Annotated in this window: 55 protein-coding genes and 6 pseudogenes (2 of these 61 running past the window's edge); 33 read left to right on the top strand and 28 right to left on the bottom strand. The window is 71.1% G+C overall.

Translation table 11 applies throughout. The annotated features are described in order from the left end of the window. Positions 1 to 534 (bottom strand): annotated as a pseudogene (locus OG524_RS31495) (GntR family transcriptional regulator); it reaches 171 nt to the left of the window's first position. Positions 535 to 594: 60 nt separating this feature from the next. Beyond that, positions 595 to 1,545, bottom strand: a complete 951-nt coding sequence (locus OG524_RS31490) for a beta-ketoacyl-ACP synthase III (RefSeq protein ID WP_405812114.1) — start codon at positions 1,543 to 1,545, stop codon at positions 595 to 597. Positions 1,546 to 1,632: 87 nt separating this feature from the next. On the opposite strand from OG524_RS31490, the gene OG524_RS31485 reads away from it, so the two are divergent. Further along, positions 1,633 to 2,139 carry a hypothetical protein gene (locus OG524_RS31485; protein WP_405812113.1) on the top strand — a complete coding sequence of 169 codons (507 nt, stop codon included), beginning with the start codon at positions 1,633 to 1,635 and terminating at the stop codon, positions 2,137 to 2,139. A 5-nt stretch (positions 2,140 to 2,144) separates the two neighbouring features. Further along, positions 2,145 to 2,993, top strand: coding sequence for a formate dehydrogenase accessory sulfurtransferase FdhD (gene fdhD / locus OG524_RS31480; protein ID WP_405387206.1), 849 nt, complete (start codon positions 2,145 to 2,147; stop codon positions 2,991 to 2,993). Between the two features lie 157 nt (positions 2,994 to 3,150). Here the strand turns inward: fdhD and OG524_RS31475 are convergent, their stop codons facing one another. Further along, positions 3,151 to 3,360 (bottom strand): DUF397 domain-containing protein, encoded by a 210-nt coding sequence (locus OG524_RS31475; RefSeq protein ID WP_405812112.1) that lies wholly within the window; start codon positions 3,358 to 3,360, stop codon positions 3,151 to 3,153. Continuing rightward, entirely contained in the window at positions 3,342 to 4,184 is an 843-nt protein-coding gene (locus OG524_RS31470) for a helix-turn-helix domain-containing protein (RefSeq protein WP_405812111.1), read from the bottom strand. Before OG524_RS31470 ends, OG524_RS31475 begins: the two co-directional genes overlap by 19 nt. 175 nt (positions 4,185 to 4,359) lie before the next feature. Here OG524_RS31470 and OG524_RS31465 point away from each other — a divergent pair, with 175 nt between their 5' ends. Continuing rightward, positions 4,360 to 4,668: a hypothetical protein gene (locus tag OG524_RS31465; protein WP_405387212.1), complete on the top strand. Its 309-nt coding sequence runs from the start codon at positions 4,360 to 4,362 to the stop codon at positions 4,666 to 4,668. A 68-nt stretch (positions 4,669 to 4,736) separates the two neighbouring features. After that, entirely contained in the window at positions 4,737 to 4,946 is a 210-nt protein-coding gene (locus tag OG524_RS31460) for a hypothetical protein (protein WP_405812524.1), read from the top strand. A gap of 39 nt (positions 4,947 to 4,985) precedes the next feature. Here the strand turns inward: OG524_RS31460 and OG524_RS31455 are convergent, their stop codons facing one another. The 3 genes and pseudogenes from OG524_RS31455 to OG524_RS31445 all read right to left on the bottom strand — a co-directional run bounded on the left by OG524_RS31455 (position 4,986) and on the right by OG524_RS31445 (position 6,773). Further along, entirely contained in the window at positions 4,986 to 5,621 is a 636-nt protein-coding gene (locus OG524_RS31455) for a DUF6000 family protein (protein WP_405387215.1), read from the bottom strand. A 362-nt stretch (positions 5,622 to 5,983) separates the two neighbouring features. Continuing rightward, positions 5,984 to 6,363, bottom strand: a pseudogene (locus tag OG524_RS31450) (NAD(P)/FAD-dependent oxidoreductase); the annotation flags it as partial. Further along, positions 6,360 to 6,773, bottom strand: coding sequence for an arsenate reductase ArsC (locus OG524_RS31445; RefSeq protein WP_405387216.1), 414 nt, complete (start codon positions 6,771 to 6,773; stop codon positions 6,360 to 6,362). The pseudogene OG524_RS31450 and the gene OG524_RS31445, both read right to left, overlap by 4 nt. Positions 6,774 to 6,868: 95 nt before the next feature. On the opposite strand from OG524_RS31445, the gene OG524_RS31440 reads away from it, so the two are divergent. From OG524_RS31440 to OG524_RS31425, 4 genes are read left to right on the top strand one after another with little or no spacing between them, the layout of a single operon-like run. Beyond that, a complete protein-coding gene (locus OG524_RS31440) occupies positions 6,869 to 7,177 on the top strand; it encodes an ArsR/SmtB family transcription factor (protein WP_405387218.1) in 309 nt (102 codons plus the stop codon). Then, positions 7,174 to 8,295 carry an ACR3 family arsenite efflux transporter gene (arsB, locus tag OG524_RS31435; RefSeq protein WP_405387221.1) on the top strand — a complete coding sequence of 374 codons (1,122 nt, stop codon included), beginning with the start codon at positions 7,174 to 7,176 and terminating at the stop codon, positions 8,293 to 8,295. The genes OG524_RS31440 and arsB overlap by 4 nt, the downstream gene beginning before the upstream one ends. After that, the gene (locus OG524_RS31430) at positions 8,295 to 8,516 is read left to right on the top strand and encodes a DUF2180 family protein (protein ID WP_405387223.1); all 222 of its coding nucleotides are present in this window, start codon (positions 8,295 to 8,297) and stop codon (positions 8,514 to 8,516) included. Before arsB ends, OG524_RS31430 begins: the two co-directional genes overlap by 1 nt. After that, positions 8,513 to 9,571, top strand: a complete 1,059-nt coding sequence (locus OG524_RS31425; protein WP_405387226.1) for an ArsO family NAD(P)H-dependent flavin-containing monooxygenase — start codon at positions 8,513 to 8,515, stop codon at positions 9,569 to 9,571. The genes OG524_RS31430 and OG524_RS31425 overlap by 4 nt, the downstream gene beginning before the upstream one ends. Before the next feature lie 506 nt (positions 9,572 to 10,077). Here OG524_RS31425 and OG524_RS31420 read toward each other — a convergent pair. Continuing rightward, positions 10,078 to 10,443, bottom strand: coding sequence for an ArsR/SmtB family transcription factor (locus OG524_RS31420; RefSeq protein WP_405387229.1), 366 nt, complete (start codon positions 10,441 to 10,443; stop codon positions 10,078 to 10,080). A gap of 104 nt (positions 10,444 to 10,547) precedes the next feature. Here OG524_RS31420 and OG524_RS31415 point away from each other — a divergent pair, with 104 nt between their 5' ends. From OG524_RS31415 to OG524_RS31375, 9 genes are all read left to right on the top strand, one after another. Further along, positions 10,548 to 11,942 (top strand): NAD(P)-binding domain-containing protein, encoded by a 1,395-nt coding sequence (locus tag OG524_RS31415; protein WP_405387231.1) that lies wholly within the window; start codon positions 10,548 to 10,550, stop codon positions 11,940 to 11,942. A 60-nt stretch (positions 11,943 to 12,002) separates the two neighbouring features. After that, complete coding sequence (locus tag OG524_RS31410) at positions 12,003 to 12,470, top strand: ArsI/CadI family heavy metal resistance metalloenzyme (protein WP_405387233.1); 468 nt, start codon at positions 12,003 to 12,005, stop codon at positions 12,468 to 12,470. Next, the gene (locus OG524_RS31405; protein ID WP_405812110.1) at positions 12,467 to 13,714 is read left to right on the top strand and encodes an MFS transporter; all 1,248 of its coding nucleotides are present in this window, start codon (positions 12,467 to 12,469) and stop codon (positions 13,712 to 13,714) included. The genes OG524_RS31410 and OG524_RS31405 overlap by 4 nt, the downstream gene beginning before the upstream one ends. A 460-nt stretch (positions 13,715 to 14,174) precedes the next feature. Further along, a complete protein-coding gene (locus OG524_RS31400; RefSeq protein WP_405812109.1) occupies positions 14,175 to 15,197 on the top strand; it encodes a UbiA family prenyltransferase in 1,023 nt (340 codons plus the stop codon). Continuing rightward, a complete protein-coding gene (locus tag OG524_RS31395; RefSeq protein ID WP_405387238.1) occupies positions 15,187 to 15,894 on the top strand; it encodes a ubiquinone/menaquinone biosynthesis methyltransferase in 708 nt (235 codons plus the stop codon). The genes OG524_RS31400 and OG524_RS31395 overlap by 11 nt, the downstream gene beginning before the upstream one ends. Before the next feature lie 170 nt (positions 15,895 to 16,064). Then, positions 16,065 to 17,843, top strand: a complete 1,779-nt coding sequence (locus tag OG524_RS31390) for an AMP-binding protein (RefSeq protein ID WP_405387240.1) — start codon at positions 16,065 to 16,067, stop codon at positions 17,841 to 17,843. Then, complete coding sequence (locus OG524_RS31385; protein WP_405812108.1) at positions 17,840 to 18,574, top strand: thioesterase II family protein; 735 nt, start codon at positions 17,840 to 17,842, stop codon at positions 18,572 to 18,574. The genes OG524_RS31390 and OG524_RS31385 overlap by 4 nt, the downstream gene beginning before the upstream one ends. Beyond that, on the top strand, positions 18,571 to 19,755 hold the full coding sequence (locus OG524_RS31380; protein ID WP_405812107.1) for a cytochrome P450: 1,185 nt from the start codon (positions 18,571 to 18,573) through the stop codon (positions 19,753 to 19,755). Before OG524_RS31385 ends, OG524_RS31380 begins: the two co-directional genes overlap by 4 nt. Continuing rightward, a complete protein-coding gene (locus tag OG524_RS31375; RefSeq protein WP_405812106.1) occupies positions 19,752 to 20,927 on the top strand; it encodes a DUF711 family protein in 1,176 nt (391 codons plus the stop codon). Before OG524_RS31380 ends, OG524_RS31375 begins: the two co-directional genes overlap by 4 nt. A 199-nt stretch (positions 20,928 to 21,126) precedes the next feature. Here OG524_RS31375 and OG524_RS31370 read toward each other — a convergent pair whose 3' ends face one another. Beyond that, a complete protein-coding gene (locus tag OG524_RS31370) occupies positions 21,127 to 22,161 on the bottom strand; it encodes a bile acid:sodium symporter family protein (RefSeq protein ID WP_405812105.1) in 1,035 nt (344 codons plus the stop codon). A 115-nt stretch (positions 22,162 to 22,276) separates the two neighbouring features. Here OG524_RS31370 and OG524_RS31365 point away from each other — a divergent pair, with 115 nt between their 5' ends. The 4 genes from OG524_RS31365 to OG524_RS31350 all read left to right on the top strand — a co-directional run bounded on the left by OG524_RS31365 (position 22,277) and on the right by OG524_RS31350 (position 26,704). After that, a complete protein-coding gene (locus OG524_RS31365) occupies positions 22,277 to 23,170 on the top strand; it encodes a LysR substrate-binding domain-containing protein (protein ID WP_405387250.1) in 894 nt (297 codons plus the stop codon). Between the two features lie 228 nt (positions 23,171 to 23,398). After that, positions 23,399 to 25,198 carry an AMP-dependent synthetase/ligase gene (locus OG524_RS31360; RefSeq protein ID WP_405812523.1) on the top strand — a complete coding sequence of 600 codons (1,800 nt, stop codon included), beginning with the start codon at positions 23,399 to 23,401 and terminating at the stop codon, positions 25,196 to 25,198. A gap of 166 nt (positions 25,199 to 25,364) precedes the next feature. After that, positions 25,365 to 26,198 carry an aldo/keto reductase gene (locus tag OG524_RS31355; RefSeq protein WP_405812104.1) on the top strand — a complete coding sequence of 278 codons (834 nt, stop codon included), beginning with the start codon at positions 25,365 to 25,367 and terminating at the stop codon, positions 26,196 to 26,198. Between the two features lie 32 nt (positions 26,199 to 26,230). Continuing rightward, complete coding sequence (locus OG524_RS31350) at positions 26,231 to 26,704, top strand: RICIN domain-containing protein (RefSeq protein ID WP_405387253.1); 474 nt, start codon at positions 26,231 to 26,233, stop codon at positions 26,702 to 26,704. Between the two features lie 106 nt (positions 26,705 to 26,810). Here the strand turns inward: OG524_RS31350 and OG524_RS31345 are convergent, their stop codons facing one another. From OG524_RS31345 to OG524_RS31330, 4 genes and pseudogenes are all read right to left on the bottom strand, one after another. Further along, on the bottom strand, positions 26,811 to 27,797 hold the full coding sequence (locus OG524_RS31345; protein ID WP_405812103.1) for a class I SAM-dependent methyltransferase: 987 nt from the start codon (positions 27,795 to 27,797) through the stop codon (positions 26,811 to 26,813). 50 nt (positions 27,798 to 27,847) lie between these two features. Continuing rightward, positions 27,848 to 28,030 (bottom strand): helix-turn-helix domain-containing protein, encoded by a 183-nt coding sequence (locus OG524_RS31340; RefSeq protein ID WP_405387256.1) that lies wholly within the window; start codon positions 28,028 to 28,030, stop codon positions 27,848 to 27,850. Between the two features lie 23 nt (positions 28,031 to 28,053). Continuing rightward, positions 28,054 to 28,695 (bottom strand): annotated as a pseudogene (locus tag OG524_RS31335) (cupin domain-containing protein); the annotation flags it as partial. 149 nt (positions 28,696 to 28,844) lie between these two features. Further along, positions 28,845 to 29,279: pseudogene (locus OG524_RS31330) on the bottom strand (class I SAM-dependent methyltransferase); the annotation flags it as partial. Here OG524_RS31330 and OG524_RS31325 point away from each other — a divergent pair. Continuing rightward, positions 29,278 to 30,240 (top strand): LysR substrate-binding domain-containing protein, encoded by a 963-nt coding sequence (locus OG524_RS31325; RefSeq protein ID WP_405387259.1) that lies wholly within the window; start codon positions 29,278 to 29,280, stop codon positions 30,238 to 30,240. The pseudogene OG524_RS31330 and the gene OG524_RS31325 overlap by 2 nt on opposite strands. A 7-nt stretch (positions 30,241 to 30,247) precedes the next feature. Here OG524_RS31325 and OG524_RS31320 read toward each other — a convergent pair whose 3' ends face one another. Then, positions 30,248 to 30,553 (bottom strand): 4a-hydroxytetrahydrobiopterin dehydratase, encoded by a 306-nt coding sequence (locus tag OG524_RS31320; RefSeq protein ID WP_405387261.1) that lies wholly within the window; start codon positions 30,551 to 30,553, stop codon positions 30,248 to 30,250. A gap of 58 nt (positions 30,554 to 30,611) precedes the next feature. Here OG524_RS31320 and OG524_RS31315 point away from each other — a divergent pair, with 58 nt between their 5' ends. Further along, complete coding sequence (locus tag OG524_RS31315; RefSeq protein ID WP_405387263.1) at positions 30,612 to 31,418, top strand: helix-turn-helix domain-containing protein; 807 nt, start codon at positions 30,612 to 30,614, stop codon at positions 31,416 to 31,418. Between the two features lie 108 nt (positions 31,419 to 31,526). Here OG524_RS31315 and OG524_RS31310 read toward each other — a convergent pair whose 3' ends face one another. From OG524_RS31310 to ligA, 6 genes are all read right to left on the bottom strand, one after another. Beyond that, positions 31,527 to 31,757, bottom strand: a complete 231-nt coding sequence (locus tag OG524_RS31310) for a DUF1275 family protein (RefSeq protein WP_405387265.1) — start codon at positions 31,755 to 31,757, stop codon at positions 31,527 to 31,529. A gap of 166 nt (positions 31,758 to 31,923) precedes the next feature. Then, positions 31,924 to 32,151, bottom strand: coding sequence for a DUF1275 family protein (locus tag OG524_RS31305; RefSeq protein ID WP_405812102.1), 228 nt, complete (start codon positions 32,149 to 32,151; stop codon positions 31,924 to 31,926). Positions 32,152 to 32,379: 228 nt separating this feature from the next. Next, complete coding sequence (gene secD, locus OG524_RS31300; protein WP_405387269.1) at positions 32,380 to 34,731, bottom strand: protein translocase subunit SecD; 2,352 nt, start codon at positions 34,729 to 34,731, stop codon at positions 32,380 to 32,382. Positions 34,732 to 34,767: 36 nt separating this feature from the next. After that, a complete protein-coding gene (locus tag OG524_RS31295; protein ID WP_405387271.1) occupies positions 34,768 to 35,412 on the bottom strand; it encodes a hypothetical protein in 645 nt (214 codons plus the stop codon). Beyond that, a complete protein-coding gene (locus OG524_RS31290) occupies positions 35,409 to 36,248 on the bottom strand; it encodes a rod shape-determining protein MreC (RefSeq protein ID WP_405387273.1) in 840 nt (279 codons plus the stop codon). The genes OG524_RS31295 and OG524_RS31290 overlap by 4 nt, the downstream gene beginning before the upstream one ends. A 150-nt stretch (positions 36,249 to 36,398) precedes the next feature. Beyond that, positions 36,399 to 38,510 (bottom strand): NAD-dependent DNA ligase LigA, encoded by a 2,112-nt coding sequence (gene ligA / locus OG524_RS31285; RefSeq protein WP_405812101.1) that lies wholly within the window; start codon positions 38,508 to 38,510, stop codon positions 36,399 to 36,401. A gap of 237 nt (positions 38,511 to 38,747) precedes the next feature. Between ligA and OG524_RS31280 the strand changes: the two genes are divergently transcribed. From OG524_RS31280 to OG524_RS31270, 3 genes are all read left to right on the top strand, one after another. After that, a complete protein-coding gene (locus OG524_RS31280; RefSeq protein ID WP_405387277.1) occupies positions 38,748 to 39,692 on the top strand; it encodes a DUF1996 domain-containing protein in 945 nt (314 codons plus the stop codon). Positions 39,693 to 39,760: 68 nt separating this feature from the next. Further along, positions 39,761 to 40,345 carry a DUF305 domain-containing protein gene (locus OG524_RS31275; RefSeq protein WP_405812100.1) on the top strand — a complete coding sequence of 195 codons (585 nt, stop codon included), beginning with the start codon at positions 39,761 to 39,763 and terminating at the stop codon, positions 40,343 to 40,345. A 51-nt stretch (positions 40,346 to 40,396) separates the two neighbouring features. Then, a complete protein-coding gene (locus OG524_RS31270) occupies positions 40,397 to 41,449 on the top strand; it encodes a LacI family DNA-binding transcriptional regulator (protein ID WP_405387281.1) in 1,053 nt (350 codons plus the stop codon). Between the two features lie 30 nt (positions 41,450 to 41,479). Here the strand turns inward: OG524_RS31270 and OG524_RS31265 are convergent, their stop codons facing one another. Then, positions 41,480 to 43,618 carry a phage holin family protein gene (locus tag OG524_RS31265; RefSeq protein WP_405393040.1) on the bottom strand — a complete coding sequence of 713 codons (2,139 nt, stop codon included), beginning with the start codon at positions 43,616 to 43,618 and terminating at the stop codon, positions 41,480 to 41,482. A gap of 123 nt (positions 43,619 to 43,741) precedes the next feature. Continuing rightward, the gene (locus OG524_RS31260; protein WP_405387283.1) at positions 43,742 to 44,158 is read right to left on the bottom strand and encodes a hypothetical protein; all 417 of its coding nucleotides are present in this window, start codon (positions 44,156 to 44,158) and stop codon (positions 43,742 to 43,744) included. A 188-nt stretch (positions 44,159 to 44,346) separates the two neighbouring features. On the opposite strand from OG524_RS31260, the gene OG524_RS31255 reads away from it, so the two are divergent. Next, the gene (locus OG524_RS31255) at positions 44,347 to 45,123 is read left to right on the top strand and encodes an MBL fold metallo-hydrolase (protein ID WP_405387285.1); all 777 of its coding nucleotides are present in this window, start codon (positions 44,347 to 44,349) and stop codon (positions 45,121 to 45,123) included. Continuing rightward, positions 45,120 to 45,740, top strand: coding sequence for a DedA family protein (locus OG524_RS31250; RefSeq protein ID WP_405387287.1), 621 nt, complete (start codon positions 45,120 to 45,122; stop codon positions 45,738 to 45,740). The genes OG524_RS31255 and OG524_RS31250 overlap by 4 nt, the downstream gene beginning before the upstream one ends. 1 nt (position 45,741) lies before the next feature. Here OG524_RS31250 and OG524_RS31245 read toward each other — a convergent pair whose 3' ends face one another. The 4 genes from OG524_RS31245 to OG524_RS31230 form a co-directional block, all read right to left on the bottom strand. Beyond that, the gene (locus OG524_RS31245) at positions 45,742 to 46,752 is read right to left on the bottom strand and encodes an MBL fold metallo-hydrolase (protein ID WP_405812099.1); all 1,011 of its coding nucleotides are present in this window, start codon (positions 46,750 to 46,752) and stop codon (positions 45,742 to 45,744) included. Positions 46,753 to 46,765: 13 nt separating this feature from the next. Continuing rightward, positions 46,766 to 48,004 (bottom strand): aminotransferase class I/II-fold pyridoxal phosphate-dependent enzyme, encoded by a 1,239-nt coding sequence (locus OG524_RS31240; RefSeq protein ID WP_405387291.1) that lies wholly within the window; start codon positions 48,002 to 48,004, stop codon positions 46,766 to 46,768. A 391-nt stretch (positions 48,005 to 48,395) separates the two neighbouring features. Then, the gene (locus tag OG524_RS31235) at positions 48,396 to 49,244 is read right to left on the bottom strand and encodes an SMP-30/gluconolactonase/LRE family protein (protein WP_405812098.1); all 849 of its coding nucleotides are present in this window, start codon (positions 49,242 to 49,244) and stop codon (positions 48,396 to 48,398) included. Continuing rightward, positions 49,241 to 50,014, bottom strand: a complete 774-nt coding sequence (locus OG524_RS31230; RefSeq protein ID WP_405393041.1) for an IclR family transcriptional regulator — start codon at positions 50,012 to 50,014, stop codon at positions 49,241 to 49,243. The genes OG524_RS31235 and OG524_RS31230 overlap by 4 nt, the downstream gene beginning before the upstream one ends. A 212-nt stretch (positions 50,015 to 50,226) precedes the next feature. On the opposite strand from OG524_RS31230, the gene OG524_RS31225 reads away from it, so the two are divergent. From OG524_RS31225 to OG524_RS31210, 4 genes are all read left to right on the top strand, one after another. Further along, positions 50,227 to 51,720 (top strand): bifunctional phosphatase PAP2/diacylglycerol kinase family protein, encoded by a 1,494-nt coding sequence (locus OG524_RS31225; RefSeq protein ID WP_405812097.1) that lies wholly within the window; start codon positions 50,227 to 50,229, stop codon positions 51,718 to 51,720. A 112-nt stretch (positions 51,721 to 51,832) separates the two neighbouring features. Next, positions 51,833 to 52,642: a class I SAM-dependent methyltransferase gene (locus OG524_RS31220; protein ID WP_405387297.1), complete on the top strand. Its 810-nt coding sequence runs from the start codon at positions 51,833 to 51,835 to the stop codon at positions 52,640 to 52,642. A gap of 61 nt (positions 52,643 to 52,703) precedes the next feature. Further along, positions 52,704 to 53,057, top strand: a complete 354-nt coding sequence (locus tag OG524_RS31215) for a VOC family protein (RefSeq protein ID WP_405387299.1) — start codon at positions 52,704 to 52,706, stop codon at positions 53,055 to 53,057. 96 nt (positions 53,058 to 53,153) lie between these two features. Beyond that, a complete protein-coding gene (locus OG524_RS31210) occupies positions 53,154 to 53,501 on the top strand; it encodes a DUF6204 family protein (protein WP_405387301.1) in 348 nt (115 codons plus the stop codon). Positions 53,502 to 53,512: 11 nt separating this feature from the next. Here OG524_RS31210 and OG524_RS31205 read toward each other — a convergent pair. Beyond that, positions 53,513 to 53,663: pseudogene (locus OG524_RS31205) on the bottom strand (LysE family translocator); the annotation flags it as partial. A 15-nt stretch (positions 53,664 to 53,678) separates the two neighbouring features. Between OG524_RS31205 and OG524_RS31200 the strand changes: the two are divergent. Next, positions 53,679 to 54,077: pseudogene (locus OG524_RS31200) on the top strand (Lrp/AsnC family transcriptional regulator); the annotation flags it as partial. A 112-nt stretch (positions 54,078 to 54,189) separates the two neighbouring features. Here OG524_RS31200 and OG524_RS31195 read toward each other — a convergent pair. Further along, positions 54,190 to 54,321: the end of an aldo/keto reductase gene (locus OG524_RS31195; protein ID WP_405812096.1), read on the bottom strand. 720 nt of this gene lie beyond the right edge of the window; only the last 132 of its 852 coding nucleotides appear in the window; its start codon lies off the right edge, out of view; it ends in the stop codon at positions 54,190 to 54,192.

Below are 54,321 nucleotides of genomic sequence, written 5' to 3'. Positions count from 1 at the left end.
CCGCGGTCGACCTGCGCGGCCAGCTCGGCGAGGGCGACGTTGCCGGCCAGCTCCATGACCTTGGCGTGGAAGGCCGCGTTCGTGGCGACGGCGAGGTCCACGTCGTCCGCGGCGACGGCCCGCCCCCTGGGTGCAGAGCGCCTGGAGTGCCTCGATGCCCGCCCTGCCGGAGTTGGCCGCGGGGAGCCGGGCCGCCTCGGCCTCCAGGAGCGTACGGACCGAGAGCAGCTGGTCCGCCTCCTCCTCGGTGGGCTCGTGGACGAAGGCGCCCTGCGCGGGACGCAGATCGACCCAGCCCTCGGTGTTGAGCCGCTGGAGCGCCTCGCGCACCGGCTGGCGCGCCACCCCGAGATGCCCGGCCGGCTCACTCTCGACCAGATGCCGGCCGGGGCCGAGCGCCCGCGTGGTGATCAGCTCCGTCAGTGCCTCGTAGACGCGCTCGCGCAAAGGTCCCGGCCGTTCGAGCTTCGGCACCCTTCCTTGCGGCAGAGTCCTGCGGACAGCATCGCGGCCCCCCTCCGGGCGCCCGGCCATTGCCTATCGTCCACGGACTGCCGAGCACAATGCCTCCCCGGGGGATGATCCCGCGCACACTCAGGGGCAGCGGATCACTTGGCCCGCGTACGAGAGGTTTCCGCCGAAGCCGAAGAGCAGGGCCGGCGCACCGCTCTCGATCTCGCCCCGTTCCACCAGCTTGGACAGGGCCATCGGGATCGACGCGGCGGAAGTGTTGCCGGAGTCCACCACGTCGCGGGCGATGACCGCGTTGACCGCGCCGATCTTCCGGGCGACGGGCTCGATGATCCGCAGGTTGGCCTGGTGCAGCACGACGGCGGCGAGGTCCTCGGGGGTGACGCCCGCCCGCTCGCAGACCTTGCGGGCGATCGGCGGCAGCTGTGTGGTCGCCCAGCGGTAGACGGACTGGCCCTCCTGCGCGAACCGCGGGGGCGTGCCCTCGATGCGTACGGCGTTGCCCATCTCCGGCACCGAACCCCACAGGACGGGGCCGATCCCGGGCCGGTCACCGGCGCCCTGGTCCGCTACGACGACGGCGGCCCCGGCGCCGTCCCCCATCAGGACGCAGGTGGAGCGGTCGGTCCAGTCGACGATGTCGCCCATCTTGTCGGCTCCGATGACCAGGGCGCGGGTGGCGGCACCGGCCCGGATCGCGTGGTCCGCGGTGGCCAGCGCGTGGGTGAACCCGGAGCAGACCACGTTGATGTCCATCACGGCGGGCGAGCCCATGCCCAGGCGGGCGGCGACCCGGGCGGACATGCTCGGCGAGCGGTCGATCGCGGTGGAGGTGGCGACGAGGACCATGTCGACGTCCGCCGCCTGGAGACCGGCCGAGGCCAGCGCCTTGGCAGCCGCGTGCGCGGCCAGCTCGTCCACCGGCTCGTCGGGTCCGCCCACGTGCCGGGTCTTGATGCCGACGCGGCTGGTGATCCACTCGTCGCTGGTGTCGACCATGGCCGCCAGGTCGTGGTTGGTCAGCACCTTGGCAGGCTGGTAGTGGCCGAGCGCCACGACACGTGAGCCGGTCATGTACGGGTTCCCCTCGCTACGGATGGCAGGAACCACCCAGTCTTGGTTGCTACCGATCGGTACAAGGGCACGTAACCCCACAGGAATATGGGCCGGAGGTTGGAGCGTCTGGAAGCCCTTCCGGGGAACTCTGACACTCACCTGCCACACAACCCGCCGGTACGGCCACGGTGGGGCCTGCAGAAGGCACACCCTGTCACGGGGACCTTCGAGGACCGGGTGCTCATGGAGGGCGCCCCGTACGCCCTGGTCGAGGCGATGACGATCGCCGGGTACGCGATCGGCGCGGCGCACGGCTGTGTCTACCTCCGCGGCGAGTACCCCCGCGCGTACGACCGGCTGAGCCACGCCCTGACGAGCGCCCGTGCCCGCGGGCTGCTCGGCCCGGACGTCCTCGGTCAGGGCTACGCCTTCGACATCGAGATCCGGCGCGGCGCGGGCGCGTACATCTGCGGTGTGGGCTGCAGCGTGACCCTCCACGTGCAGGACAACGAGATCGTCAAGGTCACCTCGCCGCACGACAACCCGGTGACCCATGGCAACCTCTGTATCAAGGGCCGGTTCGGCTTCCAACACGTACAGAATCGGGATTGACGGCTATGGGACGGGTCACTGAGCGTCGCCGCACCATCCGCATCCGGGACGGGGCCGTCACCACCCGCCCCGACACCCTCGTCGCCGAGGAGCCCCTGGAGATCCGGCTGAACGGCAAACCGCTCGCCATCACGATGCGCACCCCGGGGGACGACTTCGCGCTCGCCGCCGGTTTCCTGGTGAGCGAGGGCGTGATCGGCGAGGGTTCCGAGGTGCAGTCGATCGTGTACTGCGCCGGGGCGACGGCCGACGGGGAGAACACGTACAACGTGGTGGACGTGCGGCTCGCGCCCGGCGTCGTGGTCCCCGACATCACGCTGGAACGCAATGTGTACACCACGTCGTCCTGCGGACTCTGCGGCAAGGCCAGCCTCGACGCCGTACGCACCACGACCCGTCACCCGGTCGCCGACACTCCCCCGGTCCGGGTGGAGCCCGCACTGCTCTCCGCCCTCCCCGACCGGCTGCGCGAGGCGCAGCGGGTCTTCGACCGGACCGGGGGTCTGCACGCCGCCGCACTGTTCTCGCCGGAGGGCGAGCTGATGGACATCCGGGAGGACGTCGGCCGGCACAACGCGGTCGACAAGCTCGTCGGGCGGGCGCTGACGGACGAGCGGCTGCCGCTCTCGCAGTCGATCCTGCTGGTGTCGGGCCGCGCCTCCTTCGAGCTGGTGCAGAAGGCGGTGATGGCCGGGATCCCGATGCTCGCGGCGGTCTCGGCACCGTCGTCGCTGGCCGTGGACCTCGCGGCCGAGAGCGGACTGACCCTCGTCGGTTTCCTGCGGGGGTCGTCCATGAACGTGTACGCGGGTGACCACCGCATCGCCCTGGAGGCAGCGGTGGGCAGGGGCTGAGGCGGCCCGCCCGCTGCACGGGCCAAAGGTTCCGGCCGGCGGGAGCGCCCCCTGCGCCGGCCGGGCCTCTCCCGCAAAGATGCACCGCACACCGAAACGCCGACGGCCCCGTTGACCGGTGACTGGTCAAACGGGGCCGCCTCGGGCAACCAGCACCTCAGGCGCTCAGCGCACCGTCCTTCACAGCCGAGACGAACGACGACCAGTCGTCCGCCGCGAATGTGAGCGCGGGACCGTGTGGGCACTTGCTGTCACGGACCGGGACGGCATCAGTGAAGGCGTCGGAGACCTCCACACAAGCACCACCGTCCGAGTTGCTGTAGGAACTCTTGCGCCAGCTGACGGCGCTCAGGTCGAGGGATCGCAAGGTACTTCCTCCAACACGCGCAGGATGAACTTCCGCGACTCAGCGGGGGACAAGGCCAAGTCACGTACCGCATCGTAGGCCCGCTGCAGCCGTTCAACCGGCTCTTCCGCCTCGATGAGTTCACCCCTGTAGGCATTCTCCGTGTAGGCCACGGTACGCCCGCCCGGCAGACGCAGGAACCACACATCGGTGCTGTCGAGACCGTATGGCCCCGCACTGAACGGCAGTACCTGGACCGTTACTTGGGCTCGCTCCCCCATCTCCCCCAGATATTCCAACTGCCCTCGCCACTCTCCAGGCTCACGCAGCTGCGTCCGGAGAACCGCCTCCGACACAATCGTGCGGAACGGCGGCGAGTCGTCACCCTCCAGCAGTTCTCTCCGCCCCATTCGCGCCTCGACCTGCTGGTCCAGCTCCTGGCCCTTGATCCCGCCGGCCGCCAGCACCTCCCTCGCGTACCCAGGGGTCTGCAACAACCCCGGCAGCACACTCACCGCGAAGTGCCACAGGCTCGTCGCCTCCGCCTCCAGCGCCATGTACCGCCGATACCGCTCCTTGAACTGCGTCTGGTCGCTGATCGCCAGTTCCCACAACGCCAGCAGCAGCCCCGGTGTCCCGTAGTACTGGTCCAGCGCCTGCACGACCTCCGGCCCACCGACTGTCTCGCCCTTTTCCATCTTTCCGAACAACGACCAGTCCCAGCCCAGCCGTTCGCCGAGCTGCCGCAGACTGTCGCCGCGCTCGCTACGCAGGTGCCGCAGCTCCTCCGCGAACCGTGCACGTGGTTCCCTGCTGCGGCCCGAAACCGCCCGCCTCGTCGGCATCGTGTCCTCCGTGGAACGTGTGGAACGTGACTCGTCTGCCGGGGAAGCACACCCCGCCCTCGGTGTGTCGCACCTCTGACCAGGTCACTCTCGTAACGAGCCCCTCACGCACCGTAGTACCGGGCGTGTGGTCAGGCAGAGGAATCCGCGAAAGCACAACCGAAGGAAGACACCGATGACGCCCACGTCGCAGAAGCCGCCCCTCCCCCGCAGGACGCCCCAGGCCAACGCTCCCGCCTCCCGAGCAGGACGTACGGCAACGGCCAAGGTCCAGGAGGCCGTGGCCGCACGCGACGACCTCGCCGCCGCGCTCAGCGGCGCAGGTATCCAGCTGCCCGCGATGGACGTGCGTACCCCGTGGCCGGACACGGACAGCGACGACAGCGCACGGCCGACCCGTTACGCCCTCGTCCACCTCGGCGTCTGCTCCGCTCCCGTGGCGCACGCCCTCGCCGCGGTGATCAGGAAGGGAGCGGCCGGGTGACGGATGACGGCGCCCTCTCCGTCGGGGCGGCCGTGCACGACTGCGACAGCGGCCGGGTCGGCCTGGTGATGGGTCACGAGGGCCCTTACCTCCAGCTCCGCCCGCTCGGCGGTGGCCGCGAGTGGGACGCGGACCCGTCCCGCCTACGGCCACTCGGCCCGGCCGAGCTGCTGAGCGCCCGCGTCGCCGAGGCAAACGCCCGCAGCCGTGCCGACCTCGGACTCAGCGGCATACGGGGCGCCCCGCACACCGGCCGGGCGGAGGACGGGCCCCGCTGACGGCACAGCGAAGCCCCGCGGCCAGGACGTCATCTGACGTCAGGGGTGCTCGGGAGGGGCATCGTGCTGCGCGTACTCGTCGGCAAGGACGCACATTTCACCGATGTACTGCCTCAACCTTTCAGGGGGCGTGTTCCGGTCGTTGGCCCATTGGCTCCAGAGTCCGTCCGGTTCCAGGAACCCGGCGGCGTGCGTGGCGCCGAGGGCTCCGTCGAGGTGCAGGAGCGCGCCCAGCGCCCATTCCTGGTCGTATCGGCACTCGGGCCGCCGGAGGTAGCGGTCCAGGTAGGTGGTGAGCAGGGCCGCATCCTCGGTGGTGCCGAGCAGGGCGAGTGCGATGCAGCAGCCCTGGCCTGCGTAGGTGAGTTCGCTGGCGAGCAGGAGGTCACCAATGCGCTCACGGAACTGCTCGCGGCGGTCCAGCCCGATCATCCATGCCGCGGTGATCCGGGAGCGCCAGTTGGGCTGGAGCATGAATGTGAGTTCGGCGTCAGTGACACTCCGCGAGTCGAGGCCGAGGTTCTGGAGGAACTGTGTGCGTTCTTCGGCGGGCAGCCTGACGAAGTTGCCGTGGAGCAGGTCCAGGTAACGGCCGGTCTTGGGGCTCGGAGCAGCCATCACGTAGCGGCGGAGAGTGTCGGCTCCGGGGGCGGGCATCGGCTCAGGGAAGGGCATGGACGCATCCTGGCTGTGGCGGTCGGGCCGGTCCAGTGGGTTCTCGGGTCACGGACTCCCCTATGGCATCACCCGAGGGTTCGCCGAGGCCGTCGAGAAGTCTGGGGGTGGGGTCGGCGATCCGCGCGGGTCGTTCGATCTCACGTGCCCAGCCGCGGGCCTCGGCGATCACATCCCGTTCGGTGCAGAGGCGTGCGCGCAGTCTCGGGGCGTACTGAGGTGTGGTGATGAATTTCGCGCAGGTCGGCCAGAGTTCGCACTCGCAGGGGCCCTCTTGGGACAGGCGCGGGCAGCGGCCGAGTTCCCGCCCGGTCTCGTAGAAGCTGGTCTTGAGCCGGTCCAGGGCGTCCTGGTCGAGGAGGCCTGGCGATGCCGAGTTTGCGGTAGCCGGAACCGGTCGCAACCATCACCGTACGGGCCTGGTGGACAGCGCCGGTCGAGTCGGTGAGGAGTTTGACGGGCCGGTGAGGTCAACGTCGGTGATGTCGTCGTCGATCATCTCCGCGCCGAACTTCTCGGCCTGGGCCCCGCATCCTGTTCATCAGGTCGGGACCGTCGACTCCATCGGGGGAACCGGGGAAGTTCTCCACCTCGGTCGTCGTCGTCAGGGAGCCGCCGACGAAGATACTGCTGCTGCTGCCGCCGAACAGCACGGGTCTGAGCTGGGCGCGGCCGTGCAGAGGGCGGCGGTGTATCCGGCGGGGCCGGATCCGATGATGACGACGTCGCGTATCCCGCTCACGTCGTGGCCTCCGGAGCGATCTCGGCGATCAGGCCCTCGACCAGGGTCCTGATCTCGTCGCGGATGGGGCGGACGGCGGCCACGCCTTGGCCTGCGGGGTCCTCGAGCTTCCAGTCGAGGTAGCGCTTGCCGGGGAAGACGGGGCAGGTGTCGCCGCAGCCCATGGTGATGCAGACGTCGGACTCGCGGACCGCGTCGATGGTGAGGACCTTGGGGGTCTCGGCGGAGATGTCGATACCGACCTCGGCCATCGCTTCGACGGCGGCAGGGTTGACGGCATCACCCGGGGCCGAGCCGGCGGAGCGGACCTCGACACGGTCCCCGGCCAGGTGGGTCAGCCAGGCGGCGGCCATCTGGGAGCGGCCCGCGTTGTGGACGCAGACGAACAGGACGGACGGCTTGTCGGCCATGGTGATCGTTCTCTCTGGTGACATGACGGCGCTCGGCCGCCAATGACTTCAGCACCCGCTGGTATCAGCGGACGATGATGTGAGAATATCAGTGCATGCTGACTTCAGTCGATACTGATCTGATCCGGGTGCTGGGCGATCCGCTCCGCCTCCAGATCGTGACCCTGCTGGCGCGCGAGACGCTCTGTACGACACACCTGGTCGAGGAGACCGGCGCGAAGCAGACCAACCTCTCCAACCACATGAAGGTCCTGCGCGAGGCCGGCGTGGTGGAGACCGAGCCCTGCGGCCGCTTCACCTACTACAAGCTCAAGCCCGAGGTCCTGGCCGGCCTCTCCGAGCAGTTCGCCGCACTGGCCGACTCCGCCCGTACCGCTTCCGAGAACAAGAGGGCCTGCCCGTGACCTCCACCGAGCCCACGACCTCCCCCGCTCCGGTCGGCGGTGAGGACGACTCGATCGTCAAGAAGCTCTCCACCCTCGACCGCTACCTCGCGGTGTGGATCCTGCTCGCCATGGGCGTCGGTCTCGGCCTGGGCCGTCTGGTCCCGGGGATGAACGACGCGCTCGCCTCGATCGAGATCGGCGGGATCTCCCTGCCGATCGCGCTCGGCCTGCTGGTCATGATGTATCCGGTCCTCGCGAAGGTCCGCTACGACCGGCTCGACCGCGTGACCAGCGACCGCAAGCTGCTCATCTCCTCGCTGGTCATCAACTGGATCGTCGGACCCGCGGTGATGTTCGCGCTGGCCTGGATCTTCCTGCCCGACCTGCCCGAGTACCGCACCGGCCTGATCGTCGTCGGCCTCGCCCGGTGCATCGCCATGGTCATCATCTGGAACGACCTCGCCTGCGGGGACCGCGAAGCCGCAGCCGTCCTCGTCGCCCTCAACTCGGTCTTCCAGGTCATCGCGTTCGGCCTGCTCGGCTGGTTCTACCTCGACCTGCTGCCCCGCTGGATGAACCTCGGCGACGGTCAGGGCCTGGACGTGTCCGTCTGGCACATCGCGCTGAACGTCATCATCTTCCTCGGCATCCCGCTGCTCGCCGGCTTCCTCACCCGCCGCATCGGCGAGCAGAAGATGGGCCGCAGCAACTACGAGGCGACGTTCCTGCCGAAGATCGGCCCCTGGGCGCTGTACGGCCTGCTGTTCACGATCGTCATCCTCTTCGCCCTGCAGGGCAAGACCATCACCTCGCAGCCGATGGACGTCGTACGCATCGCGCTGCCGCTCCTGGTCTACTTCGCGATCATGTTCTTCGGGACCTTCCTCCTCGGCAAGGGCCTCGGCCTCGCGTACGACCGCACCACCACGCTCGCGTTCACCGCGGCGGGCAACAACTTCGAGCTGGCCATCGCCGTCGCCATCGCCACCTTCGGCGTCACGTCCGGGCAGGCCCTCTCCGGTGTCGTCGGACCGCTCATCGAAGTGCCCGTCCTGATCGGCCTCGTCTACGTCGCCCTCGCCTGGCGCAAGAAGTTCGCCCCCGACGCCGTCACCACCGCCGGGAGGGAAAGCTGATGCACTGTCTGGAATGCCACGCCGAAGGAGAGGACAGCAACGCCGTCGGCGTGTGCCACAGGTGCGGGGCCGCGGTGTGTGCGGGGCACGCCCCCACGGCGACCCGCAGCGTGCGCCACAAAAGCCTCATCGGCACTCCTGGCGAACACCAGGAGCGCACCCTGCTGTGCCCGGTCTGCGCCGAAGCCCACGCCCCGGCCGGAGCGGTACGCACACCGTGACCACCACCGATGTCGTCGTGATCGGTGGTGGTCAGGCAGGGCTCGCCGCCGGTTACCACCTGCGCCGCCAGAACCTGGACTTCGTGATCCTCGACGCCCAGAGCACTGCGGGCGGCGCTTGGCAGCACACCTGGAACTCCCTGCACCTGTTCTCACCGGCGGCCTTCTCCTCGCTGCCGGGGCGGCTCATGCCCCTACAGCCGGGCCAGGAGTACCCCGACGCCGCACACGTGGTGGACTACCTGAGCGACTACGAGCTGCGCTACAGCCTGCCCGTTCACCGCCCGGTCAAGGTCGAAGCGGTTCACCGCGACGGGAAAGGGCTGCTGGTGGAGACGGACGCCGGGCACTGGTCGGCGCGGGCGGTGATCTCGGCGACCGGCACCTGGTGGCGGCCCTTCCTGCCCGCCGTCCCGGGCCGTGAGGTGTTCGCCGGGCGCCAGCTGCACACCACCGGCTACCGGCGGCCCTCCGACTTCGCCGGGCAGCACGTCGTCGTGGTCGGCGGGGGAAACTCCGGCGCGCAGATCGCCGCGGACCTCGCCGCGGACGACAACGTGGGCCTGACGTGGGTCACCCAGCGCCCGCCCCGGTTCCTCGCCGACGACATCGACGGCCGTGCCCTGTTCGACGCCGCGACCGCCCGGCGCCGAGCCCTGGACGAGGGGCTCACCGACACCGGCGGCGTCGCCTCACTGGGCGACATCGTCGCTGTTGCTCCGGTTCGCGCCGCACGGGATGCCGGCCTGCTCACGGCCCAGCCGATGTTCACCGCCCTCACCGAGGACGGTGTGCGGTGGGCGGACGGGACGCGGGCTCACGCCACAGCGGTGATCTGGTGCACCGGCTTCCGCCCCGCCCTCTCCCACCTCGCCCCACTCGGCCTGCGTGGTCTGCGCGGCCACATCGACACCCACGAAACCCGGGCCGTCGGCGAACCGCGCCTGCATCTCCTGGGCTACGGCGACTGGACCGGGCCCGCCTCCGCCACGCTGATCGGCGTCGGCCGGCCCGCACGCAACGCCGCCCGCGAGATCGCCGCCCTGCTGGAGTGACGTCTCCCCAGCAGTGATCAGGGGAAATCGACGGCCGCACTGTCCACCCGGCCACGTCGCCGCAGCCTCTGCATCACGACCATCGGCATCCTTTTCGGCCTGGCCGCGTTCCGCATCGGCCCGCTGTCCACCCATCGAGCCAGGACGCTGAAGGCCGCGAGCTGTGCCAGGGCCTCGTGCTCCGGCAGCTCCGGCAGCTCCGGCAGCCCGTCCTCAGGTGCCGGCCGGGGGCGGGGAGACCAACGCTCACCTGGTCATCCGGGCCGTACTCGAAGACGTGGCGACCAGCATGCTGCGCGACGGTGTCGCGGAGAGTGACCGGTTCATGGTGCTCGCCGGCCTCGACCGGCCGCGGCGGCCCGGTGATCTCCCGCAAGGACGGCAAGCAGGTCCATTACCGGGCCGACGGCGCCACGATGGCCCAGCGCCTCTCCGCTCTCCAGGCGTACCTGGCGAACTGCTGCCCGCCCGACTGCGCCGGTTGCCCCGCGGGCGCGGGCCGGAGGTCAGCTGCGCAGGTCGAGCATGGCGGACATGGCCGCCACGACGGACGGGGCGACCTGGTAGTAGACCCAGGTCCCGCGCCGTTCCGAAGTCAGCAGGCCGGCCTCGCGAAGCTTCTTCAGATGGTGGGACACGGTCGGCTGGGAGACGCCGACGTCCTGGATGTCGCACACGCACGCCTCGCCACCGGGATGTGAGGCGACCCTGGAGAACAGCCGCAGCCGCACCGGGTCGGACAGCGCCTTGAACATCACGGCCATCCTCTCCGCGTCGCCCTGCGACAGCTCCCCGGCAGTGATCGGCGGGCAGCACGGCACTGCCGCTTCGGGGCCCAGCACCGGCAGCTCCACAACCTTTGAATTCGACATACGTCTATGTTGACACTCATCAATACGAGTGGCAAGCTTTGAATATAGACATCGATCGAAACAGCGACACGGTACGGTCGCTCATCCCGGAGGACATCACCGCCATGACCACCACTGCAGACCTTCCGGTTGTCGTCGTCGGCGCCGGCCCCGCCGGGCTGGCAGCCGCTGCCCATCTCGTCGAGCGCGGCATCGAACCGCTGGTCCTGGAAGCCGGGCCGAGCGCGGCCACCGCGGTGCGCGACTGGTCACACGTACGGCTCTTCTCCACCTGGAGCGAACTGACCGACCCCGCCGCCGAGAAGCTCCTGGCGCCGACCGGCTGGACCAAGCCCGCCGCGGACACCTACCCCACAGGCGGAGACTGGGCCGAGCAGTACCTCCAGCCGCTCGCCGACGTCCTCGATGACAAGGTCCGCTACGGCGCCACCGTCACCGGAGTATCCCGCCTCGGCCGCGACCGGATCGTCGACGCCGACCGCGACCAGCAGCCCTTCACCATCCGCCTCACACGCGCCGACGGCGCCGAGGAACGAATCCTGGGCCGGGCCGTGATCGACGCCTCCGGCACCTGGCACACCCCCGGCCCGATCGGCGCCGACGGACTCCCCGCCCTGGGCGAACACGCCGCCTCCACCCGCGTCTCCTACCGCATCCCCGACCTGAAGGACCCCACCGTCCGCGCCCGGTACGCGGGAAAGCGCACCGCCGTCATCGGCTCCGGCGCCTCCGCGTTCACCGCCCTGGCCACCCTCGCCGACCTCGCGAAGGACGAACCCGGCACCCACTCCGTGTGGATCCTGCGCCGTGGCATCAGCGGCTCCACCTTCGGCGGCGGCAGCGCCGACCAGCTCCCCGCCCGCGGCGCCCTGGGCCTGGCCGCCAAGGCCGCCGTCGACGACGGGTACGCCGACGCCGTCACCGGCTTCCGCACCGGAGTCATCGAGCCCGCCGACGACGGCCGCCTGGTCCTGGTCGGTGAGGACGGCCGCCGCCTCGACCCGGTGGACGAGGTCATCGTCCTGACGGGCCTGCGCCCCGACCTCTCCTTCCTGTCCGAGCTTCGTCTCGCCCTGGACGAGCGCCTGCAGGCACCGGTGGAGCTCGCCCCGCTCATCGACCCGAACCAGCACTCCTGCGGCACCGTCTACCCGCACGGCCACCGCGAACTGTCCCACCCCGAACAGGGCGTCTACCTGGTCGGTATGAAGTCCTACGGCCGCGCCCCCACCTTCCTCGCAATGACCGGCTACGAGCAGGTCCGCTCCGTCACCGCCGCCATCGCCGGCGACACCGAGTCCGCCGACCGCGTCGAACTCACCCTCCCGGAGACCGGAGTGTGCGGCGGCGCCGGACTCTTCGACGACCCGGCAGCCGGACGGGGCGACGAAGGCGGCTGCTGCGCCCCGGCACCCGCCCTCGTACAGATCGGCACCGGCAGCTCCGTACCGGTCGCAGCCGCTGAGGACACAGCCTCCGGCGGGTGCTGCGGGTCCTGAACCCGCGTGCCCCGGCCACCCCTGGCCGGGGCGCTTCCGCTCCGCGTCAGGAGGAACGTCATGTCACGCATACAACTCGCTCTGCGCGTCCCCGACCTCCGAGCCTCGATCGCCTTCTACAGCAAGCTCTTCGCGACCGAGCCGGCCAAACTGCGCGAGGGGTACGCCAACTTCGCCATCGCCGACCCACCGCTCAAGCTGGTCCTCGTCCAAGGAACAGCGGACACGGAGACGCGCATGGACCACCTCGGCGTCGAAGTCGGCACCACCGAAGAAGTCCACTCCGCCGCCTCCCGACTCCAGGACGAAGGGCTGGCGACCGACATCGAGGACGACACCACCTGCTGTTACGCCCTCCAGGACAAGGTCTGGGTCCACGGCCCCGGCCAGGAACCATGGGAGGTCTACGTCGTCAGGGCGGACGCCGGCTCGATGGCCGAGCAGAAGAGCAGCACCTGTTGCGCGGGCCCGGCCGTCACCGAAGCAGGACCGCCCGCGCCGGCCGAGGCCGGTGGCTGCTGCCCGTGACCTACCTCGATGCCCACGGGGCCACGACCGGAACGGGGGACCGGTCGCGGCCCCGTGCCGTGCTCCCCGCCCTGTGCGCCACACAGATCACCAGCTGGGGCATCGTCTACTACGCCTTCCCGGTCCTGAACCCGGCCATCACCGCCGACACCGGCTGGCCCACCGGCGCCACGACAGCCGCGTTCTCCGCAGCCCTGCTCATCTCCGCCTTCGCCGGGATCCGGGTGGGGTCGATCATCGACCACCGCGGTCCGCGCACCGTCATGACCGCCGGCTCCGTCCTCGGCACGGCGAGCATTCTCATCATTGCCGGCGCCCCCAACCTGCCGGTGTTCTTCGCCGGCTGGCTGCTGGCAGGACTGGCCATGGCGGCCACCTTCTACCAGCCCGCCTTCGCCGCGCTGACCCGCTGGTGGGCACCCGACCACGTTCGCGCCCTCACCGTCGTCACCCTCGCCGGTGGACTGGCCTCGACCCTCTTCGCACCCCTGACGGCCATGCTCGCCGACCACCTGACCTGGCGCGCCACGTATACCGTCCTTGCCCTCGTCCTCGCCACGGTGACCGTGCCCGCCCACGCCCTGGCACTGAAAGCTCCCTGGCCGAAGGCACCGCCCGCACCAGCTCACGCCGGCGACTCCGCAGCCGCAGTGGTTCGCAGCCGACCCTTCTGGATGCTGGCCACCGCACTGACCCTCTCCGCGTTCACCGTCTACGCCGTCGTCGTCGCCCTGGTCCCGCTTCTCCTGGAGCGCGGGTACTCCACCAGCCAGGCCGCCTGGGCGCTCGGCCTGGGCGGCGCCGGACAGACCCTCGGCCGCACCCTGTACGCGACACTCGCCCGCCACACCAGGGTCATCGCACGCACCACCACACTGATCGCGCTCGGCGGCGTCACCACAGCTGCCCTCGCCTTCACGCCCGGCCCCTACGCCCTGTTGGTCGCCTTGTCGGTCGCGGCCGGGATGGTCCGCGGCAACCTCACCCTGCTGCAAGCGACCGCCATCACCGACCGCTGGGGCACCACCCACTACGGCCGCCTCTCCGGGCTCCTCGCAGCACCCACCACCACAGCGTCCGCCATCGCCCCCCTCGCAGGCGCCGTCATCGCCGCACCTCTCGGCGGCTACCCCCAGCTCTTCATCGCGCTCGCGGCCATCTCGGCCGCCGCCTGCCTCACCGCACTCAGATCAGCGAGCACCAGCGGGCGCCGACCAGGGCGGCAGGGGCCGCCAGGCGAGTGAGCCACCCGCCGGCGCGGCCGGGAAGGGGAAGGAATGAGGCATGTGGGACCTGACGGGTCCGAATCCTGTCGACCGGGGCAAGTACGGTCGAAGATCCAGGACCGCAGGGCGTACTGGCCGTCAAGTCTCCTCGGACTCCCACCACTTCCAACAACTTGATGCCCGACGGGAGCGCCGGAACAGCGCGCCACGGGCCGAGTGGCCACTTCCTGTCAAGTTACTGCGTCACATGACCTTGCGGGAGTAACGCCTTGTAGCTTCGGGGGGTCTTGCTATGCGTGCTTCAGGCGGCAACGACACGTTCGAGATATCACCGCGAGACTCTGCGGGGCCCGAACCCAGGGCTCTCATCATCCTGAGGCCCCGCGACGGTTTCGAACTGACCCTCATAAGAATTTGACACCCATTGCGGGCATACGTTTTCCGGCAACACGCCACATCATGAGAGAGTTTGGCACCTATGCGCCGCATGGCACGTTTGAACGCGACAGTTGAGCTCGTGCGTCCTCGTACTCTTCTCGTCAGCCCGCTCTCGTACTGCGTGGGTGTAGCCGTGGCTGATCACCGCTTCAGCTTCACGGTACTGCTCGGCATAGCCTTTCACGTCCTCGCCCCCCTGGCCGCCAATGCCCATAATGCCGTGACCGACCTCGTGGAGGACGGCAGGAACGTACCGGGGCGCTTGAAGCTGGTCGAGACAGCTGGTGAAGCACTTCTCCAGAGGATTGTGTACGCGGGCCTGGGCGTCATGCTCCTGCTGTCGTTGGCGATATCGCTGGCCCAGACAATCATCTGGATATTCAGCGTTTTCCTGGTACTCGGATACTCCTCACGGAGATACCGGCTGAAGGGCCGTCCGATCATCGGTATGGCAGTGTTCGCGATGGCCGTCACGGAACCGTACATCGCGGGCGCACTTCTCGCGGATTCGTGGTGGGAGATTCCGCATTATGACTCCTGTCAGCCGCTCACTCTCGGAGCGTTCCTGTTCTGCTGGTACTTCGCGAAGGGAATCATGAAAAATGTTCCCGACTACGCGGGAGACAAGGAAGCCGGGCTCAGGACGATTCCGGCACTCATGTCATCGCAGCACTCGGCCGCTTGGGCCGCTGCGGCAGCGACCACACTGGTCTATTTCGCGTACCCGGTACTTGTTCTCGTCACGGGCATGCCCGATCGGCTGATGTGGGCAGCCCTCATGGTGCTGCCGGCTGTGGGTAACATGGCCGCCATGGTCCGGGCCCGAACGAAGTTGGAATACAACCGAGTCGGCCAACGGGACATGTATGTTTCCGTCGTGTTCCTTGGCCTTCTGCTCCTCGGGGTGCAACCGTCGGTGGGCTCAGCGCTGATCGGGCTCCTTGCTGTCACGGTCATGGTCGGGTCGGACGTGTTCGGAATGGACTCCCGAGCGAGTCGCCATCTCGCCCGGACCGAATCGGCAGTAAGTGTTCCTGAAGGAGGTCCGACAGGTGACGCATGACCGCATGCCTCACGGCGAAGGCTCTGAAGTACATGGGATCTTCCAGAAGATCGCCGGGTACTACGACCGGATGAACTTCGTCATGACGCTGGGCCGCCATGCACAATGGTGCCGCGACGTGGCCGCGCGTGTCGCACCGACCCCGGACGGGCAGCTCCTGGACTTGGCGACAGGAACAGGTGCGATCGCCCTGGAGGCGGCACGGAGGTACCCCGCCGCCACCGTGACCGGCGTCGACTTCTCGGAGGAGATGCTGCGCCGCGCACTGACCAAGCCCGGCGCGGACGCGGTTAGTTGGCTGCACGCGGATGCAGCGCGCCTGCCGTTCGGGAACGAGTCCTTCGACGGAATCACCGAGGGCTACCTGCTCAGGAACGTCGAGGACCTGGACGGAGTCCTTCGCGAACAGAACCGGGTCCTCAAGCCCGGCGGGCGCATTGTGATTCTCGAAACCTGCCCCCCGAGCGGCCTGGTGAAGCCGGTCATGGAGTGGGGAATGCGCGTATGCGTTCCGCTGCTGGGGCAGATCGTGGCGCGGGACCGGGCGTCCTATACCTATCTCGAATCCAGCACACTCGCCTTCAAATCTCCCCAGCATATCGCCGACATTCTGGGCGGACTCGGCTTTCAGGACATCGGATGGCACAAGAAGTTCTTCGGCACGAATGTCATACTGTGGGCCACCAAGCCGAAATGATGGATTCGCCATGCCGAACCACATTTCTGCTTTCATCTCACTTTCCGGCATGCCGGTGAACCCATGAGGTGGAGCTCAGTCCATCCTGCGCCAAATAAATCCTGCACCGAGGGACAGCAGGGGTGTCCCGAAGAGCCAGGATCTTCTTGATGAACCTAGGGGGAGATATTGTGAGCACATCTGTTCCGACCAGCACTCCAACCATTCCTCACATATCAATTACGAAGCAGGCACTGGGGCGCTGGGCACACGAACATCCCGACCGGGTCGGGTCGATCGGAATTGACGGCCGTGGGCTGACCTGGAAGGAAATCGCCACCTCGACGCGCACCTTGGCCGGCCGACTCGATCGGGCCGGCATCGGAATGGGTGATCGAGTCGCCGTCATGGCGGGTCGCTCGCAATATGCGCTCAGCAGTCTGCTGGCGATCTGGGAAAACGGATCGTCGGCGGTGCTGCTCGACGAACGGCACCCGGCCGATCGGCTGCGCTGGATAACGCAGGATTCCGCTTGCTCGGCACTCGTTTCGTCGGAACCGGATGCCGCAGATCTGGGTCTCGTCGTGATCGGGACGTCCGACTCCGAGATCGAAACTGCCGGCCATCCACTCGCAGAGTCTGACTACACCGAGTGGACCCGGCGTGAACCCGGCCCGGAGGCCTACGTCGTCTACACCTCGGGCACCACCGGTCGCCCGAAGGGTGTTCGCGTCGGCTTTGCCGGCCTGGAGAATTTTCTGGCCAACGCCGAATCGCTGGGATATCGGCCGGGCAGCCGAGCCGCCTCGGTTGTCTCTCCGGGTTTCGACGGCTGGCTGTGGTCGATACTCACTCCATTCGTCAATGGCGTCACGTGCGTGGCGATCGACACCACGCTCGGAGACGTGGAACAGAGCCTGGTCGCGCAGAAGATCGACAACCTGTGCATGACTCCCTCGCTCTATGCCTCGATCGAGAAGCTGCCGGCGGTCGAGGTGGCCGTGGTGGCCGGAGAGCGCTGCCCGGACGCCCTCGTCGTCCGCCTCCAGGAGATCGCCGACCGGGTCATCAACGTGTACGGGCCGACCGAAACCACCATCGCCGCCACCATGTCCGATACCGCTCGCCGGGAGGACCCCCGCACGATCGGCCGTCCGATGTCCGGCTACACGGTCACCGTCGTCGATGCCGACCTGAACGAGGTCTCTTCCGGCATCGCCGGCGAGGTCCTGATCGGTGGCACCGGAGTCGCGCTCGGATACATCGGCACGAGCGGGCCGAGCGGGGACCGGTTCGTCGATCTGGGCGGAGCCCGGTATTTCCGAACGGGCGATCTCGGAGTACTGCGTGAGGACGGCCAGTTGAGCTGCCTCGGCAGAACCGATAACCAGGTCAAGATCGGCGGCTTCCGCATAGAGCTCGAAGAGATCGAGAACATCGCCTGCGAGGTGCCGGGCATCAAGGGGGCAGTGGCCTATGTGCGAGGTGATCCGTACACACTCGCGATCGGCCTCCAGATGACATCCAGCACCGATCTGGACGATGGCCTCAGAAAGCAGCTCACCTCTGCGTTCGCCTCACGACTGCCGCGACAGCTGTGTCCGACGTTCACGCACCGAATCGTCGACATACCGCTCGAGCCGACCGGTAAGGTCTCGCGCCGCGAGGTGGCTGCGCTCGGCGAAGCCGAACTGTCCGGCGTCCTGGACGACATCGTCGCGGCCACCGTCCAGGCCGAGCGCGACGAGCAAGTCCTGGACAGTGTTCTCGCGGCGTGGAACGGCGCGTTCGGGCACAGCGTCGCCGAGGACTCCGACTTCTTCGCCATCGGCGGACATTCACTGCTTGCGGCTCAACTGGCCTCTCGGATAGAGGCGCAGCTGGAGGCCCCCGTTTCGATCACCGACGTCCTCACGGCCAGGACTCCCCGGGCGTTGGCCGACCGGATCGAGGAGGCGAGGCCGGCATGACCTATCTGCGATCCTTCACCACGGCCGGCGACAACGCCTCCGCGACAGTGGTGGTTTTCCCGCAGGCGGGCGCAGGCTGCCTGCGCCTGCGCTCGACCGCGTCCGCGCTCCCTTCCGGGCCGCACCTGCTGGGGGTGCAGATGCCGGGGCGCGAGGACCGGTTGTACGACTCTCCGGCGAACAGCCTCTCCGAGGTGGTCGACTGCATCAGCGCAGAACTGCGTGATCACGTGCTCCGTCGACCGCTGGTCTTCCTTGGTGTCAGCCTTGGGGCGCTCATCGCCTACGAGGTTGCGAGGAAACTCGAACCCGAGGGCGCGGGGCCGCGTTCACTCGTGGTGGCCGCAGCCCGGTCGCCGGAGTACTGGGGATCCTTTCCCGCGGCGAACCCGCCGTCGGCAGAGTTGACGGCTCTGCTCCATCCCTCTGTCCGCGATTCCGAAATCGCCCATTACGCCCTCGCGACGCTGCGCTCGGACGTGCGTCTCATGGCCGGATATCGAGTCCCGTCCAGACCGCTGACGAGCACATCGCTCCGGTCGGTATCGGGACGCCGCGACAGCGTCGCCACCACCGCGCAGATGTCCGGATGGCGGGACAGAGCAACCCATTACCAAGGACATCAAGTGATCGACGCAGATCATCACGAATTCATGGACCAGGACGTCCTCATCGGGATTCTCTCCGCCGTTGTGTTCGAGGCCGATCCCTGCCGGATGGTGCGCGGATGAAGCAGCAGGCGCCTCCTGACCTGTTCGAGCCAGGTCTGTTCGACGGAACCAGGTTCTACGATGCCTTCGCTTGGTACCGCGCGAATGACCCCGTGTCCTGGCAGCACCCCGCCGGCGAGCCGGAGGGGTTCTGGAGCGTGACGAAGTACCACGACGTGGTGTCCGTACACAGGGACAGCACAAGGATGAGTTCGACGAAGGGTATGCGGCTCGACTCGACAGACCGCGCCGTCGATGCCGTCGCGAACAAGATGCTGATCGTTTCGGACCCGCCCGATCACACGCGGATGAAGCGCGTGCTCATCCAGCCGTTCTCGAACGAGGTTCTCGCCAGAGCCGAAGAATACGTGGAGAAGGTTGTCGCCGACGTCGTCGCCGCGGCCGTTCGGAATCCGGCACCGGACCTGATCAAGCACCTCGCGCGTATCCCGACCGATGTCATCTGCGCGATCATGGGGCTGCCCCGTTCGGACTGGGCGTGGATCGGGGAAAAGACCACCGAGGCGTTCGAATCGCCCTCGGAAGTCCGTCGCATCACGGCGAACAGCGAAATTTTCAAGTACTTCTACGACTTGGTGAGCGAAAACCGCAGAACCGCTGCGAACGACTTCATCAACACGCTCACCACTCGGACCGACAGCAGCCCACAGCTGACCGACGAGGAACTTGTCTTCAATTTCAGCGGAATTCTGGCCGGTGGGAACGAAACCACCCGCTACACACTGGCTTCGCTCACGCATCAGCTGGCTGAACACCCGGACCAGTGGAGTCGAATCATCGAAGGGGAGGTCGATCCGTCCGTCGCCACCGAGGAAGGGCTGCGCTGGTCGGTGCCCGGGATGCACGTGATGCGGACCGCCACCGAGGCGGTCCGGGTCGGCGAGGCCGAGATCGAACCCGGCCAACGCGTCGTGACCTGGATCGGCTCGGCCAACCGGGATGCAGAGATATTCGACAACCCGGACACCTTCGATGTCGGACGGACCGGCAACCGGCATGTGAGCTTCGGTGCGGGGCGCCATATGTGTCTGGGGAGCCGGCTCGCGCGGCTGGAAATCACCGCGTATCTCCGGACACTGCGCAGCACGGTGGGATCCATGCAGCTCGAGGGCGAGCCCCGGTACAACGGGTCGAATTTCACGTGGGGCTTGAACGAACTTCCGGTGGTGCTCAGCGCATGACAGATACGACGCCCGCCTCTCACGTACGTGCCGTGACCCTCTGCCTTCCTGACGAAGTGTTCCGTGATGGACGAGTCGATGTCGCCGGCATCAGCGAGTACGGCGGGAAAGCGCTGGAGATCGGTGAAGAGATCACGCGTGCCGGGTTCGATGTGCAGACGGTTCGCCTTTCCGGCCCGGCGCTCGACGGGCCGGTGAACCGCGACCAACTCCGCACGCGAGCTGCTGACCTCGTCGAAGGCTGTCGTCGGGCGGGCGTGGGCAGCGCCTCTTTGAGCGCACTGCGGCCTGCCGCACTCGTTGAGCTCCAGCCGTTCGAGATCGCGGAAGTACTGACTGAACACCCGTCGCTGTTCATGTCTGTCGTGGTCGCTGACGGCGGCGACGTGCATGACGCCGCCGTCGGTTTCAGCGCGGCCGTGATCCGTGAGCTGGCGAGCCGTGACGGTGATTCCAACTTCCGGTTCGCGGCGGTCGCCAATCTGGGCGCCAACGCTCCACTGTTTCCGGGCTCCTTCAGTGACGGCGGCCCTGCGGGGGTGAGCGTCGGGCTGCAATCGGCCGGCACGCTGCTCGCACACGCCCGAGCGAATCGGCCCCGTGACCTCGCGGAGACGACACGACTGACCAGGTCGTGTCTACAGGATCAGCTGGACGTGTTCGCGGACTTGCTGAGACCGTCGTACGAGCGGCGGGACCTGCTGTTCCACGGTTTCGATCCGTCGCCGGCCTGCGCGCCGGATGCCAGTATCGGAGAGTTCCTGGAACAGGCCGGTCAGATCCGCTTCGGTGCTCCCGGAACGCTCGCAACCTGCGCCGCAGTTACCGCCGGCATCCGGTCGGTCAGCCATCCCACTGTCGGATATGCGGGTCTCATGCTCCCGGTACTCGAGGACAGGGTGCTCGCACTCGCCTGGCAGGAGGGGCGTATCAACGCCGACTCCGTGCTCGCGTACTCGTCGGTCTGCGGCGCCGGACTGGACACGATCCCCTTGCCGGGTTCGACCCCGGAGCATGAGGTCGTGGCCGTGATCAGGGACATGGCAGCGCTGTCGGCCCGGTGGGTGAAACCGCTGTCCGCCCGTCTGATGCTCGCGCCAGTCGGATCCGATCCGCAGCGTACGGAGTTCCGAGCAGAACAGATCGTCAACATCGACTATCCGACCGTTTGAGTAACGGCTCGCAGGACGCGGGGCGCGGGTCGGCAAAGGCCGGCGAGATACCGTAAGTAGTTCCCTGACTGCGGGCACGCACACCATCGGGCGGCCGGACCGGCCGCTCCGCTTCCCCCACCGGACTCACGGTCCAGCGGTGGGGGGCGTCGACGAGGGCGAGCCGGCGGTTCTCGCATCATCGATGCGAGGCGGAACATCAGTTCAGCGCCTCCGCCGGAACAGGCCTGACGCGGGCGCTGTCCGGCAGCGGGTCGCGGGAGCGGCGCTTGGCGATCACCGCGCAGACCATCAGCTGCATCTGGTGGAACAGCATCAGCGGCAGCACCGCGAGGCTCGCGTGTGCGCCGAACAGGACGCTCGCCATCGGCAGCCCGGCGGCCAGGCTCTTCTTGGATCCGGCGAACTGGATGGCGATCCGGTCCTCCCGGCCGAAGCCGAGCCGCTTCGCCCCGTACCAGCTGATCGTGAGCATCAGTGCCAGCAGCACGGCCTCGGCCCCGAGCAGCGCGCCGAGGCGGAGCGGGGTGACCTGCTGCCAGATCCCGGCGACCATGCCCTCGCTGAACGCGGTGTAGACGACGAGCAGGATCGAGCCGCGGTCGACGAGGCCCAGCACCTTGCGGTGGCGGGAGACGAATCCGCCGACCCAGCGCCGCAGCAGCTGCCCTGCGAGGAACGGCACCAGCAGTTGGAGGACGATCTTCACCAGGGAGTCTGCCGAGAAGCCCGCCGCACCGCCGCCGAGCAGCAGGGCGGCGAGCAGCGGGGTGAGCAGGATGCCGGCGAGGCTGGAGAAGGAGCCCGCGCAGATCGCGGCCGGCACGTTGCCGCGGGCCATCGAGGTGAAGGCGATCGAGGACTGGATCGTCGAGGGGACCAGGCAGAGGAAGAGGAAGCCCTCCTGGAGCTGTGGGGTCAGCACGTACGGCACGAGCCCTCCGCTCGCGAGTCCCAGAATCGGGAACGCGACGAAGGTGCAGGCCAGGACGGTGAGGTGGAGCCGCCAGTGCTTCAGCCCGTCGAGCGCGTCGGCGGTCGAGAGCCGTGCCCCGTAGAGGAAGAAGAGCAGGGCGACCGCTCCGGTCGACGCGCCTCCGGCGACATCGGCGGCCGGACCCGAGGCGGGCAGCAGCGCCGCGAGCACGACCGTGCCGATCAGCGCCAGGATGTACGGGTCGACCGGAAGCCAGGACGGCGGCTTCGGGGTGCGGCGGCTGGTGCGGCGGTTCATGTGCTCCGTGCTCTCTCGGTACGGTCGTGGCCTCCCCATCCTGCGCCTGGTCGCCGCGATCGGGAATCAGGTATACCGCTCTGACTGTCATCACGTTCCGCGATAACCTCGCCCCATGTACGACCCCGTCCAGCTCCGTACCTTCCTCGCCGTCGCCCAGACCCTGAGCTTCACGCAGGCGGCCCGCCGGCTCGGTGTCCGTCAGTCGACCGTCAGCCAGCACGTGCGCCGGCTGGAGGCCGCGGCGGGCCGGCAGTTGTTCAGCCGGGACACGCACCGGGTCGATCTCACCGAGGACGGCGAGGCGATGCTGGGCTTCGCCCGCACGATCCTGCAGGCCAACGAGCGGGCGGCGGCGTTCTTCACCGGCACCCGGCTGCGCGGCCGGCTGCGCTTCGGGGCCTCCGAGGACTTCGTCCTGACCCGGCTGCCGGAGATCCTGGAGTCCTTCCGCCGCGAGCACCCCGAGGTCGAGCTGGAGCTGACCGTGGAGCTGTCCGGGACGCTGCACCAGCGGCTCGCGGCGGGCCGGCTCGACCTGGTGCTCGCCAAGCGGCGCCCCGGGGACACCCACGGCGAGCTGGTGTGGCGGGACACGCTGACCTGGATCGGCGCCCCGCAGCTCCGGATCGACCCCGAGCGCCCGCTGCCGCTGATCGTCTTCCCACCGCCGGGGCTCACGAGGGCGCGCGCCCTGGAGGTACTGGAGGAGCACGGCAGGCCCTGGCGGATCGCGTGCACGAGTGGGAGCCTGAGCGGACTCGTCGCGGCGGCCCGTGCGGGTCTGGGCGTGATGGCGCACACCCGGGGACTGATCCCTCCGGAACTGGTTCCGGTGCCTGCCAGGGCGGGTCTGCCGGAGCTCGGCGAGGTGGACTTCGTCCTGCTCCACGGGCGGCGCAGGGACGCCGCCCAGGAGGCGGCCGACGCCCTGGCCGCGGCGATCCTGGCAGGCGGCGACCGGCTGTACCGCGGTCCCGGCACGCCCTCGCACACGGCACCCGCGTAAGCACCGCGTACAGATTCGGTGGAGATTCCCGCGCGAGCCACTTACCCGGCGGTCAGAAGTGCGCCCGAGCCCGGCCCATCTGGCCCGATTTCTGTGGGCGGCCTGTCCGGATGCCTCGATTTCAGGAGACTTCGGACCCTCCCGCTGCCGTGCCGGGTGGGGTAGCGTCGCGGCGCCGTGCGGAGCGCCACAAGGAGCAGGTCATTGCGCGAGTTCACTGTCCCACCCATGGCCGCCGCCCCTCAAGTCGGCGGCCTCGCCGACACCGTCTTCGACTATGCGGAGGACGATCCGCACCGGATCACCCTCGGTCGCAAGGACGCGGACGGACAGTGGCACGACGTCACCGCCGCCGCCTTCCGCGACGAGGTGCTCGCGCTGGCCAAGGGGCTGATCGCGCACGGCGTCCGGTTCGGCGACCGGGTCGCGCTGATGTCGCGTACCCGCTACGAGTGGACGCTCTTCGACTACGCGCTCTGGACGGTGGGCGCGCAGTCCGTGCCCGTCTATCCGACATCGTCGGCCGAGCAGGTCCTGTGGATGCTGCACGACGCCGAGGTCGCGGCCGTGATGGTGGAGCACGAGGACCATGCGATGACGATCGGTTCGGTCATCGACCGGCTGCCGAATCTGAAGCGGCTCTGGCAGCTGGACGCCGACGCGGTGACCGAGCTCGTCGACGCCGGGGTCCAGATCGACGACGAGGTCGTGCACCGGCACCGGCGCGCCGTGACCCCCGACTCGGTGGCGACGCTGATCTACACCTCCGGCACGACGGGGCGCCCCAAGGGCTGCGTGATCACCCACGCCAACTTCATGTTCGAGTCCGACACCATGGTCTCCCGCTGGGCTCCGGTGTTCCGTTCCAAGCCGGGCGACGAGGCCGCGACGCTGCTCTTCCTGCCGCTCGCCCATGTCTTCGGCCGGATGGTGGAGATCGCGGCGCTGCGGGGCCGGGTGAAGCTGGGCCACCAGCCGGAGCTCTCGGCGAAGGCCCTGATGCCGGACCTCGTGTCGTTCCGCCCGAGCTTCATCCTCGCGGTGCCGTACATCTTCGAGAAGGTCTTCAGCGGGGTGCGGCGCAAGGCGGAGTCGGAGGGCCGTCTCGGACCGTTCGACAAGTCCGTCGAGGTCGCGGTGAAGTACGCGGAGGCGATGGAGGAGCGGGCCTTCGGCACGGGACCCGGGCCTTCCGCCGGGCTGCGGATGCAGCACCAGTTCTTCGACAAGGTCGTCTACCGGAAGGTCCGCGACGCCATGGGCGGCCGGGTGCGGCACGCGATGTCGGGCGGTTCCGGCATGGACCGGCAGCTGGGCCTGTTCTTCGAGGGCGCGGGCGTCACGATCTACGAGGGGTACGGCCTCACCGAGACGACCGCCGCCGCCACGGCCAATCCGCCCGAGCGCACCCGCTACGGCACGGTCGGTCAGGCGATCCCCGGCTCCAGCGTGCACATCGCGAGGGACGGCGAGGTGTGGGTGCACGGCGCGAACGTGTTCTCCGGGTACCTGGGCGACCCGAAGGCCACCGACGCCGTGCTGCACGACGGCTGGCTGGCCACCGGCGACCTGGGGGCACTCGACGAGGACGGCTATCTGACCATCACCGGACGGAAGAAGGAGATCCTGGTGACGTCCGGCGGCAAGAGCGTGTCGCCGGCCGGACTGGAGGAGCGGGTGCGCGCGCATCCGCTGGTGGCGCAGTGCATCGTCGTCGGCAACGACCGGCCCTACATCGCCGCGCTGGTGACCGTGGACCAGGAGTCGGTGGACCACTGGCTCGTCATGCAGGGCCGCACACCCATGCCCGCCGCGGACCTGGTGCGCGACCCCGACCTGGAGATGGAGGTCCGCCGGGCGGTGGTGGCCGCGAACACGGCGGTGTCCCAGGCGGAGTCCATCCGTACGTTCCGGATCCTGGCGCATCCGTTCACCGAGGAGCACGGTCTGCTGACGCCGTCGCTCAAGCTGAAGCGGAAGTCGATCGAGACGGCGTACGCGGCCGAGGTCGACGCCCTCTATCACTGATCCGGTCCATGACCGGCCCGGGATAAGCTTTCTGATGAGGCGTCACGCACGGGCGCGCCATTCCGCCACGTTCTTCCGGTCGCCGGTTCGCCGCAGGTGGGAATGCGTAGGCTGCGTTGATCGTTCCTCCGGGAGAACCGACCGACAACGTAAGGATCGACTGCTCGTGAGCCAGGTCCCTTCCCTCACCCTGAACAACGGCCTCTCAATGCCGCAGCTCGGCTTCGGTGTCTGGCAGGTGCCGGACGACGAGGCCACGAAGGCCGTGGCCACGGCCATCGAGGCCGGGTACCGGAGCATCGACACCGCCGCGGTCTACCGCAACGAGACGGGCACCGGTAAGGGCATCGCGGCCTCCGGTGTGCCGCGCGACGAGCTGTTCGTCACCACCAAGGTGTGGAACGGCGACCAGGGCTACGACTCGACGCTGCGCGCCTTCGACGCCTCGCTGGACCGGCTGGGCCTGGACCATGTCGACCTCTACCTCATCCACTGGCCGGTGCCGGCCAAGGACGCCTACGTCGACACGTACAAGGCCCTGGAGAAGATCCACGCCGACGGCCGTGCGAAGTCCATCGGTGTGTCGAACTTCTTCCCGGCGGCCCTGGAGCGCCTGATGGGCGAAACCTCCGTCGTTCCCGCGGTCAACCAGATCGAACTGCACCCGCAGTTCCAGCAGACGGAGGCCCGCGCCTTCCACGCCCGGCACGGCATCGTCACGGAAGCCTGGTCGCCGCTGGGGCAGGGCAAGGGCCTGGCGGTCCCGACCGTCGTCGCGGTCGCCCAGAAGCACGGCCGGACGCCTGCCCAGGTGGTGCTCCGCTGGCACCTCCAGACGGGCCACATCGCGATCCCGAAGTCCGTGACCCCGTCGCGGATCGTGGAGAACCTCGGAGTGTTCGGCTTCGAGCTGGACGCCGACGACCTGGCCGCGTTCGCCGCGCTCGACGAGGGCAAGCGTATCGGAGGCGACCCGGCCGAGTTCAACCTCGGCGCCTGACGGCTCCCGAGCCCGCCGAAGAGGACCGGACCATGAGCGGGGACACCTTGCCCGTCGTCGAAGAGGGCCTGTACCGCCTGCGCAATGTGGCCAGCGGGCTGCTGCTGGAGGTGTACGGCGGGGCCAGGGGCAGCGGGGCGAACGTCCAGCAGGGCGAGGACGACGGCACCACGGCCCAGCACTGGCGGCTCGCGCCCGTGCACGAGGGTGCCGCCCTGTACCACCTGGTCAACGCCAACAGCGAGAAGCGGCTGGACGTCGCGGGCGCCTCCACGGAGAACGGCGCGAACGTCCAGCAGTGGAAGGCCAACAACTTCGGCGCCCAGGAATGGCTGATCGAACAGCATCTGGAGTCACCGGGCACGGTGACCCTGGTCAGCTTCGTCAGCGGACTCGTCCTGGAGGTCGCCGAGGCCTCGGCCGAGGACGGCGCCAACGTCCGTCAGTGGGAGGACACCGACTCCCCCGGCCAGTGGTGGCGGCTGGAGCGGGTGGCCGAATCCTGACGCCGTCAGGCCGTGGCCCGGGTCACGCGGCGCCCAGACGACCGCCCGGGTCACGCGGCGCCCAGACAACCGCCCCGGTCACGCAGTGCCCAGACAACCGCCCAGGTCACGCAGTGCCCAGACAACCGCCCGGGTCCTGACCGCCGTCAGGATGGTGCGGTTCCCGACCGCCGTCAGCCGGTGGTCCGGGGGCCTGCCGGGCCAGATGCGCGGTGCGCGCGGACAGGGTGAAGACGTCCGGGCGCAGCCGGAGCCCGGCGGGGTCGGCCGGGTCGAGCAGTCGGTCGAGCGCGGCGGTGTCCTCGGCCGTCAAGCGGTCGGCGAACGCCTCGCGCCTGCGGGCGAAGTCCGTCACGGCACGGTCGAGCGCGGCGGCGGGCAGCGGCGCGGGGAGATCGAGCAGGAAGCTGCGGGTGCCCTGGGGTTCCAGGCCCACGGCCGTGAACAGGGCGCTCCAGTCCTCGGTCTCCCTGATGGTCCCCGGCAGCCCGGCGCGCATGTCGTCGAACCGGTCGGCGGCGAGGACATCGAGCCTTGTCTCCAGTCCGGGCCTGCCGAAGCCGATGTCGCGCGGGAGGTAGCGGGTGGCCAGGCCGCCTTCGAGCAGGGCCAGTGTGCCGCCGGGGCGGAGCAGCCCGGCGAAGCCCGCCAGTCCGCCCCGCTGGTCCCCGATGTGGTGCAGGGTGTTGCCCACCCAGATCAGGTCGGCCTCGCCCAGCTTCCCCAGGTCCTGCGGGAGTTCGGCATGGAGGGTGCGTATGCGCTCTCCCACCCCGTACCGCTCCGCGCGGGCCCCGGTGCGTTCCAGGAGGGCCGGGGTGCCGTCCACGGCGAGGATCTCGGCCTCGGGGAACACCTCGGCGAGCAGGCAGCTGATCACACCGGGGCCGCAGCCGAGGTCGAGGACCTTGCGCACCCTCGGCGCGGTGGGCAGGCCCGCGATCCATCGGGCGGCCGCCTCGTACTGCGGGCGGCTCAGTTCGGCCTCCTGCTCCAGCACCGGGCCCACGACGTCCCAGTCGAACGCGTCGGGGTGGTGGTCATGGGCATGGGCGTGGCCGTCGGCATGCGCGTGCGCGGTGTGCTTGCTCATGGGGATCAGCTTCCACGGGAACGCGGTTCCGGGCGAATTTCCTTGCCGGTTCAGCAAACAGGTTTCCCGTTGCGGTATTCCTGCGGGCTCACGCCCCGTACCCGTTTGAAGGCCGCGCTGAAGGCGAACGAGCCGCTGTAGCCCACTTTGCGCGCGACGGTCTCCACGGTCGCGTCCGTCTCCCGCAGCAGGTCGGCGGCCAGGGCGAGGCGCCAGCCGGTGAGGTACGCCATCGGCGGCTCCCCGACCAGTTCGGTCAACTGCCGGCGAGCCCGGCCCGGGAGACGCCGGTCCTGGCGGCCGGCGAGGCAACCGTCCAGGGGCGGGAGGGCTCGTCCTGCAGGTGTCTCTCAGCGCCTGGCCGACGACCGGGTCGCCCAGGGCCACGTACCAGGCGGGGGGCGGCGGCCCCGGGACGGGCGAAGCAGGTGCGGAGCACCGCGATCAGCAGCAGGTCCAGCAGGCGGTCCAGGACGGGTCCAGGACGACGCCCTGACCCGGTTCGTCCTGGGCGGTCTCGGCCTCGAACAGCTTCAGCAGCGGGCCGCAGCGGTCGCCCGGGGGGGATGATCAGCGGTGGCAGCGCGTCGAGCAGACGTCGGCCGATCTCCCCGTCGAGCAGGTACGTGCCGACCAGCAGGGTGGTCGCACCGTCGGGTGCGTTGCCCCAGGTGCGTACCCCCAGCCGCATCGACTCGGCGAGCGGCTCGCCGTGGAGCGTGCCGCAGACGCCGCCGGGTGCGACCCGGGCATGCGGGACGGTACCGGGCCCGTCGGCCACGGTGTACGGCTCCGGGCCGTGCGCAGCGGTGTTCGGCCCTGGCCGTGTCCGGCGAATCCGGCCTCGCCCGCCGGTTCCAGGCCGTGGCCGGCCGCGTATCCGGCGACCAGCGCGGCGGCGTCGACGGGCCGCGCACCAAGGTGGGGTGCGAGCACCGCGTCGATGTTGCCGCCCACGTCCTGTCCGGCGGCCTTGTCGACGGTCGTGACGAACACCCCGCCGGGCCGCAGCACCCGGGCGGCTTCGGCCACCACCGCACGGACCGGGTGGTCGTCCCCGCGCAGTAGGTGCAGCAGCCGGACGGCGCTGACGGCGTCGACTGTGCCGTCGGGCAGCGGCAGCCGCCGTGCGTCGGCGAGGACGACCGCCCCGATCCTCTGCCGGGCCATCAGTGCCGTCCCGTACGAGGCGTCGGCGCCGAACACCCGCAGCCCGGGGCGGTGGTGGGCGAGCCGTTCGGTGACGAGTCCGGTGCCGCAGGCGATGTCCAGGAGGGTGCGGGCGGTCGGGGGCACCAGCCCGAGGACGGCACGGGCCGCGGCCTCGGCGCGGGGCACCCCGCCGCGGGTGGCGTCGTAGCCGGTGGCCTCGGTGTCGTAGTCCAGCACGGCGACGACCGTGGTGCGCGCGGCCGGATCACGGGGCCGAACGGGCGCCGTACGTATTGCCGGTGGGTGCCGTCGGCCATAACGTGCGCTCATGGAGCTGGAGTTACGTCATCTGCGCACCGTGCGGGCGATAGCCGACACGGGGAGCCTCACCAAGGCCGCCGCCGCCCTGGGCCTCGCGCAGCCCGCGCTCAGCGCCCAGTTGCGGCGGATCGAGAAGGCACTCGGCGGACCGCTCTTCGACCGGGACCACACGGGTGCGCGCCCCACCCTGCTCGGTGAGCTGGTGCTGGAGCGGGCCCGGGTGGTGCTGCCGGCGGTGACCGAGCTGCAGGAGGAGGCGGTGCGCTTCGCCAACGCGGGGGCCACCGTGGAGCGGTTCAGGCTCGGCGGTACGCACGGTCCGTTGCTCGGTGGCCTCGTCGACCGGCTGGCCGCCGCGCACCCGACGGCGCCGGTGACCACGTACACGTCGTGGTCGGTGTCGGAGGTCGCGTCGCTGCTGGTCGAAGGACGGCTCGACTTCGCGCTGATCGGGGCCTGCGGGGAGAGCCCGCCGCCGCTGGCGGACCGGCTCCTGTGGCAGGTCATCGGCATCGACCCGGTGTTCGTGATGCTGCCCGAGGACCATCCGCTGGCCGGCGGGTCCGAGCTGGAGCTGTCCGCGCTGGCGGGCGAATGCTGGGCCGACGTACCAGGTGACGGCTGTTTCGCGGACTGTTTCACCGCCGCCTGCGCGCGATCCGGCTTCACCCCGGCGTCGGTGTACGAGACGGACACCACGTCCGTCGTCCATCTGGTGCAGGTGGGGCGGGCGGTCGGGCTGTGCCGGGCCACGTTCCCCCCGACGCCGGGGCTGGTGACCCGGCCCCTCGTGGGTTCGCCGCTGAGCTGGCGCCATCTGCTGGGCAGGAACCCGCGCTCCCCCGCGGCGGACGCGGCGGCCGCGGCGGTGAGCGGGCACACCCGTTCGGCGTACGCGGAGGCGGTGCGGCGGAGCGACACCTACCAGGCCTGGCTGGCCGCCCACCCGCGCTTCGGCCCGGCGCCGTGAGGCGTGGTCACTTCGCGCCGTGCCCCGCCGCGACCGCCTCCACCCGTCCGGCGAGCGTCAGGTCCTTCCGCGTGACCGCGCCGCCCGCGTCATGGGAGTTCACGGAGAGGCGCACGGTGTTGTAGCCGAGCGTCAGGTCCGAGTGGTGGTTGAGCTCGTCCTGGATCTGCGCCACGTGGACGGTCAGCCCCGCGGCGGCGAAGTGGGAGGGCAGCCGGTAGGTGCGGGCGATCCGGTCGCCCTCCAGCTCCCAGCCGGGCAGGTCGCGCAGCCCGGTCTCGATGTCGTGCGCGGACAGCGGTTCAGCGGGCATGCGGCGCTCCTGCCGGGATCGATGCGATCAGCGTTTCCCGTGACGTTACGGTCTGGGTATGACAACTGTCGCGCTTGACACGGGGGTAGGGCCACTGCTGCGCGGCTGGCGGGAGCGGCGGCGGATCAGTCAGCTGGAGCTGGCCCTGCGCGCGGGCTCGTCGGCCCGGCACATCTCGTTCGTCGAGACGGGCCGTGCGCGTCCCAGCGAGCAGATGATCCTTCGGCTGGCCGATCACCTGGACATCCCGGTCCGGGAACGCAACGCACTGCTGGTGGTGGCCGGTTACGCCCCCCGCTTCGCGGAGACACCCCTCGACGACCCGGCGATGGAAGCGGTGCGCGAGGCGATGGAACGGCTGCTGCGCGGCTACGAACCGTATCCGGCGCTCGTCGTCGACTCCACGTACACGGTGGTGGCAGCCAACCGGGGCATTCAGCTCCTGCTGGAGGGGGTCCCCGAGCATCTGCTGACCCCGGCGCCGAACGCCATGCGGCTCACGCTGCACCCGGAGGGTCTGGCCCCGCGCATCCTGAACCTGCCGGAGTGGCGGGCCGATCTGCTGGCCCAGATGGAACGCCAGATCGCCCTGGTCCGCTCCGCCGAGCTGCGGTCCCTGTACGAAGAGGTCACGGCCTACCCCGTACCCGCGCCGCCCGGCGACACCCCGGCCGTGGTGGGCGGCGGCGTTCCCTCGCTCGCCCTGCCGATGCGGATCCTGCACGAGGGACAGGTGCTCTCCTTCGTCTCGTCCATCGCGACGTTCAACACCCCGATGGACATCACCGTCGCGGAGCTCGCCATCGAGACGTTCCTGCCCGCCGACCGGGCCACCGCCGACCGTCTGCACGCGCTCATCGGCTGACGGGCGGGCGGGTCCAGGGGGCGTCGTGGCGGGCCGGCAGGATCGCGGTCGCACTCGCGACGGCCAGGACCGCCACGGCGAGCACCAGCGGCAGCCTCGGCTACCCGTTCAGCAAGGCCGGCGCACCGAGGAACGCGCCGGCCAGCATGGCCACGGCGGACAGTCCCCGGCGACCCGCCCGGCTCCCCGGCACCCTGGGGCGAGCCGGCTGTCGGCGACGATCCCGGTGACGGTGAGGGTCAGCACGGTGGTCTTGAGGTCGGACACGGAGAGCGCGCGGGTGGCGGCGTTCTGCACGCCGAGACCGAGGGCGAGCAGCGCGATGAACGTGAAGCGCACGGCGCCGGTGTACGGGTGACCCGACGCGAGGCGACGACCATGGCGGCCGTGACGAAGGCCGTCTCGGCGAACAGCGCGTGCTGGAGCTGCCGGCCCCGGTGGACGCGGACCCGGTGCACGGCGTACCCGCCGATCAGCGCCCCGGCCGCGAAGGCGACGAGGGCGATCACCGAGGCGAGCAGGGAGAAGCCCGCCGCCCCGGCGAAGGCGAACCCATGAAGCTGACGTTGCCGGTGATGTCGGCGACGAAGACGTGTCCCAGGAGCAGGTAGCTGAACGCGTCGACCAGTCCGGTGACCACGGTCAGGGCCGGCATCACCGGGGGCAGCGGCCCGTGCGGGCCGATCATGTCGGGTAGGAGGGTGGCCCTGGCCTCTCTCAGGACGGCAGGCATGGGCGGCACACTCCGATCGCCGGACATGGTCAGGACGTGATCAGGATTGTTCCGCAGCCAGGCGCCCGAAAGTTCCGCACTCACCGGACAAGGCGGGACTGTCCGCCCTGTCCGGCGGTACGGACCTTTCCGGCGCGCCGGACGCGCCCGCGTACGGACCGGGGTGCACCAGGCACACGTACGCCCCGGTCCGTAGCCGGACGCGTCCGGCTACGGACCGGGGCGGCTCTAGACCCGCGCCCCGTTGTCGGCCGGATCCCGCCGTGCACGCGGGGTCCCCGCCTTGCGGCCGGGCGCGCGCTTGCGAGCCGGCGGCGGGGCCTTGCTGCTCCTCTCCAGGAGGAGCGCCCCCGGTACGGCGGTCATCACCGAGGAGTACGTGCCCACGCAGATGCCGATGAGGAGGGCGAGCGCGAAGTCCGCGAGTGAGTCACCGCCCAGCACGGCGAGGGCGACCAGGATGAACAGGGCTCCCATCCCGGTGTTGACGGTGCGCGGGACGGTCTGCAGGACAGCGCGGTTGGCCACGTCCGCGACCGGTGTGCGCGGTCGTTCGGCCCACAGCTCCCGCACCCGGTCGAAGACCACCACCGAGTCGTTGACGGAGTAGCCGATGACGGTGAGCAGCGCGGCCAGGAAGATCCCGTCGACGGTGCGGCCGAGCCAGGCGAAGGCGCCGACCAGGATGATGACGTCGTGCACGAGCGCCGCGACCGAGGCCACGGCGAACGTCCAGCGGAACCGGACGGCGAGATAGGCGAGCTGCACGAACACGGCGACGCCCAGCGCGATCAGCGCGTTGCGCCGCAGTTCGTCCCCGAGGCTGGGACCGATCAGCTCGTCGCGCACCTTGGTGGTCTCGCCCCCTTCCTCGGTCAGCGCGGTCCGCAGGGCGTGTTCCCCGTCGTTGTCGAGCTCCCCGGTGCGTACGGACAGGTCGCTGTCGCCCGCGGTGGTGACCTCGGCGTCGTCGAACCCGGCGGCGGCGATGACACCACGCGCGGTCTCCACGTCGACGGGGCGGCTGGTGGAGTACTCGACGAGCCGCCCGCCGGTGAATTCGACACCGAGGTTCACCCCGCGCACGAAGATGCCCAGGACGGCGACGGCGACGAGCGCGGTGGAGACGAACAGCCAGCGGCGCGGCGACCGGAACAGCTGCGGGTCGCGCTCGTTCAGCCAGGTACGGATCCGGCCCGGCCGTGCGATGCCGTTGACGCCCCGGTAGTCGCTGACGAACCGGGAGCCCGCCGCCATCTCGGTGAGCGCACGTGCGATGACGAGCGCGGAGAACATCGACGCCATGACACCGATGGCGAGCGTGACACCGAAGCCCTTGACCGGTCCCGAGCCGAGGAAGAACAGCAGCCCCGCGGCGATGAGCGTCGTCACGTTGGAGTCGGCGACGGCACTCCAGGCGTTGCGGAATCCGGCGGTCAGCGCGGATCTCAGCGACCGGTCGGGCCGCTCGGCAGACTCCTCGCGGGCCCGCTCGAAGACAAGGACGTTCGCATCGACCGCCATCCCGATGGCGAGGACGAATCCGGCGAGCCCCGGCAGGGTCAGGGTGACACCGAGGACGACGAGGGCGGCGTACGAGATCACTCCGTAGGCGACGAGGGCGATTGCGGCGAGGGCGCCGAACAGTCGGTACATGAAGGTGATGAAGAGTGCCGTGGCCGCGGCACCGATGAGGGCTGCCCGGGCGCTGGCGTCGACGGCGGCTGCCCCGAGCGTCGGGCCGACGGTCCGCTGCTCGACGATCTCCACGGGGACGGGAAGTGCGCCGCCCTTGATGAGCAGAGCCAGGTCGCGTGCCTCGTCGGCGCTGAACGAACCGGTGATCTGGGTGGACCCGGAGGGCAGGCCGACCTTGCAGCCGACCGACGGGTCGACCTGGGGCGAGGAGATGACATTGCCGTCGAGGACGATCGCCACGCGGCGCCGTTCGTCCTGGGCCGGGTTGCACGCGGCCTCCCCGGTCAGGTCGGTCCACTTCCTGCCCGCGTCCTTGTGGAAGTCGAGCGCGACGCTCCAGCCCGTGCCCTGCTGGGCGTCGAAGCCGGCAGTGGCGTCCTTGACCCCGGCGCCGGAGAGCTGCGCCGGGCCGAGGTCGAGGAGGCCGCCCTGTTCGTCGGGGAGTGTCGGACCGTCCTTCGCCGCGTCGGTCTTCCCCTCCTCCGTCTTCCCGGTCCCGTCCGTCCTGGTCCCGTCCGTCTCCTCGGTCCCGGGGCCCTGGACGGCGTGGAAGCTCAGCTGGGCGGTCCTGCCGATGACTTCCGCGGCCTGGCGCGGGTCCTGCACGTCGGGCAGCTCGACGATGATCCGGTCCTCGCCGGAACGGGTCAGGGTCGGTTCGGAGACTCCGAGGGAGTCGATGCGCTGGCGGAGCACCTCCAGGGTGCGGTCGGTGCTCTCCCGGTCCGCCTTCGTGGTGTCCGAGTCCTTGGCCTGCAGCACCATGCGGGTGCCGCCCTGAAGGTCGAGGCCGAGTCTGGGTGACATGGTCAGCGTGATGAACACGGAGACGAGCAGGACGGCGGCAGCCAGAACTGCTCGCACCGTGGTGGCGCGAGTCATGGGAATCCTCCGAGGGGGCGCCGTCCGCCCCTTCTCTCAGAGGGGACGGGACGACGGGTCTGTGGAGCAGGACCGGTGTGTGGCCGGCTGTCCGGCCGTCACCCGTGGAGGACCTCGGACACCGGGCAGCGCCGCACGGATCCGGCCGGGTACGAAGAGGGCCGCCCGGGCCGCCTCCTGGGCGACGGCGCGGGGGACGGGCAGGCCGGGAAGGCCGGGCGGCAGGGCGCCGTGCCCGGGTGGGGGGAAGTGCTGCGGGGCGAGCGTGCGGTCGGCGGCGGCCCGGGGAGCGGGGGCGGGAGCGGCCTCCGCCTGCCGTCCGGAGGCGGTGGCCACGGCGGAGCGGGCCCCGGCGGCCGACGGGCCGGACGTCTCGGCCGCACGGACGGGGCGGTGGTCACGGGCGTGCCCGGCACGCAGGGGGCGGTCGGTACGGGGGGTGGGCGCCTGCGGGGCGGGAGTCTGCGCGCCCGGCGCGTTCCCGGTGACCGGTGCCGCGGGTGCCGTACCGGTGAGGGTGTGCAGGGGTACCGCCGCCCCCGAGGCGGCGGACGCGCCGCCGACGAGGGTGAGGACGGTGAGGAGGAGCGCGGCCAGGGCGTGCCGCAGCTGGTGCGCCGGCGTGTCCGGCCGCCCGCAGGGGGGCGCGTTCCCCCGGGGTGCCCCCGGGAGGGGGCTCACCTCAGCCGGCCCGGTCGGGCGGACACCGCACTTGTTCCGCCGTGGCGCAGGACGGAGTCCAGGATCAGTCCGGCGCCCCGGACGACAGCGGTCGAGGGGTCGGCGGCCGGCCGGACGGGCGTCCCGAGACGCAGCGCGATCCGGTGCGTGACCTCGGGGTGCAGTGCGCCGCCCCCGGTGAGCACCGGGCCCTTGCGCAGTGCGCCGCGCACCGCTCCGTGCTTGTCCTGCCGCCACATGGACGTGATCATATCCATTACGTTGCGGGCGAGTTCGGCAGGCAGCGCTTCGGTGGTCAGGTCACTGAGCCCCGTCTCGGCCTGGCGGGCGTCCGCGACCGTACCGTCGACGAGGAGGGTGACCTCCGTCAGCTCGGCGCCCATGTCGACGACGAGCAGCGGACCGCCGCCGCCCTGCGGGCCGGTGTACTCGGCGGCGGCCCTGGCGCTGCTGAGGACCACGGCCCGGGACGGTCCGAGCGCCGCGAGGAGCTCCCCCGCCAGGGCCCGCTGCTCCGCTCCGGCCAGCACCGGATGACTGAGGACGATCACGCTGCCGTGGCGGTCCGCGCCGAGCACCGTGTCGGCGAGGCGCCCCAGCAGCCGGCCGCAGGATTCCGCGTCGACGATGCGCCCGCGTCGCACGGGGCGGCCGGAGGCGTCGTCCCACGGCGACGCGACGAGCCCGCGCCCCGGGACCCAGGCGCGGGTTCCGGAGCTGCCGAGGTCGACGGCCATTCCCCGGGTGGCCCCGTGGTGGGGTGCCTGGTCGGCGCGCGGGCCGCTCGTCCGGTGGACCGGCCGACCGTGCCGGCGTCCGTCGCGCAAAGAAGGCATCGCCCCTCCACCCCCGGCCTGCCACTGCAGCCGTTCACCACTTACTGACCCGCAGATAGCGAGGCATGACCGAACCCTCACTATGCAATAACGGGATGAGGAACGCCACTACCCCGACAATTCCAAGGCATGGGCCCGTGCGAACGCGGCTCACACCTCCGGGGTCAGAAAGGCCGAGATCAGCTCCGCGAATTCGTCCGGGGCGGCGATCCTGACACCGAGATCCTCGGCCTTGGTCCGCTTCGACCCGGCCTTCTCCCCGGCGACGAGCAGACTCGTGCGCTTGGAGACACTGGAGGAGGACTTCCCGCCGGCCCGCTCGATCAGCTCGTTCATCTGGTTGCGCGAGAGCTTCTCCAGGACCCCGGTCATGGCACCCGTGACCACGACGGTCATGCCTCCGAGGGGCAGGTCTTCGGACGTCCCGCCGGCCTCCGCCCCGGCCCCGCCGTCAGCCTCCTGCTCCGTCCCGGGCTCCGGCGGCGGGGTCGCGTCCGGCTCCGTCATGTTGACCCCGGCCGCCACCAGCTTCGCGATCAGCGGGGCGAGCTCCACCAGCTCCGTGACCACACCGGCGGCCTTCTCCTTACCGATGCCGTCGACCTGCTGCAGCGTGTCCACGTCGGCGGCGACGATGCGGTCCATCGTCGCGAAGTAGCGGGCGATCCGCCGGGACATGGAGCGCCCCGTGCCGCGTACGCCGAGGGCGCAGAAGACGCGGGACAGCGGGCGGGCGCGCGCCGTGTCGATGGCGGCGAGCAGATTGTCGGTGGAGGTCTCCCCCATCCGCTCCAGGGCGAGCAACTGTGCCCGGTCCAGCGTGAAGAGATCGGCGAAGTCGGCGACGAGCTCCGCGTCGACGAGCTGGACGACCCGGGTGGCGCCGAGGCCCTCGATGTCCAGCTGGTCCCGGCCCGCCGCGTAGGAGATGGACGCGACCAGCCGGCAGTTGCGTCCGCGGGTGCAACGCCAGCGCTGCTCGCTCATGTCGATCTCCGAGCCGCACTGCGGGCAGGCCTCGGGGAATGCGATCGGCTTCTCGTCGCCGGTCCGCAGATGGGCGACGGGGGCCTCGATGCGGGGGATGATGTCGCCCGCCTTGTAGACCATCACCTGGTCGCCCAGGCGCAGGTCACGGCGGGTGATGTCGGCCGGGTTGTGCAGGGTGGCGTAGCCGACGGTAGAGCCGTCGATCTCGACGGGCTCCAGCACGGCGCGCGGGGCGATGATGCCGGTCCTGCCGACGTTCCACTCGACCCCCAGGAGCCGGGTGATCTTCTCCACGGCCGGCAGCTTGTACGCGATGGCCCAGCGCGGCGCCCGGGTCCCGTTGCCCGCGTCGCGCTGGTCGGCCGCCAGGTCCGCCTTGATCACGATGCCGTCGATCCCGAACGGCAGGGAGGCGCGCAGCGAGGCGATGTCCTCCACCCCGGCCTGCACGTCCTCGACCGTGCCGACGGTGCGCGGCGCGACCGCGGTGTCCGCCGCGGTGTGCACGCCGAGCCCGGCGACGTACGCCAGGACCTCGCTGTGCGGCAGCTCGGCCAGGGTGCCGGTCAGCTCGCCGGAATCGGGCAGCGCGAGGGCGCCGTAGGCGAAGAACGTCATCTCGACGCGGTAGGGCCGGTCCTTGGCGCGGAGGGTGCCCGCCGCCCCGTTGCGTGGATTGGCGAAGGGGGCACCGCCGTGCTCCGTGCGCACCGTGTTGGCCTTCTCGAACTGCTCGTCGGTCATGAGGATCTCGCCGCGCACCTCGATGGTGACGGGGGAGCCCAGCCGCTCGGGCAGACCGAGCACCGTACCGATCGCGTGCGAGACGTCCTCGCCCGCCGTCCCGTCGCCCCGGGTGATCAGCCGGTCGAGGCGGCCGTCCTGATAGCGCGCGGCGACGGCGAGCCCGTCGAGCTTGGGCTCCACGCTCCACGCGGTCACGGGTCTGCCGATGCGCCGTTCCACGGACGCGGTCCAGGTGACGAACTGCTCGGCGGAGAAGACGTTGTCCAGCGAGAGCATCGGCACCGTGTGCGGCACGTCCCCCACGGCCGCGCCGCCGGCGACCTTCCCCGTCGGGGAGGCGTCCAGCACCTCCTGGGGGTGCTCCTCCTCGAAGGCGGCGATCCCGCGCGCCAGCCGGTCGTACGCGTCGTCGTCGAGCGTGCTCTCGCCCGTGGCGTAATACGCGGCGGCGGCCTGCGCCGCCTCTTCCACGGCGGCGGCGTACGAGGCGGCATCGGCGAGCACAAGTGCTGGGTTCGTCGTCATGACCACCATCCTGCCGTCCACCACTGACAACGCCCTCCGGCCCCCTCTCACCCACCGAATGGAGAGAGCGCTCTCCCATCTCACGGGCAGCCAAATCCATTCCACGCGCAGGCAATTGAGCGTGCTGCACAATCTCTTGACATGCCTACGCCGCACTCCTACGTTCACTGAGAGAGCGCTCTCTACCCTGATCGGGCGACCGATCGAAGGAACCCCACTTCCTCAGACAGGAGTGCCGTGCTCTTCCGAACCCGAAGTGACCGACGCACGACCGAACACCGCGGACGCAGAGCCCTGCCGCCGTGGCGCTACAGAATCGCGGGGCTCGCCGCGGCGGCCCTCGCCCTGTCCTTCGTCCAGGCCGAGGTGGGCAACGCCGCCGCCGAACGTTCGGCCGAGGTGGCGCCGAAGGCCGCGGCCGACGTGGTGCGGGTCGCCGAATTCCTCGCGGAGTGCCCGTACACCCACCGGGCCCCCGACGACCCGATCGTGCTGCCCAACCTGCCCGGCGCCTCGCACATGCACAGCTTCTTCGGCAACGACTCCACGAACGCCCACTCCGATCTGGCGTCCCTGGAGAAGGCCGGCACCAGTTGCGCACCGGCGACCGACCTGTCGTCGTACTGGGTCCCGACCCTGTACGACGGTGACAAGGAGGTGGAGCCCACCGGCACCACCTTCTACTACCTGGGTGAGGGCGTCCGGGACGACATCATCCGGACGATCCAGCCGTTCCCCCGCGGTCTGCGGATCGTCGCGGGCAACGCAAAGGCGGCCGGCCCCGACGACAACACGATCGCGCGCTGGTCGTGTCTGCACCACGGCGAGGTCAACCCGTCCCACGACTTCGTCAACTGCCCGGCGGGATCGATGCTGGAGTCGTACCTGGACTTCCCGCAGTGCTGGAACGGCACGGATCTGGACTCGGCCGACCACAAGAGCCACATGGCCTACCCGGTGGGCGGCGCCTGCCCGTCAACCCATCCGGTGCCGGTTCCCAAGCTGCGCCAGGTGCTGCGCTATCCGGTCAACGGCGACCCGGCGCGTCTGAGACTGGCATCGGGGCGCGGCTACACGATGCACGGCGACTTCTTCAACGTGTGGCCCGAGGCGGACATGGCGCAGCGGGTACGCGACTGCATCAACGCCATCATCAAGTGCGGTGCCGACGGCACTCCCTGACAGATCGTCCGTTCCCTGCCCGTCCGGGTCCGCACGGCCCCGGACGGGCACCCCACCCGAGGACACTCATGAAGGCCGCTCGTCGCACCGCGGTTTCGCTCCTGCTCCCGTCGGCTCTTCTGCTGGCCGGCCTGACCGCGTGCTCCGCGGGACCGTCTCCGGACGCAGCGCCCCGCCCGACGGCGGTGCCCGCGCCGTCCGCCGATCCGACCGACTCCGCCTGGGTCCAGCTGATGATCCCGATGGACGAGCAGGCCGTGGCCCTGCTGGACCTCGCGGAGCGGAAGGCCACCGGCCACCGGCTGCGGTCCTGGGCCGCCCGGCTGCGTACCGCGCAGGAAACCGAACTGACGGCCCTGCGCGGCCTGCGGGACCGGATGGGCCTGCCGGACACCGATGTGCACGAGGGGCACGAGATGCCGGGCATGGTGACGGCCCGGGACCTCGAACGGGCCCGCACGGCCGAGGGCGCGCCGTTCGACCGGCTGCTGGTGGAGGAGATTCGCGACCATCTGCGGCAGTCCGCGCAGGTCTCGCGTTCGGAGGCCACGGCGGGCGCCGGGGCCGAGGTCAAGGAGCGCGCCCGGACGACGGTGGCCGCGCGTTCGGGCCAGCTGGCCGATCTGGACGAGCTCCCGGGGGCGGGCGGCTGACGGGGCCGGAGCCCTTCGCACGTCTGTCGGACCACCCGGTATAAAGACTCCATGACTGCCGACGTTTCACCGCCCGTACGCCCCGCCACCTTGGAGGACGTCGCCGCGGTGGCGGGTGTGTCCCGGGCCACGGTGTCCCGGGTGATCAACGGGGCGCCCACGGTGGACCCCGCCCTGCGGCGGGTCGTGGAGGAGGCGGTGGCGACCACCGGCTACGTGCCCAACCGTGCGGCACGCTCCCTGGTGACCCGGCGGACGGACTCGATCGCCCTGGTGGTCTCCGAGCAGGAACGGCGCCCGGTGTCCGAGCCGTTCATCGGCCGGATGTTCTCCGACCCGCACTTCGGGCGCGTGGTGAGCGGTCTGCTGGAGGTGCTGCGACCGGCCGGTATCCAGATGGTGCTGATGCTGGCCGACGACGAGACCTCGCGCAATCAGCTCCTGTCGTATCTGCGCCAGGGCCATGTCGACGGGGTGGTGCTCATCTCCTCGCACGCCGAGGACCCGCTGCCCGAGCTGCTCCATGACACGCGGCTGCCCGCCGTGCTGGCCGGGCGGCCGAGGACGCCCACGCCGCTCACCTATGTCGAGGCCGACCAGCGTGCGGGGGCGCAGCTGGCCGCCGACCACCTGGCCTCGCTGGGGCGGCGGCGTATCGGCACGGTGGCGGGACCGCAGGACATGCCCGCGGGCCAGGCGCGCCTGACCGGCTTCCTGGACGCGCTGGACCGGCACGGCATCGAGGACGTGGTGACCGCCGAGGGCAACTTCACCCATGCGGGAGGGGCGTCCGCGATGCGGCAACTGCTGCGTGAACGGCCGGACCTGGACGGGGTGTTCATCGCCTCCGACCTGATGGCACTGGGCGCCCTGCCCGTGTTGCAGCGGGCCGGCAGGGACGTGCCCTCGGACGTGGCGGTGGTGGGCTTCGACGACAGCAGCGCGGCGGTGGCCTGCGATCCGTCGCTGACCACGGTGCGCCAGCCGGTCGAGGAGATGGCGGCGGAGATGGCCCGGCTCCTCCTGAAGCAGATCGGGACGCCGGGCGGTCCGGCGCCCTCGGTGGTCTTCCACCCGACGCTGGTACGGCGCGAGTCCGCCTGAGACACGGCCCGCGACGACGAACGGCGCCGCTCAGCCTCGGGGTCCCGGTACGGCGTCCCCGCCGCCCGGTACCGCGTCGCCCGCGCCCGGCAACGGCTCGTCCGCCCGCACCGCCCCGGTGAAACCCTCGGCCCGCAACGGCACCTGGGGCCCGGAGAGTTCCCGCAGCCAGCGCGCCAGTACCCGGTGGACGCCCTCCGCACCCACGGGGGTGCGCCCCGGGGTCCCGCCCTCGGCCGCCACGGCGTCCATCGGGTCCGCCAGGGTGCGCGGCCACAGCAGGAACGGCCGGGACTGCTCGCCGCCGAGTCCGCCGTGCGAGCCGATCTGCTCCTCGAAGGCGTGGACACGACCGGTTCCGGGGTCGTACATCGAGTTGACCATGACGTCGGCGACGTGCGGGAAGGTGTCGGTGCGCCGCACCGCCTCCGCCGCGCCCGCGCCGAAGACGGCGAGCGGCCCTTCCCCGTCCGTCAGCTCCGCCACGGGTACCTCGGCCCCGCCGCGCCCCAGCACCACCGAACCGTGCTCCTCGCTGCGCACGAGCAGGAATCCGATCCCCGGATGGTTGGCGAGGGTGCCGAGCAGGGCGGGGTGACGGTCGTCGAGCTGTTCGCGCGAGGCCCGTCCCCCGATGTCGGGGAAGGACAGCAGCCCGAGATTGCCGGAGGCCAGCACGACCGGGTCGGAGGGACGCGCGGAGCGCTCCGTCTCCTTCTCGCCGACCGGCCGGTGCAGCGCGGTGCGCACGGCGTCGCGCGCCTCCGAGGCGCTGCGGGTGCGCTGGGCCCTGCGGGGTACGGGCAGCCCGCAGCCCGCCCGCACGAGGTCCTTGAGCGTGAGGCCGTACTTCCCCGCGAAGGTCTCCCCCGGGCTCTGGCCGTGGTCGGAGAGCAGCACGATCCGGTAGGTGCGCGGGGCCTGTTCCGTGACCTTCACGATGAGGCCGAGCGAGCGGTCGAGCCGGGTCAGGACCTTCGCCGCGTCCCTGCTGTGCGGCCCGGAGTGGTGCGCGACCTCGTCGTAGGCGACGAGGTCGGCGTAGACGGCGGTGCGTCCGGCGAACATGTCGCCGATGACCGCGGAGACGACCACATCGCGCTCGACGACGGTCGCGAACGCCCGGATGAAGGGGTACAGCCCGCCGCGCTTGACCCGAGGGGACTCCTTCCGCATCCGGGCCCGGGTCGACTGGCCGATCTCGCGGCCCACCTCGGCGACGAAGGACAGGGCGGTGCGGACGGCGTTGGCCGGGTCGGAGAAGTAGGCGAAGTAGCCGGCGCGCGACCGTCGCCCCTTGCCGCGCCGCGCGGCCATGGACAGGACGAGGGCGAGCTGGTCGGCGCCGCCGCTGAAGAGGTTGCCCCGGCTCGCCCCGTCGACGGTGAGCAGGCCGCCGTCCCGGGTGCGGGCGATGGCCCTGCGCTGCAGTTCGAGTGCGCTGGCCGGGCGGCTGGAGACCATGAAGGTGCCGGTCTCCTTCTCGTACCAGCGGAACGCGGGCACGTCGAAATTGCTGCCGTGCAGGATGCCGAGCTGGCTGGCACCGGTCTGGCTGGACCAGTCGGTGCTCCAGGGGGTGAGCCGGTGGCCCGCCTCGTCGGCGAGCAGGCCGGCCACGGTGGGCATGACACCGTCGGCCGCCGCCTGCCTGAGTACGTCGTGGCCCACCCCGTCGAGCTGCACGAACACGATGCCCGGCGGGCCGCCGCGACCGCCGTCCGCGCCGCCGGGTGTGCCGCTGCGGCGGCGGCGCCGGTCGGCCAGGCGGGAGAGCCTGCGCCGGTAGGCGTCGTCGTCGCGGACCGCGAGGGCGGTGGAGGTGGCGGAGGCCACGGCGGACATGACTGCGGCGACGACCACGGCGGTCTGCGGGTCGGCGGCCCCGCGCCCGTCCGGGATGAGCCGCAGCGCGATCAGCAGCAGCGAACCGTTGAGGAAGAAGACCAGCGCGCCCAGCACCAGCGCGGGCACGATGAGCAGTGCCCGTACGAGGACGGGCCACACCAGTGCGGAGAGCAGACCGAAGGCTCCGGCGCCCCAGGCCGCGGTGAACGCGGTCCGGGTGACGGTGTCACCGTCGTCGGACTGGAGCTGGAATTCGGGAAGGATCCCGGCGAGAGCCAGCATGGTGAGCGTGGAGACCGCCCACACCGCGACGACGCGCATCAGGGCCCGTCCCGCCGTACGCCATCGCCCGTCACCCACGCCGTTCCACCTCACGTCCGGACCCGGTGTTCGTCATGGGCCCACGTCCAGCTTTTCACAGCCGGTCCGCACTCCTGCCGGAGGTCAGCAGCCGTCGTAGCCGGCGGTGGGCATGGAGAGCCTGCGGTGCACGCTCGCCTTGCCGCGCGCGGTGTACACGGGCTCCTCCAGGCCGGCGAGCTCCAGCCGTACGCCGCGCCGCTCGCACTCAGCGGCGAAGTCCGGCACCGAGACGACGGCGCGGGCGAGCACCCGGTCGTTGGGCGCGACGAACAGCTCGACCTGTCCGCCCTCGACGTCGGACCACAGGGCACGGTGGTCGGGGCGCAGCCCGTAGACGCGCAGCTGCCGCGTGACGACGTACCCCTGGTCGGCGGCCCAGCGTGCGCACATGGCGTGCTGGCTGCGGGTGTCGACGAGGAACGGGTCGCCGTCGAGCTCCTCCAGCGGTGTGAGACTGGCGATGGCCGCCACCCGTACGTCGCCGATGACGTCCCCCATGAACGGATCCCCCCGCGCTCGGATGCTGCGTCCGACCCTACCCCGGACGTAGCCCTGTGTAGCCGTCCGTACCCGTGCGGAGACCGGCGTACCGGAGCACACCGGCGTGGGAGGGGCGCGGAGCGCCTACGCTCGTACGGGGGACGGGCGCGCGGGTGCGCCGGCCCACGGAGTGAGGAGGCGGGGCGGTGGAGGTCACCTGGTGGGGTCATGCCACCTGCACGATCGAGGACGCGGGCGTCCGGGTGCTCACCGATCCGCTGTTCGTACGGCGCTTCGCGCATCTGCGGCGCCGCCGGGGCGAGGTGCCGCCGCCGGAGGCCGCGGTCGCCGACGCGGTCCTGATCTCCCATCTGCACTCCGACCATCTGCATCTCCCCTCCCTGGCCCGTCTCGCCCCGGGCACCCTGCTGGTCGTGCCCCTGGGCACGGAGGCGGCAGTCCCGGGGCTGCGACGGCTGCGCCGGGCGCACGGGCTGCGGATCGCCGAGGTGGCGCCGGGCGACGAGGTCCGCGTCGGCGAGGTGCTGGTGCGGGCGGTCCCGGCCCTGCACGACGGCCGGCGGCTGCCGGTCGGCCCGCACCGCGTCCCCGCCCTGGGGTACGTGGTGGAGGGCGAGGCGCGCACGTATTTCGCCGGGGACACCGGGCTGTTCGACGGCATGGCCGACGCGGTGGGGCCGGTGGACGTGGCGCTGCTGCCGGTCGGCGGCTGGGGTCCGCGGCTGGGCCACCACCATCTGAACGCGGCGCGCGCGGCGCAGGCCCTGGCGATGCTGGAGCCGCGGTCCGCCGTGCCGGTGCACTACGGCACGTACTGGCCGATCGGGATGGACGGCGTCCGGCCGCACGAGTTCCACGCGCCGGGCGACGAGTTCGTACGGCAGGCGGCACTTCTGGCACCGGACGTGGCGGTGCACCGGCTGGGGCACGGCGAGCATGTGAGGCCGGAGGCCCGTAGATGATCCAGGAAGTGGTGCGGCAGCTGCCGCCGGAGTCGACGCAGCATGCCGTGGGCTATCCGACGCTGTTCCTGCTGGTGGCCCTGGGGGCATTGGTGCCGGTGGTGCCGACGGGGGCGCTGGTGAGTGCGGCCGCCGTGGTGGCGTTCCATCAGACGTCACCGTTCGCCCTGCTCATGGTGTTCGCAGTGGCGTCGTCCGCGGCGTTCCTCGGGGACATATGTCTGTACTGGCTGGGGCAGCGCGGGGTGCGGTCGAGGAGCGGCTCGAAGTGGCTGGCGGCGATCAGCGGCAGGGCGGCTCCGGAGCGGCTCGCGCAGGCGCAGCGGAAGCTGGACGAACAGGGCAGGACGGTGCTGGTGCTGTCCCGGCTGGTGCCGGCCGGGCGGATTCCCGTGATGCTGGCCTGTCTGCTGGGCCGGATGCCGCTGCGGCGGTTCGCCCGTGGTGACGTGCCCGCGTGCCTGGCGTGGGCGGCGACGTATCAGCTGATCGGGATCCTGGGCGGTTCGCTGTTTCCCGAGCCGTGGCAGGGGGTGGTCGCGGCGGTCGCGCTGACGCTGCTGATCAGCGGGGCACCGGCGCTGTGGCGGCGGCTCCGGGCGCGTCGCAGCGACTGACTCAGGTGCCCAGGACACGTGAGCCGCCGACCGGCAGGTCCCAGAGGTCGCCGCGCGGGTATCCGGCCTGCTGCCAGGCGGTACGGAGCCGGGTGAGCGGTTCGAGTACGGGTTCGGCGGAGAGCAGGAAGGTCGCCCAGTGCATCGGCGCCATCGCCCGTGCGCCGAGGTCTGCGTAGGCCTGCACGGCCTCTTCGGGGTCGGTGTGCACGTCCGAGAGCCACCAGCGCGGTTCGTAGGCCCCGATCGGCAGCATGGCCAGGTCGAGTCCGGGGTGACGGCTTCCGATCTCCTTGAACCAGTGCCCGTAGCCGGTGTCCCCGGCGAAGTAGATCCGCGCGCCCTGCGTGGCGAGCACCCAGCCTCCCCACAGGGACCGGCAGGTGTCCAGGAGGGTGCGCTTGGACCAGTGGTGGGAGGGCACGAAGTCGAAGCGGACATCGCCCAGTCCGGCCGATTCCCACCAGTCGAGCTCGGTGACGCAGCTGAAGCGGCGGCGCCGGAACCAGCGGCCGAGTCCGGCGGGGACGAACAGCGGGGTGTCCCTCGGCAGTCTGCGGAGCGTCGGTGCGTCCAGGTGGTCGTAGTGGTTGTGGCTGATGAGGACGGCGTCGATCTTCGGCAGGTCCTCCCAGCGGACGCCGACCGGGGTGATCCGGGCCGGGGTGCCGAGGATGCGGCGCGACCAGACCGGGTCCGTGAGGACGGTGAGCCCGCCGATCCGGACGATCCAGCTGGCGTGCCCGGCCCAGGTGACGGCCAGGGTGTCGGTGCCCGCTGCGGGCAGCGGCGCGGGGGCGTACGGCAGCCGGTGGATGCCCCGCAGGCCCTCGGCGTTGGGCCGCAGGGCGCGCTCCCTGGCCAGACGGGTCATGCCCCTGACACCCGGGAGGGGTGCGGTGAGCCGGTCCGCGAAGCTGCGGGGCCAGATCCGGACCTCCCCCAGTGGGCGCGCCGCGGCGACGGGACGGCCCGCGGGGCCGGCGAGCGGGCGCTCGGTCTGTTCCGTCATCGAGAGGCTCCTGTCATCGGAGTTCATCGAGGGCTGCTGCGAACATGCTCAGCGCTTGGGCGACATGGGGCAATTTCAGGGGCTCCACCGCAGTGAGGGACTCCATCTGCTCCTCCGGGGTTGAGCCGAGCAGCGGACCGGTGCTCAGCCGGACCCTGAGCGCGCCCAGTTCGTCGCCGAATCGGTGGCCGCCGGGAGCGGGCGCGCCGAGACGCCGTGTCAGGTGCTCCTCCAGCTCCATGGAGTCCGTGACGCCCCGGGCGGCCAGCCGGGTGCGGAGCGGGCCGAGGTCGGCGTAGAGGTGCCGGCCGGCCTGCGGCGGCCTGGCCAGCGCGCCCACGGTGAGTACGGCGCGGTGGGCGGCGGAGGCGACCTGGGCCTGGAGGGCGGCGGCCTGCCGGATCCGGTCCGTGACGGCCTCCGGTTCGCGCAGCGCGTGGGCGGCGGCGCGGGCGACGGGTTCCGCGACGACGGCACCGAGGGCGGTGAGGATGTCGAGCACGCGGGCCCGGCGGGCGGCGGCACGCCGGGTGGCCGGGAACCGTGCGACGGCGACCGGCCAGGCCGACGGGGTCAGCGCTCCTGCCAGGTCGCCGATGACGGTGACGTCGTCCGGGCACATCTCGGCGGGGCTGAGCAGGACCGTGTCGTGGGGGCGGTGCAGGGTGTCGCGCCAGGTCTCGTCGCTGACGATGTGCAGCCCCTCGGCGACCGCCGCCTCGCAGGCCTCGCGGACCAGCTCCGGCGGGGCGACGGTGGCGGTCGGGTCGTCGGCCACGGAGATCAGGAGCAGCCTGGGTCTGCCGCCCTCGGCGCGCACCCTGCGCACGGTCTCCAGCAGGGCGTACGGGTCAGGGACGCCGCCGCACTCGGCCGGGGTCGGCACGTGGTAGGCGGGCCGGCCCAGCAGCCGCGCCTGCGGCATCCAGGTGGCCGGGCAGGGGCGCGGCATGAGCACGTCGCCGCCGTACGCGGCGATCAGCGCGAGCAGCAGGGGCTGCGCACCAGGGGCCGCGGCGATGTCCTGCGGCCCGCCGTGCAGGCCCCGGCGCCGCCAGTAGGCGCAGGCGGCCTCGCGCAGGATCGTTCCTCCACCGGGTGGTTCGGGCCGGGTCCGGGCGGCCGAGGCGGCCAGTACGTCGGCGAGCTCGGGCAGCACGGGAAGACCCGGGTCGGGGGCGGGCGGGCCGTACCGGACCGGGCCGTGGTCCTCCCGGGCGGGACGGGGCTGCTTCCGCTCGCTCCAGTGCATCCCGGGGCCTCCTCCGCCTGCGTCACCCTCAGGCCCCTTTATACGGAGGTTCCCCGGGGTCCGCCCCCGCACCGGGTCCGGCAGTGGCAGCCGCCGGCCCCGGTGCGGGGGCGGACCGGTTCGGCGCGGGCGGGGAGGCGGGCGGGACCTGGGGGGGCGGGACCCGGGGGTCGGGACCCGGGGGTCGGGAAGCCGGCGGTTCGGACGGGGGGTCGGGAAGCCGGCATCCGGACAGGGGTTCGGGAAGCCGGCGGTTCGGCCGGGCGGGCCGGCGGTTCAGGAGCCCGGCGACTCCGGGGGCTGACGCCGAAGGGGCCCGCGGTTTCGGGGGCCCCGACGCCTCGGCGGGCCCGGCGGTACGCGGCCCCCGCAGCCGATGACGACCCACGGGTCACCCCGCGAACGGCACCCCCGGCAGTCCTTGCCCAGCGTCCGGCAGGACCAGCAGGGATCCCGACAACGGGTGCGGCGCGTCCAGGCCCGTCCGGGCGGTGGAGATGTACAGGTCGCGCAGGCCCGCCCCGCCGAACGCGCACGCCGTGGGCCGCCGGACCGGCAGGTCCACGACCCGGTCCACCCGGCCGTCCGGGGTGTAGCGCCGCACCGCGGCACCGTCCCAGAAGGCGACCCACACGCAGCCGTCGGCGTCCACCGTCAGCCCGTCGGGCCAGCCGGAACCCGGCTCGACGACGGCGAACGGCCGTCGGTCCAGGACGCGTTCACCGTCCACGTCGAAGACGTCGATCCGCAGGGTGGGGGTGTCGATGTAGTACATGAGCCGGCCGTCCGGACTCCAGCCGGTGCCGTTGCTGACGGTCGCCGCGTCCAGCACGCCCGTCACCGTGCCGTCCGGTGCGACCCGGGACAGACGGCCGCCGCCCTCGGCCTCGTCGTACCGCATGGTGCCCGTCCACAGGGCCCCGTCCGGCGCCACGGCCGCGTCGTTGCCCCGCCGCCCCGGCACGGGGTCCCGGGCCAGCCACGAGAAGGCGCCGTCGGCGTCGTACAGGCCGACGCCGTCCCGCAGGTTGACCACGAACCCGCCGCCCGCCCGCGGCTTCGCCGCGCCGACGTGCTGCTCGGTGGCCAGGACCGTACGGCGGCCGGTGGACGGGTCGTACGTGTGCACCCGGGAGGAGAGGATGTCGACCCAGATCAGCCGGCCGGACAGCGCGTCCCAGGTCGGTCCCTCCCCCAGCTCGGCCCGTTCCCGGACGGCGATCTCCGGGGTGTGCCTCATCCCTGGATCCGGTGGTGTCCGAGCCGGCCGGACAGCGCGTCGGCGCCGCCCGAGGCGAGCTGCGCGAGCTCCGCCTCGCGCTCCTCGCTCCAGCGGATCATCGGTACGGAGATGGAGAGCGCGGCGACGACCCGCCCGGACCGGTCCCGGACCGGTGCGGCCACACAGCTCACGTCGGGGTTCGACTCCCGGTGCTCGACCGCGATCCCCCGCTTGCGCACGGCGGCGAGCGCGGCCCGCAGTTCCGTGGCGTCGGTGAGGCTGTTGTCGGTCATCGCGACGAGTTCGCGTCCGTCGAGCCGCGCGTCGAGCTCCGCCTCCGGCAGCGCCGCGAGCAGCAGCTTGCCGACGGAGGTGCAGTGGGCGGGGAGCTTACGGCCTGCGGCGGAGACCATGCGGACCGCGTGCGTGGAGTCCACCTTGGCGATGTAGATGACCTCGGTGTCCTCCAGGATCGCGACATGGACGGTCTCGCCGCACGTCTCGGCGACCTCGCGGGCCACCTGCTGGCCCTCGGCCGCCAGGTCGAGCTTCTCCGCGTACCGGCTGCCGAGCTGGTAGGTGCGTACGCCGAGCCGGTAGCGGCCCGGCTGCTCCGGGACCGTGACCAGGTAGGAGCGGGCGGCAAGGGTGGTGAGCAGTTCATGGACGGTGGTCCGTGGCAGCTGGAGCTTGCGGGTGACTTCGGGGGCCGAGAGCGTCCCCTCTCCCTGGAGGAAGAGTTCGAGCACGTCCAGCGCCCTGGTCACCGCGGGGACGAGTCGTCCCATGATCACCCACCCATCGTTCGGCACTCCGGTCAATGACCGGAATCACGAACGCAGGCTAACGTCAGGGGACTTGTCCGGGCAACGCCCGGGACGGGCCGGAGAGGCCGGACCCAGGGGAAATCCACCGGATTCTCCATACTTCGCCGGATAGCCGGCGGCCCGTTGCGCGCGCCTCCTGGTTCACCGGCCACCCGCAGGGTAGTCGCTGTGCCATGTCGACATCGAGCGCTCTCCCCTCCGACCGCTGGCGGACCTGGTTCCGCCGGCGCGACCTCGCCGCGTTCCAGAGCGTGGCGAGAAGACACTGGCCGGGCGTCGAACCCGTGCTCCCCCGACTGAGCCGCAGCGCCAACCACGGGCTGCTGTGGTTCGGCGCGGCGGCGGGCATGGCGGCGCTGGGCACCAGCGCCCGGTCGCGCAGGGCGGCACTGCGCGGCATCGCCTCCCTCGCCGTCGCCTCGGCCGCGATCAACACCGTGGGCAAGGGGGCGGTCCGCAGGGAGCGTCCGATACTGGACCTGGTCCCGGTGATGCGCCAGCTCAAGCGGCAGCCGTTCACCACGTCCTTCCCGTCCGGGCACGCGGCGTCGGCCGCGGCGTTCGCGACGGGTGTCGCCCTGGAGTCCAAGGGCTGGGGCGCCGTCGTCGCCCCCGTCGCGGTGGCCGTGGCCGCGTCCCGCGTATACACCGGCGTCCACTATCCGAGCGACGTCCTGGCCGGTGCGGCGCTCGGCATAGGGGCCGCGTTCGCACTGCGCGGCGTCGTACCCACCCGTGGACAGCTGCCCGCACCGGGCAGGCCCCCGGCCGACGCCCCGGCGCTGCCCGCGGGGCAGGACCTGGTGGTCGTCGTGAACCAGGAGTCCGGTTCCGCGACGGCGGCGGCCGGCCTGGTGCGCGACGCGCTGCCGCTCGCCGAGGTGCTGGAGTGCGCGCCCGCCGACCTGTCGGGCGCGCTGGACAAGGCGGCACGGCGGGGCAGGGCACTGGGCGTCTGCGGGGGCGACGGCACGGTCAACCTGGCGGCGGCCGTGGCGGCGACCCACAGCCTGCCGCTCGCCGTGTTCCCCGGCGGGACGCTCAATCACTTCGCGTACGACCTCGGCATCGAGACGGTGCACGACACGGTCACGGCCCTCACCGCGGGCGATGCCGTCCGGGTCGACCTGGGCCGCTTCCGGCCCGGCCCCGAAGGGCCGGGCGGTCCGCACGGCTACTTCCTCAACGCCTTCAGCCTCGGGGTCTATCCGGAGCTCGTGCGGACCCGGGAGCGCTGGGCACCCAGGATCGGCGGCTGGCCGGCCGGAGTGCTGGCGGCCTTCGAGGTGCTGCGCGGCGAACGCCCGCTGACGGCCGAACTACAGGGGCGGAAGCGGCCGTTGTGGCTGCTCTTCGTGGGCAACGGGCTGTTCCGTCGGGTCGGCCCCGCACCCGGCCGCCGGCACAACCTGGCCGACGGCCTGCTGGACGTACGGGTCGTGCACGGCGGCCGGACCCCGGGGCTGCGGCTGCTCGCGGCGGCGATCGCCGGACCTCTGAGCCGCTCACCCGTCCACGCGGCGGTCCGGCGCCGCCAGGTGCGCGTCTCCGGCCTCGCGACGGGCACTCCGTACGCCTACGACGGTGAAGTGGCGCACTCCGGAAGCGGGTTGATGATCGACAAGCTGCCGGAGGCGCTCACGGTGTACTGCCCGATGCCGGTATAGCCATTCCATATCGCAAGACGCCTATCTCAGGATACGACATCACGGCGTACCGTGGCCGTACCGCTCGCGACCGGAGCCCGAGCAGTCCGAAGTCCGGGGAGGACACACGGCCATGCCGAAAGAGACCGCGACCTACACCCATGGTCACCACGAGTCGGTGCTGCGCTCGCACCGGTGGCGGACCGCAGCCAACTCGGCGGCCTATCTGATCGACCGACTCGCCCCCGGCCAGAGCGTGCTGGACGTCGGCTGCGGTCCCGGCACCATCACGGCAGACCTCGCGGCACTGGTCGCGCCGGGCCGGGTGACGGCGGTCGACACGAGCCAGGAGATCCTGGACCGGGCCGCCGAGGCGGCGGCGGAACGCGGCCTGGCCGGCGTCGAGTTCGCCGTTGCCGATGTGCACGCGCTGGACTTCGCCGACGACTCCTTCGACGTGGTCCACGCCCATCAGGTGCTCCAGCACGTGGGGGATCCGGTCCAGGCGCTGCGTGAGATGCGACGGGTGTGCCGGCCGGGCGGCATCGTCGCCGTACGCGACAGCGACTACGCGGCGATGGCCTGGTACCCGGAGGTGCCGGGGATGGCGGAGTGGCAGGAGCTGTACGGACGGGTGGCCCGCGCCAACGGGGGCGAGCCCGACGCCGGACGCCGGCTGCTGTCCTGGGCCCGGCAGGCCGGCTTCACCGACATCACCCCGACCGCGGGCGCCTGGTGCTTCGCCGGGGAGGAGAACCGCGCCTGGTGGAGCGGCCTGTGGGCGGACCGTACGACGGCGTCGGTGTACGCGAAGCTGGCGGTGGACGGCGGCCACGCCCGGCCCGAGCAGCTGACAGCGATCGCGGACGCCTGGCGCGCGTGGGGCGAGGAGACCGACGCGTGGTTCCTGGTCCCGCACGGCGAGCTGCTCTGCCGGGTGTGAACGAGCGGCCCGAGGGCCGGAATCGATCACACACCGCGGGGTCGCCAACTACCCTCGTGGCATGGAGATCCTGGGAACCACGCTGCGAATCTGCGTCGACGACCTGGAGGCCTCGGTGGCCTTCTACGAGGGCCTGACCGGCACCCCGGCGCTGCGCTTCGGGCGCGGCGGGGTCTCGGTCGCCGCGATCGGCTGCTTTCTGCTGATGAGCGGGCCCGAGTCGGAGCTGGAGGTGCTGCGCAAGGTGTCGGCGACGATCGCGGTCAAGGACGTCGACGAGGCGAACGCGGCACTGACCCGGGCAGGGGCGAAGGTCATCGCCGGCCCGGTGCCCACCCCGGCCGGCCGCAACCTGATCGCCCTCCACCCGGACGGTTCGGTCTTCGAGTACGTCGACCGGAAGGCCTCCGCCTGACGGTGCCCGGACCGCAGCGATATTCCGTACGCTTTCCGGCCTCCTCGTCGTAGCCTCGCCTCGCAGGCGGTTGTCGAGCAGAGGACGGGCAGGACGATGGGCACGCAGCACACGTACCGGGTGATCGTGCGGGGCACCTGGGAAGGGCTGACGGACGAGGGCAGGCAGCTGCTCCTGGCCGAGGTGGAAGAGCACGGCCTCGCGGCCATGCAGTTCACCGAGGAGGGCACGCTCACCTACGACACCGTGCTGAAGCACTTCAGCTTCCGGTACGTGGTGACCTCGGATCCCACGGACGGCGACGAGATGGCGGCGGCGATCGCCGAGGACCGCGCGGAGACGGCCCTCGCGGCGCGGGGGCTCGGCCATGGCGAGCTGCGCTGCTCGGTGACGGACATGGACACCATGAAGATCAACTACAAGGGCCGGCGAGGGCAGGCCTGACGCCGGAGGGCGACTGCCGTACCGCCTGCGCCCGCGGCGTGCCCGGCGACCAGTCCTGTGACGGCGGGGGATCGAGCGTTCCCGCCGTCCGGCGGAGATCGCGTAGGCCCAGTCCGCGCCGGGGGTGAACACCAGCAGGAGGTCCACTGCCAGGAAGGCCACCGCGTCGTCGTATGCCTGACCATCACCGAGCCGGCCGCCCGCGTACAGCTCAGCATCTCGCCCTGCCACCGCCGCCTGCGTGACCTCGAACGCGAAGGCGCGTTCCGCGGCCGACGGCCGTCGTCGATCCTTCGGCCGTCGGCCTGAACTTCGAAGCGCTCGTCTTCGCCACCCTGTGCTGGGAGGACGGACGCCGACACCGTCACCGCCTTCGAAGAGGCCGTGACGGCTGTCCCGCACGCGCTCCAGGCCCAGCGCCTGTTCGGCGAACCCGACCATCTCCTGCGGGTCGCCACCACCGATCTGACCGCGTTCCAGCATCTCTACGACCAGCGGCTCGCCCGGCTGCCCGGCGGCCAGCGTCTGACGTCGACACTCGTCATGAAGAACGTGGTCCAGGACAGACCGCTGCCCGAGCAGTCGCCCCCGGACCGCGCTCCTGCCGGTCCCGCTCCCCGGCTGCCACGCCCCGGACCGCCGCCGGGGGCGGACGGCGGCCCCCGACCGCCCCCGGCGTGATGCCCGGTCAGTCGGTGAGCCGCCGCTTGCCGAGCTGTCCGGCGACCGCCGGGTCCCGGTGGTCGAAGAACAGCGAATGGCCGGTGTCCAGGGTGACGATGGAGGCCATCTCGTCGTCGGTGAGCGTGAAGTCGAAGAC

The organism is Streptomyces sp. NBC_01520 (assembly GCF_045040375.1).
Taxonomy (GTDB): Bacteria; Actinomycetota; Actinomycetes; order Streptomycetales; family Streptomycetaceae; genus Streptomyces.
Note: the sequence above shows the minus strand (reverse complement) of the source record. Positions and strands in the feature narration are given on the sequence as shown.

What these genes read in the sequence shown, in the direction of transcription:
- OG524_RS31465 (WP_405387212.1), top strand. Translation starts at nt 4,360, where the DNA reads ATGACGCCCACGTCGCAGAAGCCGCCCCTCCCCCGCAGGACGCCCCAG.
- OG524_RS31225 (WP_405812097.1), top strand. Translation starts at nt 50,227, where the DNA reads ATGTCGACATCGAGCGCTCTCCCCTCCGACCGCTGGCGGACCTGGTTC.
- OG524_RS31220 (WP_405387297.1), top strand. Translation starts at nt 51,833, where the DNA reads ATGCCGAAAGAGACCGCGACCTACACCCATGGTCACCACGAGTCGGTG.
- OG524_RS31445 (WP_405387216.1), bottom strand. Translation starts at nt 6,773, where the DNA reads ATGGCCGACAAGCCGTCCGTCCTGTTCGTCTGCGTCCACAACGCGGGC.
- OG524_RS31485 (WP_405812113.1), top strand. Translation starts at nt 1,633, where the DNA reads ATGGGCCGGAGGTTGGAGCGTCTGGAAGCCCTTCCGGGGAACTCTGAC.
- OG524_RS31215 (WP_405387299.1), top strand. Translation starts at nt 52,704, where the DNA reads ATGGAGATCCTGGGAACCACGCTGCGAATCTGCGTCGACGACCTGGAG.
- OG524_RS31210 (WP_405387301.1), top strand. Translation starts at nt 53,154, where the DNA reads ATGGGCACGCAGCACACGTACCGGGTGATCGTGCGGGGCACCTGGGAA.
- OG524_RS31490 (WP_405812114.1), bottom strand. Translation starts at nt 1,545, where the DNA reads ATGACCGGCTCACGTGTCGTGGCGCTCGGCCACTACCAGCCTGCCAAG.
- OG524_RS31375 (WP_405812106.1), top strand. Translation starts at nt 19,752, where the DNA reads ATGACAGATACGACGCCCGCCTCTCACGTACGTGCCGTGACCCTCTGC.
- OG524_RS31230 (WP_405393041.1), bottom strand. Translation starts at nt 50,014, where the DNA reads ATGGGACGACTCGTCCCCGCGGTGACCAGGGCGCTGGACGTGCTCGAA.
- OG524_RS31245 (WP_405812099.1), bottom strand. Translation starts at nt 46,752, where the DNA reads ATGACGGAACAGACCGAGCGCCCGCTCGCCGGCCCCGCGGGCCGTCCC.
- fdhD (WP_405387206.1), top strand. Translation starts at nt 2,145, where the DNA reads ATGGGACGGGTCACTGAGCGTCGCCGCACCATCCGCATCCGGGACGGG.
- OG524_RS31275 (WP_405812100.1), top strand. Translation starts at nt 39,761, where the DNA reads ATGAAGGCCGCTCGTCGCACCGCGGTTTCGCTCCTGCTCCCGTCGGCT.
- OG524_RS31370 (WP_405812105.1), bottom strand. Translation starts at nt 22,161, where the DNA reads ATGAACCGCCGCACCAGCCGCCGCACCCCGAAGCCGCCGTCCTGGCTT.
- OG524_RS31420 (WP_405387229.1), bottom strand. Translation starts at nt 10,443, where the DNA reads ATGTCGAATTCAAAGGTTGTGGAGCTGCCGGTGCTGGGCCCCGAAGCG.
- OG524_RS31235 (WP_405812098.1), bottom strand. Translation starts at nt 49,244, where the DNA reads ATGAGGCACACCCCGGAGATCGCCGTCCGGGAACGGGCCGAGCTGGGG.
- OG524_RS31440 (WP_405387218.1), top strand. Translation starts at nt 6,869, where the DNA reads ATGCTGACTTCAGTCGATACTGATCTGATCCGGGTGCTGGGCGATCCG.
- OG524_RS31340 (WP_405387256.1), bottom strand. Translation starts at nt 28,030, where the DNA reads ATGGCGTACCTCACCGGCTGGCGCCTCGCCCTGGCCGCCGACCTGCTG.
- OG524_RS31385 (WP_405812108.1), top strand. Translation starts at nt 17,840, where the DNA reads ATGACCTATCTGCGATCCTTCACCACGGCCGGCGACAACGCCTCCGCG.
- OG524_RS31325 (WP_405387259.1), top strand. Translation starts at nt 29,278, where the DNA reads ATGGAGCTGGAGTTACGTCATCTGCGCACCGTGCGGGCGATAGCCGAC.
- OG524_RS31400 (WP_405812109.1), top strand. Translation starts at nt 14,175, where the DNA reads ATGCGCCGCATGGCACGTTTGAACGCGACAGTTGAGCTCGTGCGTCCT.
- OG524_RS31270 (WP_405387281.1), top strand. Translation starts at nt 40,397, where the DNA reads ATGACTGCCGACGTTTCACCGCCCGTACGCCCCGCCACCTTGGAGGAC.
- OG524_RS31365 (WP_405387250.1), top strand. Translation starts at nt 22,277, where the DNA reads ATGTACGACCCCGTCCAGCTCCGTACCTTCCTCGCCGTCGCCCAGACC.
- OG524_RS31410 (WP_405387233.1), top strand. Translation starts at nt 12,003, where the DNA reads ATGTCACGCATACAACTCGCTCTGCGCGTCCCCGACCTCCGAGCCTCG.
- OG524_RS31345 (WP_405812103.1), bottom strand. Translation starts at nt 27,797, where the DNA reads ATGAGCAAGCACACCGCGCACGCGCATGCCGACGGCCACGCCCATGCC.
- OG524_RS31315 (WP_405387263.1), top strand. Translation starts at nt 30,612, where the DNA reads ATGACAACTGTCGCGCTTGACACGGGGGTAGGGCCACTGCTGCGCGGC.
- OG524_RS31470 (WP_405812111.1), bottom strand. Translation starts at nt 4,184, where the DNA reads ATGCCGACGAGGCGGGCGGTTTCGGGCCGCAGCAGGGAACCACGTGCA.
- OG524_RS31430 (WP_405387223.1), top strand. Translation starts at nt 8,295, where the DNA reads ATGCACTGTCTGGAATGCCACGCCGAAGGAGAGGACAGCAACGCCGTC.
- OG524_RS31250 (WP_405387287.1), top strand. Translation starts at nt 45,120, where the DNA reads ATGATCCAGGAAGTGGTGCGGCAGCTGCCGCCGGAGTCGACGCAGCAT.
- secD (WP_405387269.1), bottom strand. Translation starts at nt 34,731, where the DNA reads ATGACTCGCGCCACCACGGTGCGAGCAGTTCTGGCTGCCGCCGTCCTG.
- OG524_RS31290 (WP_405387273.1), bottom strand. Translation starts at nt 36,248, where the DNA reads ATGCCTTCTTTGCGCGACGGACGCCGGCACGGTCGGCCGGTCCACCGG.
- OG524_RS31360 (WP_405812523.1), top strand. Translation starts at nt 23,399, where the DNA reads ATGGCCGCCGCCCCTCAAGTCGGCGGCCTCGCCGACACCGTCTTCGAC.
- OG524_RS31320 (WP_405387261.1), bottom strand. Translation starts at nt 30,553, where the DNA reads ATGCCCGCTGAACCGCTGTCCGCGCACGACATCGAGACCGGGCTGCGC.
- OG524_RS31455 (WP_405387215.1), bottom strand. Translation starts at nt 5,621, where the DNA reads ATGCCCTTCCCTGAGCCGATGCCCGCCCCCGGAGCCGACACTCTCCGC.
- OG524_RS31350 (WP_405387253.1), top strand. Translation starts at nt 26,231, where the DNA reads ATGAGCGGGGACACCTTGCCCGTCGTCGAAGAGGGCCTGTACCGCCTG.
- OG524_RS31305 (WP_405812102.1), bottom strand. Translation starts at nt 32,151, where the DNA reads ATGCCTGCCGTCCTGAGAGAGGCCAGGGCCACCCTCCTACCCGACATG.
- OG524_RS31460 (WP_405812524.1), top strand. Translation starts at nt 4,737, where the DNA reads ATGGGTCACGAGGGCCCTTACCTCCAGCTCCGCCCGCTCGGCGGTGGC.
- OG524_RS31265 (WP_405393040.1), bottom strand. Translation starts at nt 43,618, where the DNA reads ATGCGCGTCGTCGCGGTGTGGGCGGTCTCCACGCTCACCATGCTGGCT.
- OG524_RS31260 (WP_405387283.1), bottom strand. Translation starts at nt 44,158, where the DNA reads ATGGGGGACGTCATCGGCGACGTACGGGTGGCGGCCATCGCCAGTCTC.
- OG524_RS31415 (WP_405387231.1), top strand. Translation starts at nt 10,548, where the DNA reads ATGACCACCACTGCAGACCTTCCGGTTGTCGTCGTCGGCGCCGGCCCC.
- ligA (WP_405812101.1), bottom strand. Translation starts at nt 38,510, where the DNA reads ATGACGACGAACCCAGCACTTGTGCTCGCCGATGCCGCCTCGTACGCC.
- OG524_RS31380 (WP_405812107.1), top strand. Translation starts at nt 18,571, where the DNA reads ATGAAGCAGCAGGCGCCTCCTGACCTGTTCGAGCCAGGTCTGTTCGAC.
- OG524_RS31240 (WP_405387291.1), bottom strand. Translation starts at nt 48,004, where the DNA reads ATGCACTGGAGCGAGCGGAAGCAGCCCCGTCCCGCCCGGGAGGACCAC.